Here is a 56,764-nt window from a genome sequence, read left to right as displayed (position 1 = left end):
GGGAAACGCGGGATCGGGGCGACGGTCTTCGTCCGGGGCGGGGGGGGGGCTTGCATTCGGGGGGCGAGTTCCGGGTGGGGAGGGAACGGAGGGGTGGCCGGTGGTCATTCGTCCCGGGGAGCGGCTGGGCGGGGCCTGCTGTCAGGGGGCGAGTCGCGGCCGGGGTGAACGGCGCTGGTCGGTGCGGTGGTTTCTTCGGCAGTGGGTGGTTCGGCAGGGCGGGTCTGCTTTCGGGGGAGTGGTGGCATGGCGAGTTCGGGTGGGGGTGAACGGCGCTGGTCGGCCCGGTGGTTTTCCTCGGCAGCGGATGGTTCGGCCTGGTTGGCGAACGGCCCGTGCAGCGGGTGGTTCGGGCAGGTCGGTGGTCCGCCTCGGGCCGCGCGTGGTGCGGGCTGGTCGGTGGTTCGGCCCGTCCTGCGGGTTCCGGCTCACCGCGGGAGACCCGGGCGATGGGCGTTCGGCGGGTGATCGGTCCAGGCCGGGCGGCTCGGCGGCGTGCGCCGGAACCGGTGCGCAGCGGCGATTCCGGCGGTGCAGCCAGGTTCACGAAGTGCACGCCGCCACCCGGCGCCCGGCTAGCCCAGTGGTCCGGCTGCTTTCACCTGTACCCGCACCACATTGCCGGGCAGGTAGGACATTCCGGTCTCCGTCACGGTCGTGATGCGGATCCGCGTCCGGTCGGCGCCTGCGGTGCCGGCCGCCTCGATCGCTTCGTCCTGGGCAGCCCGCAGGCATTCCGAGCGGCTGCCGCTGTCGTAGGTGAAGACCCGGTCGACCGAGCCGGACACCTCGGCGATGGCTGCGCCGATGGCGTTCGCCACGGCGGCGTGCCGGGGCCGGATCACCGTTGCCGTGCCGGGGACCCGGGTGGGCAGCAGGCCTGCTCCGCCGCCGACGGCGATCAGGGGCAGGTCGGCGCGGCCGGCGCGGATGCGGTCGGTCAGGAAACCGATCCGCTCGTCGATCCACGCCACTGCGGACCGTACGGTGTCCGGTGGCAGTTCCGGCGTGCGGGAGCCGAACGACAACCGCCCGGCCAGCACGCCGACGTCGCTGAGGGTCGCCACCGTACCGCCGGACACCAGGGCCTGCGACGCGAGCCGGTACCCCACACTGTCCGGGCCGATCCGGCCGCCGGGGTGCACGATCGTCCCGCCGCCCAGCCCGATCGAGACCAGGTCCGGCATGCGGTAGTTGGTGCGGACGCCGCCGATTTCCACCGCATGTGCCGATTCGCGGGGGAATCCGCCGAGCAGCACGCCGACATCCGTCGACGTTCCCCCGACGTCGGCGATGATCGCGTCGCCGACGCCGGACACCGCCGCCGCCCCGCGCATGGAGTTCGCCGGGCCGGACCCGATGGTGAGAATCGGGCGCCGGGCCGCTTCGGCGGCGGTGACCAGGGTGCCGTCGTTCTGCGTCAGGTAGACCTGGGCTCGTACCCGGTGCTGCTGCAAAGCGCCGTCCAGCCCCCGCACGATTTCCGCCCCGGCGAACGTCAGCGCGGCGTTGAGCACCGCGGAGTTCTCCCGTTCCAGCAGGCCCATGCCGCCGACCTCGTGCCCGAGCGTCACCGGCACGGCACCCAGCACCTCGGTGATGATCGCCGCCGCCCGGACCTCGTGGTCCCGCACCATCGGCGAGGACACCCCGGTGACCGCGACGGCGTCGGCCCGGTCCCGGCACCGCTCGGCGAAATGGCGGACGGCGTCTTCGTCCAGCGGCGCCAGCTCGACCCCGCCGACCTCGTGGCCGCCGCGCACGATCTCCACCGGTCCGGTCACCGCGGCCGCCAGATCCGCCGGCCATCCCGTCAACGGCGCGATCGACAGTGTCGCGGGTGCGCCCAGCCGGAGGATGCCCACCTTGGCGAGGCCGCGGCGGCGGATGATCGCGTTGAGCGGATGCGTGGTCCCGAGCATCACCCGGCCGACCGGACCCGTCTCCGCCAGCACCGCGGCCAGCGCCGCGGCGATGCCGCCGAACGGGTCGGGCGTCGTCGGAGTCTTGTGCCAGGCCAGCACGGAACCCTCGGGATCAACCACGACCGCGTCGGTGTTCGTGCCGCCGACGTCGATGCCGAGCCGTAGTTCGCCGGTCATCGGGCCGCCTCCAGCGGGGTGTAGCCGAAGTCGTACCCGAACGCGCGCGGTCCGGCCAGCGCGAGGCCGTCCGGAGTCCGCCATCGCTCGTGCGCGGGCATCGCGATCACGTGCAGCCGCTGGCCGTAGGCCAGTCCGTCGGTCGTCATCGGGGTGCCGGTTTCGATGTCCAGCAGGGAAATCAGGTCCGGTACGGTCACTCGCGGCACGCCGTTCTCGAAGGCCGCCAGGTTCTCGTTCTGCACGTGCACGGTGCACTGGCGGCCTGGCTCGGTGAGGTGGTCCAGCACGACCGTGCCGCGCGTCCAGCCACCGGTCGCGGTGCGCTCCAGGTCGACGACCTTGCCGCTGAACACGATGGTGGCCCGGCAGAATTCCAGGAACTCCCCATAAGCGCCCGGTTCGCTCTCGCCGATCGCCCGCACCCGCTTGCCGATCTCCCGGCAGTAGCTCAGCGAACCCGGGATCGCCGATTGGGCACACTGCTTCGCCGTGTGCGGATACGCCCCGGCGAGGGCGGTCATGCCCATCTGGGCCACGGTCGCGCGCACCAGCCGTTCCGCCGCACGGTTGTCCACCGCGTCGAGGAGTACCTGGTTGCCCCGCACATCGCACAACGCGAACGGGGACGCCGGGATCCCGTCGAGCGACAACGTGGTCATCTCGATCTGCGGAAACGCGCGCTGCATCAGGTCGGCGTCCACGACAGGCAGGCCGAGCTCGGCCGCCGCCGCGATCGGCAGCAGCGAGTTCATCCCGCCCACCTCGACCGGCATGATCGCCGCGGCCCGCCGCTGCAGCCGTCCTTCGAGGGCGCGCAGCACGATCGCCGCTTCACCCCCGTTCGGGATCTGTTCGGCGCCGGCCGTCGGCGCGCCGACCATCGCGACGGGCACCACCAGCCCGTCCGGGTCCAGCTCCCCGGCGGCCACCACCGGCACCGGCCCGTGCCGGTCGAGCGCCTGGCGCAGCATCAGCTTCGCGATGCCGGGATCGCCGCCGCCCCCGGTGCCGAGCACGACCGCACCGAGCGCGAGGTCGTCGACGTGCTGCGGTTCGATCGTCTTCACGAGCGGACCCCCGACCGGGCAAGGACCATCCGGCGCCCGGTGCTCGGCGGCACGGGCGAGTCCCGCCGCCCGGCGCGTTCGCGTTCGGTCGCCCCGGGGTCGACGGTCATCGTGCCCGGATCGATCACGACGCCGTAGTCGGCACGGGCGGCTTCGGCCGACACGTATCCGTCGAGGACGTCGGAGAGGACCGCTTCCGGGGCCCGGTCGAGCGGGCTGCCCCAGCCACCGCCCCCGCCGCTGAACGAGTAGATCACCGCGGACGGCTCGACCGGCGCGTACTTGCTTTCCGTCACCACCATCTCGCCGGTGTCCCCTTCGCCGATCACGATGACATTGCCCGCACCGTCGTGGCCGCCGGCGTAACCGGCGAGCGGATGGGCCAGCGATTGGACGCCCATGTTCGCGACCGTGCCTGCCGCGCCGCGCATTTCGCGCCGGGCGACCACCCCCGGGCAGCCGCGCCAGGTTCCGGGTGCGGCGGAATCGGGTGCGAACTCCGCCTGGTGGTAGTGGACCGGCGACTGGACCTCGGTCATCTCGATCGTCGGCAGCAGCGACGCGCTGTAGGGCGGGGACCAGGCTCCCCATCCGTCGGTGCCGTAGGCGCCGCCGTTGCATTCGGCGACCATCCACATGTCCGCGAAGATCGTCATCGGGTCGCCACCCGCGCGCGTGACGAGCCGGGATTCCCGTTCGTCGCGGCCGAAAACCCAGCATGCGGCGCCGTCGATGCCGATCGTCCCGACCTGTTCGGCCGCGAAGTGCTCGCACGCCTTCATCAGCGCCTGGCCGATCTGCGACCCGCAGAGCACGGTGCCCATCGCGGTCGGTGCGGGTGATCGCGGATTCGCCAGGGTGCCCTCCGGGATCCGGAACCGCAAAGCCCGCAGGAAACCCGAGTTGATCGGGATGTCCGGGCAGAGCGACGCGAAGACGACCGCGGCCCACGACCGGGTATTGGTCTCGACGCTGTTGATGTACCCCTCGCTCTGGCTTGCGGTGCCGGCGAAGTCGAGGAGCATCCCGTCCCCGTCGATGGTGACGGCCACCCGGATCGGCAGGTCGTGGCGGCCGGTGAAATCGGCGTCGACGAAGGCTTCGCCGCGGTAGGTCCCGTCCGGCCAGCTGCGGATCCGGTCCCGGAACTTCCGTTCCGAGTAGTCGTAGATCCACTCCAGCGAGTCCTCGATCGCGGCGAGGCCGTAGCGGTCCGCGAACTCCCGGATCCGGGTTTCGCCGAGTTTGCAGGCGCCGGTCATCGCGGCGAGGTCGGCTTCGAGCAGTGCCGGGAACCGGTTGTTCGCGAGCAGCCAGTTCCAGACCTCGCGGCGGCGTTCGCCCTTCTCGTACAGCTTGAGCGGCGCCGGGCGGAAGCCTTCGTGCCAGATCTCGCGGCCGGTCGGATCGGCGCCGCCGGGGAACGGGCCGCCCTGGTCCATGATGTGCCCGCGCACCGACGTGAAGAACGCGGGCCTGCCGTCGAAGAAGATCGGCGCGACGATCGTGTAGTCGCCGATGTGGCTGCCGCCGTGGTAGGAATCGGCGACCAGCAGGATGTCGCCCTTGTCGAGGTCGCCCTCGAAGAACTCCAGTGCGGTCTGCGCGGACATCAGTCCCGAGTAGGAGTGCAGCGAGATCCCGGCACGGGCGACGATGCTCGACCGTCCGCCGCGGTAGGCGTACACCCCGGCGCCCGCGTCCTTCGACTCGTTGAACGACGGGTTCGGCGACGACCGGCACATCGATTCGTACACCTCGGCCGCGACCGCGTCGAGGTAGTTGCGGACCACCTCGGCGGTGATGGAGTCGATCATGCTCCTGCTCCCTCCATTCCGTACCCGGCCAGCAGGTCGTCCAGTTCGGCCGCCCCCAGCCGGTAGACCTCGTGTGCCGTCTCGCGGCTGATCAGCCCGTCGGCGACGGCCAGCGCGACCCGGCCGCGGTCCCGCTCCGCCGGGTCGCCGGAACCGGCACCGCCGGCCAGGCGGACCCGTACCCGGTCTCCCGCCACCTCCTGTTCGGTGGCCACCGGGACGCTGGGCTGCCAGGTGCCGCTGTCCCGGAACCACACCCCCGCCGAGTGCCCGGTCCACAGCGTGCACAGCCGGTTCGGCGGCAGGTCGATCTCCACCTCGACGGCAGGCGCGCCGGTCCACTGCCCGGCGCCGGCGGTCCCCGGTTCGAACTCCAGCCTCCTGATCCGGGTTTCGTGGTCGCTTTCCCACTGTTCGACCGAAGGAAGCTCGGACCGGGCGGCGAACGGCGGCCGTCCCCATCCGTCCGCGTTCGCGGTGGCACCGGCGGCCGGGGGCGCCCACTGACCGAGGTCGGTGTGCCTGCTGCGGTCGCCTGCCGGGCGGGTGAGCACGAGCGGCCGCGACGCGGTCAGCGAGACCGGGAACCCCGGCGCCGCTTGACCGAGCGCGGCGAGGGTGGTGCCGGTGACCGTGCTTCCGTAGCCGTCGGGGCCCCAGCCGACCGGAGCGGGCCGGACCGCGTGGGTGATCGTGCCCGGCCGGGTCCGGATGGTCACCGCGCGCAGCACCCCGCCGTTCGCCGGTACTTCTTCGCCGAGGAGGGCGAGCACCGCCACCGCGGCGGACGAAGCGGTGGTGCCCGCCGAGCAGTTCACGAACGACGGTTGCTGCTCGTCGGATCCCGAGAAGTCCAGCGTCAGCGAATCACCTTCGACGGCGGCGACGAGCCGGATCCCGTTGTGCTCGGCCGGATATCGGCCGTCCGGCCACGACCGGATGGCCGCGCGGGCGAGTTTTTCGCTGTAGTACTGGGTGTGCTCGAGTGCGTTCTCGACGAGCTCGACCCCGTGCGTGTGCACCAGGCCGTCGAGCAGGGACAGCCCGCGGTTCAGCACCGCGGTGGCGACGTCGAGCAGCCGGCGGGTTTCCTGCGGATGCCGCCCGTTCAGCAGGAGGGTGCCGAGCACGTCCCGCGTGGCCCGCCCGAGCCGCCGGATCTTCACCGGCGGCACCACGACGCCCTCGGCCCAGATCTCGGTCGCGCCGGGGTGGAAGTTGCCGCTGACCCGGCCCGCGGTGTCCGGCAGCCGGACCTGCACGACGAGATGCGCCACGTGCGAGCCGTCGACGACGTACGGCGTCAGCAGCGTCAGATCCGGCACGCGGGTCCCGCCGCCGTATGGATCGTTGGTGACGACGACGTCGCCGTCCTTCAGATCGAACTCGAAGTCGTCCAGGATCCGCCTGGCGGTCTGCGTCAGCGACCCGAGTGCGAGCAGGTTGTCGATCGCCGCGACTCCGCCGCCCGGGTCGACGATGGCCACCGCCGATTCGCGGCACTGGCTCACTTCCCGGTTCGGTGCGGCGTGCGCCAGGGTCACCGCGAGCTCCTGCGCCATCGCGGTGAGCCGGACCCGGAGGATCTCCAGATCGACCGGGGACACTGCGGCCGCCATCAGCCCACCACCTCGATGACGTAGGTCTCGTACTGGTCGAGCATGGCTTCCTGGCCCTCGCCGACGACGATCGTCGTCCCCGGTTCGTGGATCACCGCGGGGCCGGGGATGACGTTGCCCGGTTCGACGGCGAGCCCGTCGAAGATCGGCACCTCGGCGAAGCCGAGCCGGTCGAAGTACACGCTGCGGGTGCCGACGCGGGCGGCGCCGGCGTTTTCGGCACCGAACTTCAGCGGCTTGATCAGGCCGCCGGTGGACCTGGGGGCGGTGAGCTCGACCCGGATGGACACGATCTGGACCGGCTGGCCGGGCCGCTTGTGCGCGTAGAGTTTTTCGTGCTGGTCGTGGAAATCACGCACGGCGCGGGCGAGGTTCACCGCGGAGATGCGCCGGGTCCGGGTGTGCAGCGGCACGATCACCTCCTGCACCTGGTCCTCGTAACGGAGGTCGAGGAACCGCTCGACGCGCACCTCGTCGATGGCAGGCAGGCAGCGTTCGGCCTCGGCGATCACCGCGTCGAGAGCCGTGCTGAGCTCCTCGGGGTCGACGGCACCGGCCGAGCGCACGAACGACCGCACGCGCGACACCTTGAAGTCGGCGACCATGCCGCCGAATGCACTGAGCACGGAAGCCTGGCGCGGCACCAGGATCGTCTTGATCCCGAGGTCGAACGCCTGTACCCCGGCGTGGATCGCGCCGGCTCCGCCGAAGGCCATCAGCGCGTAGTCGCGGGGGTCGCGGCCGCGCGACACCGACACGTGCCGCAGCGCGTTGGACATGTCGCTGTTGGCGATGCGGAAGATGCCGATCGCCGCCTCGACGGCGGAAATCCCGAGCGGACCGGCGATGTGCTCCTCGATGCTCCGCAGCGCCGCCTCGTGGTCGAGACCCATTGTGCCGCCGAGGAACCGCTCGGGATCGAGGTACCCGAGGACGAGGTTCGCGTCGGTGACGGTCGGGCGGGTACCGCCGCGGCCGTAACACACCGGACCCGGCCGGGCTCCCGCGCTTTCCGGCCCGACCCGCAGCGCCCCTGCCTCGTCGACCCAGGCCAGCGACCCGCCGCCGGAGCCGATCGTGTGGATGTCCACGAGTGGCACGGCCACGCGGTACCGGCTGATCCAGCTGTCCACTCCGACCTCGGGTTTGCCTTCGTGGATCAGGCAGACGTCGTAGCTGGTGCCGCCCATGTCGGCGGTGATCACGTTGCGGTACCCGGACCGCTCGCCCATCGCGACGGCCGCGACGACGCCACCGGCCGGTCCGGACAGCACGGCGTCGACCCCGTGCCCGGCCGAGTACCCGACGTCCATGATGCCGCCGGTCGATTGCATCACCAGCAGGGAACCGCCGAAGCCGGCCGCACGGAGCTTGTCCTCCAGCGCACGCAGGTAGTGCTTGAGCTGCGGGCTGGTGTACGCGTTCACCACGGTCGTGCTGACGCGTTCGAACTCGCGGATCTGCGGCAGGACGTCGCACGACAGCGTGACGAAGCAGTCCGGGTGTTCCTCGGCGATGATCTCCGCGATCCGCCGCTCGTGGGTGTCGTCGAGGAAGGAGAACAGCAGGCACACGGCAATCGATTCGATCCCGGCGGCCTTCAGTTCCCGTACCGCGTCCCGGACACCGGCCTCGTCGAGCGGCTCGACGATCGCGCCGGTGTGGTCGACGCGTTCGGCGACGCCCTTGCGGAACCGCCTCGGCACGATCGGATGCGGGGCGGGCAGCCGGAGGTCGACCATGCTTTCGCGGTAGCCGCGCCGGATTTCCAGCATGTCGCGGAAACCGCGGGTGGTGATCAGGCCGGTGGGTGCGCCGCGGTATTCGAGCATCGCGTTGGTGACGACGGTGGTGCCGAGGGTGAAGTGCCCGGTGTTTTCGAGCAGTCCCGCGGTGGCGAGCCCGTAGTGCTCCGCGATGGCCGAAACCGCTTCGAGCACCGCCGCCGACTCGTCACCGGGCCGGGACGAGACCTTGCCGGTGAAGAGCCGGTCGCCGTCGCTTGCGACGAAATCGGTGAACGTACCGCCGACGTCCACGGCGATGGTGTACGGCAGGGCCCCGGGAGTCCGGGGGGCCGACGCGGCAGGGAGTGTTTGTCCGGCATCCATTCCGCCGATGGTGTCCGGCGGAGCCACCCGGCACACCGGGAAGCTTCCCGGGGAGTACGGGGGTCACTGGCACGTTCCCGGTTCAGCTCGGTTGCGGGATGACTTTCCGCCGACGAGTTCGGCCATGGCGGGGAATTCCCGGGCGGGCGTGCCGCCCATGGTGAGGGTGGTGTCGGCGGCGAGGAGTTCGGCGCTGCGGTCGACTTTGTCGGCGACGCCGGTGATGGCGCCGGTACCTGATCAAGGCTGGTCATCGGACGATCATTTCCGGTGCCCCCGATGCCGTACCACCGGTAAGCTGACGCCCGATGCAGGAAACCCGCCAACATTCCCTCCCGCGCGCGGCGGATGGGACGCCGCATGGTGGGGGCTGGTTGCCGGACGGCTATCAGCTCGGCAAGCACTCCCATCCCGACGGGCAGCTGGTTTACGCGGCCGCCGGGGCTTTCGCCACCACCACCGGGTACGGAACCTGGATCGCGCCCGCGAACCGGGTCACCTGGACTCCGCCGGGTTTTCAGCATTCGCACCGGATTTACGGCCGGACCGATGCGCGGCTGCTGGCGATCCCGGCCGGTGAGTGCGGCGGGCTGGCCGAGCATCCCTGTGTGTTCGCGGTGTCTCCGCTGCTGCGGGAAAGCATTCTCGCGCTCACCGGCGAGCGGGCCAGGACCGGAGACGCCGCCGGGCGGTTGCGGGCGGTCGTGCTCGACGAGCTCGGGGACATTCCCGAACAATCGCTGCATCTGCCCGAGCCTCGTGACGACCGGCTGCGCGCCGTCACCGAGTTGCTGCACGCCGATCCCGGCCGGAACGTCACCCTGGCCGAGCTTGGCCGGGCGGCCGGGGCGAGCGAGCGCACTCTCAGCCGCCTGTTCCGCACCGACGTGGGGATGAGTTTCCATCGCTGGCGCACCATCCTGCGTATCCATCACGCGCTGATCCGGCTCACCGACGGCGATTCCGTCACCGACACCGCGATCACCTGCGGGTGGTCGAACCCGTCGACGTTCATCGAGGCGTTCACCGCCGTCGTCGGCGAGACCCCGGGGCGTTACCAGGCCGAACTGCGTGTTCGCGGCGCCTGAGGTTGGCGGGTTTTCGTTATCCAACGTCCAGATATCGGTGGACGGCAATCCCGCGGTACCCACAGAGTGGTGCTCGACAGTTCATCATCTCTTCTCGAGGGAACACATGACTCAGACAGACGAGAACACCACCGTCGTGATCGTGGGTGGCGGGGTTGCCGGGCTTGCGCTCGGCACCTTCCTCCTGCGCAGCGGAATCCCTTGTGTCATCTTGGAAAAGCACAGCCGGGAGTACGTCGAGAACCGCCAGCGGGCCGGTGCTCTCGACGCGCGTGGCGTGCTGATGCTCAACGATTGGGGAGTCGGCGAGGCCGTCGAAGGGCCGAGCCACGCTGATGACGACGCACCGATGCCGCTGATCGTCGATGGGGAGAAGCGGGCCTGGAACATGGAGGACTACGAGGATGCCGAGGGTGCGTTCGTCCCGCAGCAGGTGCTCGTCCGCAACCTGATCAGGATCTTCCTCCGTGACGGCGGCGACCTCCGTTTCGAAGCCGGTGACATCGCGCTGGACGGGCTCGACTCCGAGCGTCCTGTGGTGCGTTACCGTGCCGCCGCGGGCGCGTCCACAACGATCGGCTGCGAGATCGTGGCCGGCAGCGACGGGTACCACGGGGTCAGCCGGACGGCGATCCCCGAGGGCGTTTTGCGCTGCCACACCCACGAGTTCGGGTATGCGTGGCTGACCGTGATGACCGAGGTACCGGCCGATCCGCTGGCCGTGATGGCGGTGCATGCGCGGGGTTTTGCCGCTCAGATCACCCGCGGGCCGAACGCCAGCCGGGCTTATCTGCAGTGCCCGGTCACCGACACGGTCGGCGACTGGCCGGACGAGCGCATCTGGACCGAGCTGGGTACGCGGTTCGGTGCGCCCGTCCAGCCGGGACCGATTGTGAGCAAGCAGGTCGTGCCGTTACGGGGGGTGGTGTTCAGCCCGATGAGGTACGGCAGGTTGTACCTTCTCGGGGACGCGGCACACCTGATTTCCCCGATGAGCGCCGAAGGGATGAGCCTGGCGCTGCACGACGCCGAGGTGCTGGCCCGGGCCGTCGTCCAGCAGGTCGAGAAGGACGATCCGGGGCTGCTGGAAAGCTATTCGGACACCTGCCTGACCCACACCTGGGAAAGGCAGGCCGCCGCGATCCAGATGACCGACACCATGCACGATTCCGGCGATTCCAGCTACCGCGGCGAATTCCTCAAGCAGGTCGCCCGCGCCAACCTCGAAACCCTCCTGCGCGGAGAATCCGGTACGAGCTAAAGGAATCTCGTGGGGGCGATGATCGTCCGCCACATGTGCGCCGACGGGGAGTTGTCCATTCCCAGCCCCTGCGGAGGTTGACGGAAGTTCCGCCCGATCACGTCGGCGAACCGTTCCACGTCGATTTTCTTGTCCGGGTCGAATGCGTAGAGATCGTTCATCGTGACCAAGCGCGACGACATATACCATTTATGGGCCCGCGCGTAGTCGTGTGCTTCCTGCATTTCCCGGGAAGGCGTGAAATCGGACCCGAAGAAGCGGACGTACGCCTCGGGGTACTCGTATCCGACCGAGTCGTCCGGGAAGAAGCGCAATGCCTGGTGATACCGGACGGCCCAGCTCACTTCCTCGTCGACGTACGGCTCGATCAGCTGGGCGCCCCAATATCCGTGGTCCGCCCTGATGAATCCGACCACCGAAATGTCGTGCAGCAGGCAGGCCAGCACGACCTTCTCACTGCAGCCGTTTTCCTGCGCCAGCGCGGCACTTTGCAGCAGGTGCTGCTGACTCGGCCGGAACCGGTACTTGAAGAAATCCAGCAAGGTGGGGTTGGCGGGCATTTTCCGCAGCCGTGGATCCTCGTCCATCAGCATTACCCGGTCCGGCGGCTGCACGAAGGGCTTCGCGGTGGTCGGATCCTCCTCGCCGGAGGTGTAGATCACCGACTTCGACGCGAGTTTGCCCAGCTCTTCGGCCATTGCGTCCTCGGCCGCGTCGGCTTGGTCGTTGATGTCCAGATGGGCAGTCGTCGCGAGGGCGCGCTCGGCCGCTGCCTCGATCCTGGCCTGACTGTCGGACATCAATTTCCTCCCGCCGCGTTTCCCTGCGGCCACTATCATCGACCAGGGAGTATTCGGCAACGTGCCCGATGCACATTCCCCGGGGACGCGTTGTGCATTCCACCGGAAATCAGGCGCGGGGGGAAACCGTCCGGCAGGCCAGCTGCAGGGCCAGGCGCTCGTCGGGATCGTGGAGATCCAATCCCAGCAAGGATTCGATCCGGGCGATGCGGCCCGCGACCGTGTTGCGATGCACGCCGAGAATACCGGCGGTTTCGAGAATCGACGACCCGCTGTCGAGGTACGTCGTGAGCGTGCGGACCAGGTCCCCGTGAGCGCCTGTCAGCGGCGCGAGCAGGGCGCGGGCGGCCGGTTCGAAGGTGTCGGTCCGGGTCCATTCGAGAAGCAGCTGAGCCACGCCGAGTTTGTCCACATGAAGGAAATGCCCGGTTTCCGGCCGGGAGGCGGCGAGCCGGGCGGCCGCCCCGGCCTCGATGATCGTCTCGGCGACGCCGTCGAGGTTCGGGTGCGGGCGCCCCACGCCCGCGTGCGCGGTGATGGTTCGCTGCAGGCGCCGATGGGCGGCGCGCAGGGAAGCCGACGTCGCGGCGACCCGGGCGGCGGTGGGTTCGTGGGGAAAGGTCATCCAGGACGTCCATCCCTGCCCGTGTTCGACCACCACGGCCGAGATCCCCTCATTGAGCAGCGCGTGCGTCACCTCGGGACGGCGCGCGACGTGGTCGACGTCCGCCGACGTTTCGATCCGGATGCCGACGTGCCAGCCACCCAGCTGGAACCCGGCATCGGCCGCGCGGCGGCGCAGATCGGCGGTCGGTTCTGCTCGGTGCTGGAGAAGGTCGTCGAGGAGCGCCGCGCGGGACCGTGCGTCGCGCTCGAGGTCCAGGCGGTGGGCGAGCAACCACCGTTCGATCATGCGCGCCGCGGCCGCGATGACCGGGGTGACGGCGGCCGCGCGCGGGGCCGCCATCTCGTCCAGCTCGACCACCAGCCATTGGCTCGGCCGGGCCGAGGGCGGCAGACAGGCCGGGTGGGCGAGGAGAATACTGCCGTCCCCGGCCGGGATCTGCTGGGGCACCGGGCGGGTCAGCTTGATGTGCCCGGGGTACCTCGTCTCGCCGGCCAGCCGTTCCCCGCTGTCGTCGACCAGGAGGACATTCGCGCCGAGCAACGACCTCAGCTGCTCGGCCACCTCGTGCGGTGCGCCGGGCTCCCCGAGGAAACGGTCGTGCGCCGCCAGCACCAGCGTTGCCTGTTCGATGTCGGGTCGCGCCACGAGGAGCCGCGCGGAAACCAGCAGATCGAGAGGGCGGCCGCCGGTACGCAGGAGCGGGATCCCCAGCCGGTCCGCCAGGCGGATGCTCCCGGTCAGATCGGCACCGGCGGAAACCAGCAGGCCGGCGGCACCGGCGTCATGGGCATGCCGCAGCAGCACATCGATGCGCCAATCGTGGGATACGACCGGATCAGTCCGGACCAGGAGGTCACCAGCGTGGATGTCCGCGCTCGCGGGCGTAACCTCGCGCACCGCAAGCACTTGCCGGTCCGTACCCGATGCTCCGGCGACCACCCGGACCCACCGCTGCCAGTCGGGAAGGGTGACGATCTCGCGCAAGGTGGGGCTCACGGCAGCACGGCGGGATCGGCGGGGAGCCCGTAGGACGCCGGTTCGATCGCCCACGAGCGCGCACGGTCGGTCCAGAACCCGGGCGCGGGCAACTGAAGGACGGCCACCTCGATCCCGAGCCGCACCGACTCCGACGAGATTGCCTCGCCGGTACGCCGGTCCAGGACACAGATGACGTCCGGAGTGGACGCCGTGACGACGCCGTCGACGAGCGCAAGGAGGTACTCGTTCTCCATTTCGAGCCGGATGAGCCCCTCCGCGCAGTGCGTTTCGATGATCACGCTGCCGCGCGCAAACCCGGCTGCCGGGCGCTCCCGTCCGCGGAGCACCTCCACCACGTGCCCCGTCCCGAGGACGCGACCGGACGCGGCCGAGGCGAGCCGGGCGGCGTCCAGCGGCATCCCGGCCGCCAGTGCTTCCCGTCCCAGCCGGATGGCCTGGGTGACACTTCCGACGACGGCGCAGTCCGCCAGTTCCCGCACCCGGATCGGCGGCAGCGCGACGACCGCCCAGCCGCCCCCGCCCGCCACGACCGCGCGTGCCGAGCGTTCGACGTCGTCGACGCCTCCCTCGGCCAGCACGAGCAGCTGTCCGTTCGACGTGGCGATCGCCAGCGGCGCGATCTTCCGTCCTGCGGCCACCACGGTCAGCCGGTCGAGCCGGGCGAGGCCGCGGCCGGCGAGATCTGCGTCCACCCAGGGGAGATCCAGCTCGAGACCGTGGATGAACGGCATGATTCCGTTCAGGCCGCCGACTTGGTACGACATGAGCGCGTCCACCCGGCAGCCACACCATCGGCTGATCGCCTCGACCACGGCCGCCGCCTCGCCGCCTGCCGGGAGCCGTTCGCGCAGCATGGCCTCCGCACCGAGTCCGCCGATGGGGATGACGGTGGCGTCTTCGGGCAGATCGGTGACGGACCGCAACGACACTGTCCGGTCCGCGGCGAGCTGAGCCCGAAGCAATGCCGCCGCCCACGCGGTGCCGCCGCTTCCGCCGGAAGCGAGCAGCGAGACGCCCCGTTCGAGGGCGGCCACGTCCGCGCTGGTGATCAGCATCCGAGCAGTATGCCACCATTCCTGTTGTTTTCCGGGCCACGCGAGCTACGCTCGGTACCCGATCAGGCGCGTACCGGATCGATGTCGTAGCCGAAGCTGCGGGGGCCGACGAGGCTGATCGCGTCGGCGCTGTGCCACCGTGGGTCGGCGGGGGCGGAGATGACGCTGAGTCGCTGCCCGAAGCGAAGCCGCTCGACCGTGATCGCATTGCCGGTGGCGGTGTCGAGAGTGCAGATCAGGTCCGGAGTGGTCGCCGCGACCGCGTCGTCGAGTTCGGCGACCAGGTACTCGTTTTGGAAGCGAAGGACCATTTCGGACCCGAGGCCGGTATCCAGTGCCGCCAGCCGGACTTCGCCGAGGGTGAAACCGGACTCGGTTCGCCGCGAGACGTCGATGACCTTCCCGGTGAAGAGCCGGGTCCCGCCCAGCTTCTCGACCACCGCGGCAACCGGATCGCTTTTGCCCGCGCGGGCCTGTTCGAGGGCGCTGCCCAGTTCGCTGCACAGCGACAAGGTCGCCGGGACCATGAATTCCCGCGCCTGCTGTCCCGACATGGCGGAAGTGCTGACGATGATGGCACAACCCAGGTCGACGGCGGTGCTCCGGGTGATTCGCTCGGCCCACGCATTGCTGATCGGAAGAACGATGCTGTGGTTGCCCTTTTCGTCGGCGAGCGCCAGCGGGTTGGCGCGGATGCCGTTCATCGCCGGAATGCTCATCCCGATCTTCGGAAATGCCCGGCCCATTCCGTCGGCGTTCACCAAGGGAAGTCCGAGCACCGCGGCGGCGGCCATGGGGATCAGCGAATTGACGCCGCCGACCTCCGCGCAGATCAGATGCGTCAGCTCGCGCCCCAGATGGCTCGCCAGCAGGCGAGGTGCGCTGGCGATCTGCTGGAGGGTGGGCGGTTTCTCGAGGAAGACGGTCGGCGAGCCGACCATGGCGACCGCCACGGCAAGGGCGTCGTCGCCGATTTCGTCGAGGTCCATCAACCGCACCGGGCCGAATTGGCGCAACGCGGCCTCGGCGGTCAGCCGTCCGATGTAGGGATCGCCGCCACCGCCGGTGCCGAGGATCGCGGCGCCGCGGCTGATGTTGTCCAGGTCTTCCGGACGGATCTCACGCATGGTGCCTTCCCGTCGGGCGGTGGGATTTTCGGGGATGTCGAGAGCCGACGCTAGATCAGGCCGGATCGGACGTCACCGGGCGCAGTGCCCCCTCCGCCGCCCGGCCCTGTGCGTGCTGCATGGGCATTCAGCAGGACGGCGATCGCCTCGGTCAGCCGTTGCGCCAGGCCGAGGTGCAACGACTCGTCGGGGGCGTGCGCGCGCGAGTGCGGGTCCATTGCTCCGGTGACGACGAACTCCGCCTCCGGAAAGCGCTGCGCCAGCATTGCCATGAAGGGGATGGTCCCGCCGGCGCCGATTCCCTGACATGGCGCGGAAAAGACTTCCCGGGCAACGCTGTCCAATGCGGTGGTGAGCCAGGCTGCGTGCGGAGGCGCCGCCCATCCGCTGGCATGATCGCCCGGTTCGATTTCCACGGTCGCGCCGTACGGCACGTCGGTGCGCAAAGCTTGGGTCAGCGCGGCGACCGCGGTAGTGGAGTCGACCGTCGGCGGCAGCCGCAGGCTCAGCGCAAGGGTGGTCGAGGGGCGATGGACGTTACCGGCATTGGCGGTGTCGGGCAGGCCCGCTGCGCCGGTCACCGACAGGGCAGGCCGCCAGCTGTTGTTCAGCACCAGCTCGAGCTGGTCTTCGGCCATCAACCGCATTCCGGCGACCTGCGGGAGTTGTGGCGAACCGAGTGCTGCGACGGCCGCTCGGGCTTCGGCGCGGCGGTGCGGTGGGATCGTCGCGACCAGTTCGGGAAGCAGGATCTCGCCGGTCGCGGCGTTCTCGATCCGGCCGAGCAGTTCGCGCAGGATCCGGAACGAGCAGGGGACGACTCCGCCCGCTACACCGGAGTGCAGCGGACCATCCAGCACCCGGACCGTGACGCGCAGATTCGCGAGGCCGCGGAGGCTGGTCGTCAGCCAGAGGGAATCGTGGTCGCGAGCACCGGAGTCGAGACAGAGCACGAGCGTGACCGATCCGAGTTGCCGTTCGAGATGGTCGAGATACGTGGCCAGGTCAGGACTTCCGGATTCCTCGCCGGTTTCCAGGAGCAGGACTACCCTGGCGTGCCGGCCACCGGCCGCGCGCGCTGCCTGGACCGCGGTGACGGCCGCATATCCCGCGTACCCGTCGTCTGCCGAACCTCGCCCGAAGAGGCGGCCGTCTCGGATTACCGGGAGCCAGGGACCGAGGCCGGGCGACCAACCCTCCAGCGGTGGCTGTTTGTCGAGGTGGCCGTAACACAGGACGGTGCCTTGATCCTCGGCGCCTGGTGTCGCGGGGAGGTCGACGAGCAGCAGCGGGCTGGCCTCGCCGACCCGTACGACCTCGGTGGTTACCCCGGTCAAGGCGCGTTCCTCGATCCAGGCTTTCAGGTGGTGCACGGCTGCGTCGAGGTGACCGCTGTGCGTCCAGTCCGGATCGAATGCCGGAGACAGGGCCGGAATTGCCACCAATCCGGACAGGCTCGGCAGGATTTCTTTGCGCCATAGGTGATCGACGGTGGTGCGGACGGTTCGGATGTCCATCTTCACGGTCGATGGTGGGCGTAGTCGCGTGCGGCGCCGAGGAACGTGTCGTTCTGGGCAGGGGTGCCGATCGTTACGCGCACTCCGGTGCCGGGGTAGGGCCGCACGATCACCTTGTGTTTCTCGGTGTGCTGCGCGAAAGCGGTTGACTCGTCGCCGAGGGCGAGCCAGACGAAGTTCGCCTGGCTCGGTGGTACGTCGTACCCGTGTTCCAGCAGTTCCCGGCGGATGCGGTCGCGTTCCGCGGTGATCCGCCGGCATCTGGCTTGCAGGATTTCCTGCCCGTCGAGCGCGGCGATCGCGGCCGCCTGTGCGACGGCCCCGAGGCTGAACGGGATCCGGAGCGTGTTCAACGCAGCGGCAATGCCTTCCGCGGCGACGGCGTAGCCGATTCGGAGCCCGGCCAGGCCGTAAGCCTTGGAGAAAGTCCTGAGTACCACGACATTGTCGTGGCTGCGGGCGTATTCCAGGCCGTCCGGTACGCCGGGGTCGGTGACGAATTCGCGGTACGCCTCGTCTATCGCGACCACCACGTGCCCGGGTACCTGGGCGAGGAAGTGCTCGAGGTCTTCGCGCCGGATCGCCGTGCCGGTCGGATTGTTGGGTGTGGTCAGGAAGATCAGCCGGGTCCGCGGGGTGATTGCCGTGCGCATGGCGTCGAGGTCGAGCTCATGGCCGGCGGTGGCCGGTACGTGCACGGCCTGCGCGCCGCCGATCCTCACGAGGAGCGGGTAGCCCTCGAAGGAGGGGAGGCAGAACAGGACTTCGTCGTCTGGCTCGCACACGACGTTGACCAGGCTTCGCAGCAGCGCAACCGAACCGCTGCCGACTGCTACCCGTTCGGCGCCGACCTGGCACGCCGTTGCGAGCTTCGTGGTGAGCTCGGTGGCGTGAAGGTCGGGGTAGAGGTTCGCGGATCGGACGGCGTCCGCGATGGCGCGGAGGACCTCGGGCCCGGGGCCGTCCGGTACCTCGTTGCTGGAAAGCTTGATCATGCCGGGAACCGCGCGCCCCGGCCGGTAGGCGGGCACTTTGGCGAGATTCGTTCTGATCAGGGACATGCGTCTCCTGTGGCTTTTTCCGCCGGACTGGACTGCCGTTTCATGATGTGGCCCGGCAGGCGGGGGCGACAATGTGCCCGGCGCTCAATCGGCGCGAGGGGAATGTGCTTCGTGAACGTTTCCCGATTGCATCATCAGGCGGCAAGCGAGGTGAAGGGCGAGCCGCTCGTCGCGGTGGCTCAGGTCGACGCCCAGTAACGCTTGGGCTCGGGCGATCCGGTCGGCGACTGTGTTGCGGTGTACGCCCAAAGCAGCGGCGGCTTCGGACAGCGACGATTCGGCATCGAGGTACGCGCCGACAGTGCGGACCAAGTCTCCCTGTGCGCTCTGCAACGGCGCGACCAAGGCGCGGGCAGCCGGGGCAAACGTGTCCGTCCGGGTCCATTCGAGCAGCAGTTGCGCCATGCTCAGCTCGTCGATCTGCAGGTAGTGGCCGAGATCGGGACGGGCGGCGGCGAGCCGGGCGGCGTCCGTTGCCTCGGCGATGCTTGCGGCCAGCCCGCCGAGGTCTCTATGCGGCCTGCCGACCCCCATGTGGGCCGGAACCGTCCGCTGGATGGACCGGTGTGCGGCCCGCAGCCGTGCCACGGTTGACACGATCTGCGCTGAGGGAGGTTCCTCCGGGAACGTCGTCCAGCCGGTCCAGCCGGTCCAGCCGTCGCCGCGTTCGATGACGATCGCGGTGACTCCCTCGGCGCGCAGGGCTCGTTCGACCTCCGGGGTGTGTGCCAGGTTGTCGATGCTCGCTTGCGTGGCGATCCTCATCCCGAGGTGCCAGCCGGCCGGTTCCCACCCCGCTTCCTCGGCGCGGCGTTGCAGGTCCACACCCGGTTCGCTCTCCAGCCGCAGCAGTTCGCCGAGCAACGCGGATCGCCAGCGGGCATCGCGTTCCAGTTCGATTCGCTGGGCCAGGAGCCAGCGTTCCACTGCGGCCACGGCGAACGCCAGCGCGGGCTGTACCTCGTCGGCTGCCTGCTCGTCCACCTCCACGGCCAGCCAATGGCTCGGCCGGGTCGCCCGCGGCAGCAGGGCGGGGTGGGCAAGCAGGACAACACCGTTTTCGCCCCGGAGCCGCTGCGGTACGGGGTCCGCTTGCGGAGACAGGTCGGGTGTCCGTACCGGCGTGCCGATCACCTCGCTCAGCCTCGCCGCGACCTCGGCAGGCGGGTACGGCCGATCGCCCAGTTTCCGGTGTGTTGCCACGAGCAGGGCGGCCCGGTCGAGGGCGGGCTGGGCCAGCCGTACCCGGGCGGCGATCAGCAGGTCGATCGGGTACGCCGTGGTGATCAGCAGCGGGACCCCGAGCCGGTCGGCGAGCTGGACCGTGCTCTTCCGCGGGTCGCCGCTCGCCAGCAGTACCCCCGCGCCACCGGCGTCGCTCACCCGCAGGATCACCGCGTCGATCCGCCAGTCAGTCGCGGAGACCGGCTGGTGGACGACGACGAGCTCACCCGGCTGCACGTCGTGGTCGAGGTCCGGGCCCAGGGTCGGGCGGACCTCCGGTACCTCGCGGTCCAGGCCGCCCGCGCCCGCCGCGACCCGGACGGTGGACACCCATTCCGGCAACGTCAGGAGGCAGCGGACCGTGGCACGCATGTTCACCCCCGTCGCGGCGAGAAAAACAGAGGATAGCCGTACCGCAGGAGCGTTACGCCTCGGAAACGCTCACGAGCGCCCGGTCGTCATCGACGCGCAGGTCGCCCACCGCCTTGACCCTGATCCGGGTGGCATTGCCGGGCAGATAGGGGAGCGGGACCTCGTCGAAATCGATGATCGTGACGCTCGACGGCCGCGCCCCGGCGGCGATCGCTCGTTCCACCGCTTCCCGTTTCGCCTCTTCCAGCGCCGCGGAACGGCCGTCGTGCTCGATGGCGTACACCCGGTCGACCTCGCCGCCGATCTGCGCGATGGCGGCGCCGACCGCATTGGCCACCGCGTGGTTGCCCGGCCTCGTGACGGGGCCGATCCCCGGGAGACGGTCCGGCAGCAGGATCGAACCGCCCCCGACCGCGACGACCGGCAACGGCTCCGCCGAGACGCGCATCTGGTCGATCGCGGCGGACGTGCGCTCCGCGATGTGCTCCAGGCAAGTACTGACGAACTCCGGGGAGAGGTGCGAAACCCGTGCTGCGTCACCGATTTCGACCAGGCCCGCGGCGACCGCGACGTCGGTGGCGGTGAGCGTGTCCCCGCCGAACACGAGCGCCCGGGTCCCGAGGTGGTACCCCACCGACTCCGGGCCGATGCCGAAGTCTTCCTGGTGCACCACGCTGCCGCCGCCGATGCCGAGGGACAGGACGTCGGGCATCCGGAAGTTGGTCCGGATCCCGGCGACCTCGACGTCCGAGGTCGCCTCGCGGGGGAACCCGTTGCGCAGCACGCCGATGTCGCTGGTCGTCCCGCCCACGTCGACCACGGCGCAGGTGTCCAGCCCGGACAGCAAGGCCGCGCCGCGCATCGAGTTCGTCGGGCCGGAGCTGAAGGTGGCGACCGGATACCGGCGCACCTGCTCGACGTCCATCAGGGTGCCGTCGTTCTGGCTGAGGTACAGCGGTGCGGTGATCCCCGTTCCGGCGATCGCCGCGACCAGCCCGTCCACGATCCGGGCGGCGAGCTCGCGCAGGGCCGCGTTGATGATCGTCGCGTTCTCCCGCTCCAGCAGGCCGATCCGGCCGATCTCGTGCGAAAGGGAGATGGACACGTCCGGCAGCACCGCGGCGACGATCTCCTCGGCCCGGATCTCGAACTCGGCGTTCACCGGCGAGAACACCGAGCTGATGGCCAGGCTGCGCACCCCGGCCTGCCCCATGTCCTCGGCCGCCCGGCGCAGCTCGGCCTCGTCGAGCTCGGCGATGTGCCTGCCGTCGAACTCGTGCCCGCCGTGCGCCAGGTAGCTCCGGCCGGAGATCGCCTCCTTCATCCGCTCCGGCCAGGTCATCAGCGGCGGCATCGACGCGCCCGAGGGAAGCCCCAGCCGCAGCGCCGCGGTCGGCGTCAGGCCACGGGCCTGTACCAGTGCGTTGATGAAGTGGGTCGTCCCGATCATCACGGCGTCGACCTCGGCGGGGGCGAACGGGTGCTGGCTGCGCAGCCGCGAGATCGCCGTGACGATCCCGGAGGTGACGTCCTCGGTGGTCGGGGTCTTCACCGCACCGAGGACCTGCCTGCCCTGCTGCAGAACCGCATCGGTGTTGGTGCCACCGACGTCGATACCGATTCTCATGCACGTTCCTTTCGTCGAGACGTTGTGTCCGAACGGCTGGATCGTCGGTCGGGGCAGCCCACCCTCGGCAGTGGGCGCACGATAACTGATAGCCCGCCGGGCGGCCCGGTGTCACCATGCGCGCTGCACACGCCAGGCCCCGGTGCCTGGGCAGCCGGCACGATCCGGTCCACCGCCGCCCGGAGCTAGCATCCGGAAAAAGGCGAACGGTTTCCGCCGGGAAGCCGGGCAGGGAGCCGTGATGGAACCGGAAACATCCCACTCGATCACCTTCTGCCGGCTCTGTCCCAGCTGGTGCGGCGCCGTCGTCGACCTCGACGGGACGACCGTCACCCGGGTGCGCGGCGATGAGGCCAACCCGGTCAGCCGTGGTTATCTCTGCCCCAAAGGCCGGGCGATGGGCGCGTGGCACCACCACCCGGACCGGCTCGACGTGCCGATCGTCCGCGGCACGCCACTGGACTGGAATGCGGCCCTCGACGACGCAAGTGCCGGGCTGCGGCGCATCATCGACGAACACGGCCCCGACGCCGTCGGCTTCTTCATCGGTACCGCCGGCTGGTTCGACAGCCTGGGCAAGGTCGCCGCGCAGCGGTTCATCCAAGCCCTGGAAACCGCGAGCGTCTACAGCACCCGGACCATCGACAACCCGGCCTCGCTGCTGGCGGCCGAGGTCATCGCCGGGCATCCGGCGCTGCTGCCCGGACCGGACGACGACGCCCGGTTCGTCCTGTGGCTGGGCGGGAACCCGGTCGTCTCGCACGGGCACAGCTACTCCCTGAGCATGCCGAGTGCCCAGCTGCGGAAGTGGGCGAGCCAAGGGGAGCTGTGGGTCGTCGACCCCCGGCGCACGGAAACCGCCGAGCTGGCCACCCGGCATCTGGAGATTCGCGCCGGCACCGACCACGCGCTGCTCGCCTTCCTGGTCCGGGAGCTGCTGGAGCAAGGCGCCGACTACCAGTACCTCGCCGCGTATGCGGACGGCGTCGAGACGGTCCGTGCCGCTGTCGCCTCCTTCACCCTGGACCGGGCCGTCGCCGAAACGGGACTCCGCCGGGAAGATCTCGAGGCGTTGCTCGGCGCGATCCGGCGTGCCGGGCGCATCGCGGTCACGGAAAGCACCGGGGTGACGTTCCAGGCCGGCGCGAACGTGAGCGTGTGGCTCGTCTGGGTCCTGAACATCATCACCCAGTCCCACGACCGGCCGGGCGGCATGTTCTTCAACCCCGGTTTGCTCCGGCGGTTCCACGAGCGGCCATGGCCGCCGCGCGACGGCACCCCGGCGCCCGGCCCGCCGAGCCGCCCCGAACTTCCGGCGCGGTGGGGCGAATATCCCTGTGCGGCACTGGCCGACGAGATCGAGGCGGGGAACCTGCGGGCGCTCGTCGTGGTCGGCGGCAACCCGATCGTCGCGATCCCGCAGCCGCGCCGGCTCGCCGCGGCGTTGCGGAAACTGGACCTGCTGGTGGTCTCGGACGTGATCCCGACCGAGACGACCGCACTGGCCACGCACGTCCTTCCGTCGACCGGGCAGCTGGAACGGGCGGACATCTGGCCGATCGACTTCATCCACATCACCCAGGGAAACCAGTACACCCCCGCGCTCGTCCCGCCCGGCGGCGACCGCCGCCCCACCTGGTGGCACCTCGCCCAGCTCGCCAAGCGGCTCGGGCACGCGATCCTGCCGGACGGAGCCGACCCGGACGCCGTCACCGAGGAACACCTGGCCCGCCGGATCGTGGAGTCCACCGGGGCCGACTTCGATGAGCTGATGCAGGCACCGCACGGGCTGAGCGTGGAGCCGAGGCATTACGGGTGGGTGGAAAAGGCGCTGCCGGACGGTCGCTGGCGCCTGGCGCCCCAGCCGTTCGTCGATCAGCTGGCGAAGCTGAGCGCCGGGCCGCCGCAGCCGGGTTTCCGGGTGATCGCGGGCCGCCAGCGGCGCCACGTCAACTCGCAGCTGACCGACGGAACCGGCGCCCGGATCCCGGATCGTCCCCTCGCGTCCATCAACCCGGAAGACGCTGAGGAACTCCGGATCTCGGACGGCGATCCGGTCGTCGTCACCACCCGGCACGGCAGTCTCCGGCTGACCGCCCATCGTGACAAACGAGTGTCCCGCGGGACGATCTACATCCCGCATGGCTTCGCCGGTACCAACGTCTGCGATCTCACGTCCGAACACGACGACATCGACGAGCTCACCGGCCTCCCGGTCATGACGGCGCTTCCCGCGGACCTCGCTCTACAAGAACCCATGCATCGCGCACAAGAGCGGCCGAGGTGATGTGCACCGCATCCGGTGACACGGCCTGCGGCGCGACCTAACGTCGGCTCACGATCGGCGACAGGAGACGTCCGGATGGACTCCTTTGGGCACATCATCGACGGTGCGGAACGTGAATCCGCCGACGGGGCAAGCATGTCCTCGATCGACCCCTACCTGCGCGAGGCGTGGGCCGAGGTGGCCGAGGGCGGTACCGCGGAGGCCGCGCTCGCCGTGACCGCCGCCCGCCGCGCCTTCGACGAGGGGCCCTGGCCCCGGATGGGGTTCGCCGAGCGCGGGGCGGCGTTGCACCGGCTGGCCGGTCTCATCGACGAGAACGCCGCCGAGCTGGCGATGGCCGACACCCGCGACATGGGCAAGCCGATCACCGCGGCGATGACCTGGGATCTCCCGCGGACAGCACAGACATTCCGGTTCTTCGCCGACCACGCCCGGCTCGCGACCGCGGAAACGTACCCGATGGACAGCGGGCACCACGGCTACAGCCGGTACGAGCCGGCCGGGGTCGTCGCCGCGATCGCGCCGTGGAACTACCCGCTCATGCTGGAGAGCTCCAAAGTCGCCCCCGCGTTGGCGTGGGGCAACACCGTGGTGCTCAAACCCGCCGAAACCACGCCCGTTTCGGCGACGATGCTGGGAAGGCTGGCGCTCGAAGCCGGGATCCCGCCGGGCGTCGTCAACGTCGTGCACGGCTACGGGCCGATGTCGGCGGGCGCGGCACTCACCGAAGACCCCCGGGTGGACCGGATCAGCTTCACCGGAGAGTCGACCACCGGGCGGGTCATCACCGCGGCCGCGGCGCGCAACCTGACGCCGGTGAGCCTCGAACTCGGCGGGAAGGGCGCCAACATCGTCTTCGCCGACGCCGATCTCGACGCCGCGGTGAGCTGGTCGATCAAGGGCATCTACACCAATGCCGGACAGGTCTGCCTCGCCGGCAGCAGGCTGTACGTCGAGCGCCCGATCCTGGACGACTTCCTGAAGCGATTCGTCGGTGCCGCCGAAGAACTCGTGACCGGCGACCCGAAGGACCCGGCCACCGAGCTCGGCCCGGTGGCCTCGGCGGAGCACCACCGCAAGGTGAGCCGCTATCTCCGGGAATGCCCCGGAACAGTGCTCACCGGCGGAGGCGGCGAGGGCTGGCTGATCCGTCCCACCGTGATCGCCGACGTCGCCGCCGACGCCGCGATCCAGCGTGACGAGGTCTTCGGGCCGGTCGTCACGGTCACGCCGTTCGACTCCGAGGCCGAGGTCGTCCGCGCCGCCAACGACACCCGGTACGGGCTGAGCGCACTGCTCTTCACCGAGAACCTGTCCCGCGCGCATCGAGTTGCGCGCCGGCTCCGGGCGGGGACGATCTGGGTCAACTGCTTCCTGGTCCGGGATTTGCGGGCGCCCTTCGGCGGTTTCGCGGACTCGGGGTGGGGGCGCGAGGGCGGCGAGTTCAGCAGGGAGTTCTACACCGAACCGAAGTTCGTCGCCATGACCGTCCCCGAACTGCCGAGTTGAGACCTGACCGTCCGCCGGGCCACCGCCGAACGAATACGGAGGACAACGATGTCCAGCCCCCAGCCACCGCAGCCGGTGCCGATCGAGGCCACCGGTCCCGAGCTCATTTCCTGCCGGGACGTTTCGGTGGTGTTCCCGTCCCGGGACAAGTCCACCGCGGACAGTGTCCCGGCCGCCACCCAGGCACTCGACAACATCAACCTGGACATCCGCCGCGGTGAGTTCGTCACGCTCGTCGGGGCCACCGGATGCGGCAAGACGACCTTGCTCAACATGGTGGCCGGGCTGGTCCAGCCGACCACCGGACGCTGCACGGTCGACGGCGCGCCGGTGAAACCGCAGAACCTCGACATCGGCTACATGTTCGCCCGCGACGCCCTGCTGCCGTGGCGCACCGTCCTGCGCAATGTCGAGCTGGGCATGGAAGCCCGTGGCTGGGCACGGGATCGCCGCCGGACGCGCGCCCGGGAAATGCTGGAGCTCGTCGGGCTGGCCGACCGCGAGCGTGCCTTCCGGTCGCATCTTTCGCAAGGCATGCGGCAGCGGGTCGCACTGGCCAGGACGTGGGCGATCGATCCGTCGATCCTGTTGATGGACGAGCCGTTCGCCGCGCTCGATGCGCGTACCCGCCTCGGCATGCAGGCCGAGTTCCTCCGGATCTGGGAGGGACAGCCCGACGGCGAACGGAAAACGGTCCTCTTCGTGACCCACGACCTGCAGGAGGCCACGCTGCTGTCCGACCGGGTGGTCATCATGCTGCCGTCACCCGGCCGGATTGCCGCGGACGTGCAGATCGACCTGCCGCGGCCGCGTGCCGACCGGCTGGGCGAGGTCGTGTTCGACCCCAAGTTCCGCGAGATCGAGCACTACCTGTTCGAGCGGCTCGAAGGGGCGGCCTACGGGGCCCGTCCGGCGGCGGGCACCCCGGAGCGGAAGGACACCCTGGCATGAGCGCCACCGAACTCACGTCGCCCGATCCGGCTCCCGCCGGTGGCGAGGGCCGCCGGGAGATCGTGCTGCCCCGGGAATCCACCGGAGCGAAGGTCGCGAGGTCCTGGCCGGTCGTGAACCTGATTCGCATCGGCATGCTCGCGGTGCTGCTGGGCGTGTGGCAGCTCCTGGTGGACCAAGGGCTGCTCAACGAGAACCTCTACGGGTCACCCATCGGCGTCTGGCAGGTGCTGGGCGATTTCCTGACCACCGCGTCGACCTGGACCAACACGGCCGCGACGATGCAAGCGGTGGCCGTCGCCTTCGTGGTCGGGTCCCTGCTGGGGATCATCTGCGGGCTGCTGATCGGAGCCAGCAGCTACGGCGACCGCGTGATCGCCCCGCTGCTGGTCCCCATCAACTCCATTCCGCGGATCGCGCTGGCCCCGCTGTTCATCGCCTGGTTCGGCCTCACGATCACCGCGAAAGTCGTGCTCGCCGCGTCGATCATCTTCTTCGTCCTGGTCGAGAACATGCGCGGCGCGGTGCGGTCGATCGACCCGGACATCGTCACGATGGCCAAGGTCATCGGGCTCAAGCGCCTGGAGTACGTACGGAAAGTCGTGCTCCCGTCCGCCGTGCCCGCCCTGTTCGCCGGGCTGCGGCTGGCGGTGACCTACTCCCTGCTCGGCGTCATCGCCAGCGAGATGATCGCCGCGAGAGACGGTCTCGGCCTGCAGATCGTCTTCTACTCGACCCAGTTCCGGATCAACTACGTGTGGGCGCTCCTGCTGGAGCTGCTCGTCATCGCGACGATCATCGCCGTGGTCTTCGGCTTCGCCGAACGCCGCCTGCTGCGCTGGCAGTCCTGAAGCAACGAACCCAGAGAAAGCGGAAACCATGGTACGGACAACACGAATCGCGGTAGCGCTCGCTGCCACGGCCTTGCTGGCAAGTGCGGTGGCGTGTGGATCGGGCACTCAGCAAAGCAGCAGCGGCGGCGCTCCCAAGCTGACCGTCGCGCTCATCACCGGCTCCTCCTGGCGCGTACCCGTCGAGATCGGGATCGCGCAAGGGTACTTCCGTCAGGCGGGGGTCGAGGTGGAGCTCATCACCCAGCCGTCGGGTACCACCTCGGGTCAGTTGCTGCTCAGCAACACGGCCCAGTACTCGGCGTCGCCGGTGGCGAACATGGCACAGGCCATCCAGCACGGCCAGCATCTCTCTTACGGCTGCGGGGCACAGGTGGTCACCCCGTCCGCGCTGGTCGTGCCCAAGGGGTCGAGTCTCCCCACGACCGCGAAGGGCGCCGACTGGAAGGCGATCGCGAAATCCCTCGAGGGCAAGAAACTCGGCCTTCCGGTGCCGCTCGGGACGTCGTTGCAGTTCCAGCTCGATCAGGCAATTCGCGTGGGCGGCGCCGATCCCGGCAAGATCACGTACGTCACGACCGGTAGCGGGGCCACCTTGACCGGCGCGCTCAGCGGTAAAGCCATCGACGTCGCGATGGCGTTCAGCCCGGACGCCGAAGCGCTGACCAGGGGTCCGAAGTCGGTTGCGGAAGAGATGATCTACCTGCCCAAGGACGGCCCGGAAATGTACCGGGACTACGCGGGCGGGTACACCGCATCGCAGGACTGGCTGAAGCAGAACCCCGAAACCGCGGCGAAATTCTGCCAGGGGATCCGCGACTCGATAAAGTGGCTGCACGACGGCGCGAACCAGCAAGCCTACACTCAGGTGCTCACCAAGGTCGCCGGGAATCTCGACCCGGGCGCGCTGGAGACGGTCGAATCCCGGCTGACGGCAGCGTATTCCGCGGACATCCCGCGGGACCTGCTCGAAGCGGCGCTCAAGCGGGCGTACTCGTACCCGGGACTGCTCAAGCCCGAGCCGGTCGTGACCTACCAGGACCTGGTGACCATGCCGGCGCCGAAGAGCTGACGCCATGGTGACCGGACGTCTCGGCGGGAAGGTCGCGGTCGTGGTCGGCGCGGCAGGGGGGATCGGCCGGTCCGTTGCCGCGACCTTCGTCCGGGAGGGTGCGTCGGTGGCGCTCCTGGACCTGGCTTCGGCAGAACCCGCCGATTTCGCCGCCACCGGCCCTGGTGAGGTCATTTCGGTGGCACTGGACCTGTCCGACGAGGCATCCGTTGCGCAGGCGTTTCGTACCGTGGCGGAGACCTTTCCCGCGGTGGACATCCTGGTCAACTGCGCGGCCATCCGCGTGCCGGTCGGCGATGTGACGAGGACGGAGGCGAGCTCGTGGCAGCGCGCATTCGAGATCAACCTGTTCGGGTCGGTCCGGTCTTCGAAGTACTGTCTCCCGCTGATGACGAGTGGCCGGTGCAGCATCGTCCACGTCTCCTCGATCGGCGCCCGGCGCGGCAGGCCGGGGTGGGCCGTGTACGACTCCACCAAAGCGGCACTCATCGCGCTCACCCGGGACATGGCCTGTGACCATGTCGCGCAAGGAATCCGGGTCAACGCGATCTGCCCGGGGCCGACGATCACCCCGTTTCACGTGCGCGAGTACGCGAGGGCCAAGGACGTCACGGTCGAGGAGGCGGAGCGGCGGATCCTCCGGCAGGGCGCGTCCAATCTGATGAACCGCCCGGCAAGGGCGGAGGAGATCGCGAACGCGATCCTCTTCCTGGCCGGCGACGAATCGTCGTTCATCACCGGCTGCGTGGTCGACGCCGACGGCGGAGCGAAACCCAGCGCATCGGGGTTCGTCGCGCCGGGCGAAGAACCCGAATCTCACGAGCAAAAGGAGAATGGTGCTCAGCGACTCCGGCACCCTTGAGGTGCACAGCCTGGTGCAGCAAGGGCGCATTCACAGCGAGATCTTCCGGTCTCCGGCGATTTACGAGGCGGAACTCCGGGACATCTTCGACCGCACCTGGGTCTACTTGGGACACGAGTCCCAGGTGGCGAACCCCGGTGACTACCTGACCACCACCATCGGCCGTAAGCCCATTGTGCTGGTCCGGGACGAAGACGGGCAGGTGCGGGCGTTCTTCAACCGCTGCCGGCACCGTGGTTCCACCGTTTGCCGTCAAGGCCAGGGCAACGCCCATTACTTCCGCTGCCCTTACCACGGGTGGACGTACTCCAATCAGGGTGACCTGGTGGGAGTACCCGGTCCTACGCGGTACCAGCCTCCGGTCGACAAGCCCGCGCTGGGACTGGTGCCGATTCCCCGGCTGGAGACCTATCGCGGGTTGATTTTCGGCAGTATTTCCCCGGAGGTGCCGAGCCTCCCGGAACATCTGGGACGGGCCGCCGGATATCTCGACCGGTACTTCCTGTTCGACGGCATCCGCCTGACCGCGGGGTCCAACCGGCACCGTTTCGGCGGGAACTGGAAGTTCCAGCTCGACGGGGGTCCGGACGGCTACCACGCGATCAGCCTGCACGAGAGCTTCTTCGCGATTCAGGGGAAGACGCCGGAGAAGGCCCACCTGGCCGTGAGCAAGCGGGACGCGGCGGGCTACAGCGCGGACCTCGGAAACGGCCACGTGCTGTTGTGCCGCCGGGCAAGCGATGATCTCGTCGAGAGGTTCCGGAACCGGCATCCCGAGTACGCCGAACAGGTTGTGCAGGAACACGGCTTGGAACGCCTCCACGACCTGCTGAGCCAGGTCAACCTGATCATCTTTCCCAACCTGTATTTCGCGTTCGGCAATGTCCGCGTCATCCATCCGGTGGCCGCGAATGCGACCGACGTCGAGTTTTTCCCGCTGTGGCTGGAAAATGCCCCGGATGACGTGAATGCCGAGCGGCTCCGGCAGCATGAGGAAGGGTTTCCTCCGGGCGGATTCATCACGCCGGACGACTACGAGGTCTACGAGCTCATCCAGAAGGCCATCGAGGCGGATGCGAACCCGTGGATGCTGCTCGACCGGGGCATGGGTCAGGAGGAGCACACGCCCGACGGCGAGGTCCGCGGTGATACGACGGACGAGCTGCCGCAGCGAGCGATCTACGCCCATTGGGCCCGGCTGATGTCCGGAGGTGCCGACGGTGAACAGTGATCGGGCCCTCCTGGCTGCGGTGTCGGACTTCCTGTTCTACGAAGCGGAACTGATCGACGAGTGGCGCCTGGAGGAGTGGCGAAGTCTCTTCACGGCGGACGGCATTTACTGGATCCCCGCCCGGAACGGCGACGACGTGGACGCGACACGGGAAACATCGCACGTCTACGACGATCAGAGCCGCTTGGAGGAGCGGGTCTGGCGGCTGACGCACGGCCCGGCTTACCGGCAGCTCCCGCGTTCGGAGATGTCGCATCTCGTCTCGAACATCAGGATCGCCGACGCCACGGCGGACGACCTGGTGGTCACGTCGCGGTTCGTCCTGTCCGAGGTCCGCTACGACCGCGGGCAGACACTGGCGGGAAAGGCGACCCACGTACTGCGGCGGACGGAATCGTTCCGCATTGCCCGGAAGCGGGTCGACCTGGTCGGCAGCGCGAGCCCGTTGACGAACCTGACGATGATTCTGTGAGCTGATGCCACGTGGGCGAAGGGTTCGAAATCCGCACCGAGTTCGGCACCGTCCAGGTCCACCTGGACACGACGGCCAACGGCCCGCGCCTGCGGCTGGTGGGGCAGGAGTCGGGCACCGAAATCTGCCTCGATGTAGTGGAAATCGAAGCGCTGACCGCGATGCGCCATGCCGACTTCCGCGCGATCATCGCCGCGCAGCTGGGTCGTCTTGGGGAGGGGGTTTGATGGCCCGCGAGGGAGTTGGTCCGCGTGTCGAGAAGCTGCGGTCGGTGGTCGACAACCGGACGCCGACGGGTGAGCTTCTCGCCCATGCCCGGGTGGAAGCGGAGCGCTATGGCTTGGACGACTACTTCGTCGTCGATGCCGATTCCCATCGGGAGCCCACCGCGAACTGGTCCGAGGTCATCGAGTACATCGAGAACCCCGTGATCCGGCGGAATTCGCGGGCACATCACGAACTCGACAGCCGACGGCATGCGTACGTCGCCGCGGCGTCGCCGGTCGGGTTCAATTGGCAGGCCATGTTCGGCCGCATTGCGCACGAGGCGAACCAGCAGTTCGAGCCCGTGACCGACGCGACGACGTACCGGGAGGTGGTCCTGGCGCGGCGGGCCATGGACGCCATGGGCATCGACGTGCAGGTCATCTTTCCCACCGTCCTGCTCGGCATGGGGATGTCGCCGGTGGCGGAGGGTGAGGCCCAGATCGCCTACGCCTACGACAAGTGGTTCATCGAGAACGTCTGCACCGCCGAAGCCCGGATCAAGTTCATGCCCTACCTTCCGTTGCGGTCACCGGAGATGTGCGTGCGCATCATCGAAGAGACGGCCGGTGCCCGGGCATGGTCGGCTACCTGGTGACGAGCGTGCGCCACGACCCGGTCTGGGCCGCGAGCCTGATGCCGGTCTACCGGGCCATCGAGGAAACCGGGCTGCCCCTGGGGTTCCACGCCGGACCGACCTGGGACGACCAGTGGATGCGGACGATGAACAAGTTCGTCTCCATGCACGCGATCTCCTTTGTACACGCGAACATCGTGCACCTGACGAACTGGATCATGAACGGGCTTCCGGAGAAGTTCCCGCGGCTGAAGGTCATCTGGATCGAGAGCGGGCTTGCCTGGGTGCCCTTCCTGATGCAGCGGCTCGACAGCGAGTATCTCAAGCGGAGTTCCGAAGCACCGCTGCTCACCCGGCGTCCCAGCGAGTACATGCGCGACATGTTCTACACCTCGCAGCCGATGGAGCGGGACGACTTCATGCTGCTGGAGTCCACGTTCCGGGCCATCGACGCCGGGTCCCAGCTCATGTACGCCTCCGACTGGCCGCACTGGGACTTCGACCTCCCGAGCTCGATTCTGGAGCTGCCGTTCCTGACCGAGCAGGAGAAACGGAACATCCTGGGGGAGAACGCCCGGAAGCTGTTCTCCCTCGGAGCCTGAACACGGAAAGGCACGTCGATGGAGCACATTCTCGTGGCGCCTGCTGCGGAGATTCCGGAGGGCGGCCGGTTGGTCGTCTCCGTGGCAGAGGTCGAGGTCGCCATCTTCCGGCTGGACGGACGGCTTTACGGATGGCGTAACCATTGTCTCCATGCGGGCGGCCCGGTGGGCCAGGGCCTGCTCGTCCACCGGGTCGTCGAGGAGGTCGATCCGCGGGGAGTCAGCCGCGGCGAGCAGTTCTCGGGTGACCTGCACGTGGTCTGTCCCTGGCATGGCTACGAGTACAACGTCCGGACCGGCAAGCATCCGGGCGACCCTCGCCTCCAGCTGCGCAGCGTGGCCGTCCGGGAAGAGGCCGGTCAGGTGTTCGTCGACCTGCCGGAGGCCGAGACCGATGAATGAGCTCGAAGAAGCCCTGCGCACGGCGACCGCGGAGGTGGAGCGGGTGCTGGCGGCCGTCCAGGAAGGGGCCGCGATGCCTGACGCCCCCGCGCGGGCGACGTCGAGGTTGCTGTCGCTGGCTTGCCGGGCTTACGCGGTCGCGGCGAACGGGCGCCGGGCCGGCGAGTTCGCGCAGGAACTGGAGATGAGCACCAGCGAGGCGTGTGTTGCCGCCACGGCGCTTCTCCGTTCGCAGGAGCTCAGCCCGTTCGAGTTCGGTATCTGGTTCGTCGCCTCCGAATCCCGCGGCCAGGTCGCGAATCTACCCGGCGGGGGAACACCGCAAGACCCCTTTTGTACCTAGCCTTTCTTCAGCTGCCCGAGAGGACTGAGAGATGCCGAGCATTCCGGACACGGACGCGTTGTCCGTCATCGAGCTGTTCCCCCAGCATGAGGACTGGTCCCTGCAGACCATGCGGCTCCTCGCGCAGGTCGCCGTGGGCGGTGCCGATCTCTTCGAGTGCGCCAGAACGGCGGCGCGCATCGGCGACCGCACCACCGATGGCGAGATCTGGCAGGCCGAATGGGACCGCACTGCCCGCGAAACGGCTGCCTTCGCCGAGCGGGAGCTCGAAGCCGGGCACCGGCATACCGCGATGAAGGCGTTCTTCCGCTCGTGCAGTTATTTCCGGCATTCGGAGTTCTTCCTCGCGACGGCCGATCCGCGGCGCGAGGCGGCTTACCGCGCCGGAACCGGGAACTTCGGGCGGGCCGTCGAGCTGTCCGGCGGCGTGATCGAGCGGATTCACGTACCCTTCGAAGACATCACCATGGACGGTTACGTCATGCGCCCCGACGCGTCGGGCGAACGGCGTCCCACCGTCCTGTTCCTCGGCGGCGCGGACTCGTGGGCCGAGGAGCTCATCTTCCTCGGCGGGAACCAGTTCCCCGAGCGGGGAATGAACGTCGTGGTCGTGGACACGCCGGGGCGGGGCAGCTCCCTGCGCTTCAAAAAGCTGTACAGCAGGCCGGATTACGAGGTTCCGGTGGCGGCCGTCCTCGACCACCTGGAAACCCGGCCGGACGTCGACATGTCGAGGCTGGGCCTCGCCGGCGTGAGCTTCGGCGGCTACTACGCCCCGCGCGCGGCGGCCTTCGAACCCCGGGTCCGCGCTGTTGCCGCGTGGTGCGGAACCTGGAGCATCCTGCGCGACTTCTACGAGTTCTACCCGCCCCTGCAACAGCAACTCCAGTGGCTGACCGGGTCCGCGGACGACGCCGAAGCGCGAGCCAAGCTGGCGAAGTTCACGCTCGACGGCGTGGCCGAGACGCTGCAGATCCCGGTGTACGTCATGCACGGGACCAAGGACATCATCATGGACATCAAGGGGGCCAGGCAGTTCGTCGAGGCTCTGACCACTCCGGACGTCACCGTCGACGTCTACGACGGCGCCGGTGCCTTGCACTGCAGTTACGACCACCTGGCGGTCGCGGTCGCCCGGCTGGCGGACTGGTTCCGGGATCGGCTGACGGCGTGAACGGCAGCATTGCCGTCGTCGGTGCGGGCTGTGTCATCTCCGGGGACTTTCGGCAGCCGGTGCTGGACGGGGTCGACACAGTCATCAGCCGGGACGGCGTTATCACCGGCATTGGCGCGCGCGAACAGCTTGCCGAGGAGATCGCTGCTTCGGAGGTCGTCGTCGATGCTTGTGGCGCCACCGTTGCACCCGGCCTGATCGACTCCCATTGCCACGTCGTACTGGGTGACTACACGCCTCGGCAGAAGACTGTCGACTTCCTTGCCAGTTACGTGCATGGGGGCATCACCAGCGTGGTGTCACCCGGCGAAATCCACGCGCAGGGGCGGCCGCACAGCGCGACCGGAGTGAAAGCACTCGCGATCGCGGCCAAGACGTGCTTCGAGAACTTCCATCCGGGCGGGATGACCGTGCACGCCGGTGCCGTGGTCCTCGAACCGGAGCTGACCGACGGCGACTTCGCCGAGCTGCAGGCGGCGGGTGTCCGGCTGGCCAAGTTCGGCTTCGGGCGGTACGACGACCCGGCGGACGGTTTCGAGCAGGTCCGCGCGGCTCAGGCACACGGCATCACGGTGATGTGCCACTCCGGTGGCGCGAGCATCCCCGGCAGCAAGCCGATCACGCCGGAACACCTGCGGTACCTCGCCCCGGACGTCTGCGGCCACCTCAATGGCGGGCCGACCTCGCTGCCGGACTCCGGGGTGGACCGCATCATCGACGAGACCTCGATGGCCCTGCAGCTGGTCCAAGCCGGGAACCTCAAGTCAGCGCTCCGGATCCTGCGCAAGGCACTGCACGAGGAACACTTCGCGCGCGTCGTCATCGGTTCGGACACGCCGACCGGGACCGGGGTCATGCCGCTGGGGGTGCTCAAGACCGTCGCCGAGCTGAGTTCGTTGTCGGGCGCCGATCCGGCGATGATCTGGGCCGCCGCGAGCGGGAACAACGCCCGGGTGTGGGACCTGCCCGCCGGTCTGGTCGAGGTCGGCCGCGCCGCCGATCTCGTCGTCCTGGACGCCCCGTGGGGCTCGACCCGGGCCGACGCGCTGGGTGCGCTTGAGGTGGGTGACATTCCGGGCATCACTGCGGTGATTACCGCTGGAGTCTTGCGTGCCTTGATGAGCCGGAATACTCCGCGGGCTGCGCGACTTGCCCGGGTTTCCCCGGCGATGCCGTACCTGGAGAGTGCGGCGCATTGAGCGGTTCCGCTTAGGGACCGTGCTCGGGGCGGCCGGACGACCAGATCAGGTGGAAATCACCGCGGTGATCACTGCCGGAGTCGTGCATTCCTTGGCGAGCCGGAATACTCCACGGGCCGTGCGGCTTTCCCGGCAATGCCGCATCTGGAAACCGCGGCGCATTGAGTGGCTAAGCGCCGTCCGGATCCTGCTCCGGGCGGCCCGACGACCAGATCAGCTGGATGAGCTCGGCGCGGTTGCGGGCGCTGGTCTTGGCGAACACCCGCTTGAGATGCTGCTTCACCGTGTTCTCCGTGATAAAAGCGCGCTCGGCGATCTGCTTCGTGCTGAGCCCTTCACTGATCAGCTGCGCAATCTCCTGCTCGCGCCGCGACAGCACCTCCCAGGCGGGCAGGGCCGGTGCGGACGCGGGACCTCCCCGGTCGAACACCAGCGTCACCGCGGTGGATCGGTGGTCGCCTAGGTGGAGGGTTTTCACGATGCGCTGGTTTCCGGCCTCGCCGACGACCGTCACGTGCACGCGCTTGCGCTGGGTCCGGAATGCCGCCAGCGCCTCGTCGATTCCGGCGGCGATCGATGCTTGCACCGCGCCGCCGGGTGCCGTGAGCGCTGGGTCGCTGCGTGCCGCGTGGTTGCGGAAGATGGTCTCGGCATCGAGGTTCGTCACGATCACCGCTTGGGGCAGCCGGTCGAGGGCGCCTTCGATGGCGGACGTGCGGTACCCGGCGAGCTCGAACCGGAGGGCTCGTTCGGTGGCGAGCCCGACCTGCTCGCTCACCAGCCGGGCCGAGGTGAGGTCGTCCCGGCTGAACGGCTCGCGGGCTTCGGTGCGGGCGAAGTTGAGGGTGCCGAGGAAAACGTCGGTGGCGCAGAGTGCGGTTTCCATGCTGTGCGCGTAACCGGCGCCGCCCAGTGCTTCGCGGGCGCCGCTCGCCTGCCAGCCCGCCGCGGAAATGACCCGGGACGAGTCGATCGGGCGCCGTTCGCGCAGTACGAACTTCAGGACCGGATCGTCGTCGCGCCCGAATTCCTCGTACTGGTCCAGGAACTCGGCGGACGCGTCGGTGCGGATTTCGAGGATTTCCTTCGCATCCGCGCCCAGCCGGTACATTCCCACGCTGTCCGCGCCGATGACGTCGACCACCGACTCGGTGAAGACCTTGCTCACCTCGTCCAAGGTCAACGCCGACTGAAGCGCGCAGGCGAACTCATGCCTCGCCTGTAACAGCTTGCGATCCGGCATGAGTCCTCCTCTCGGACAGGTCCATTGTAGGAGTATCAAGCACAATCCGCCTCTGCTCAAGGGCTGCGGGCACCGCCGAATGTACCCGTCCGGGTACGCCGGGACCGCGAATTGACCCCGGCGGGGACGGTCGCCGTTCCGCCCGCCCGGCTAGCGTGATTCCACCGGTGTCCGCAGCCTTCGACTAGTGCAAGGATCTCGTATGATCATCCGCAAGCTCTTCTCCCAGGTCGAAGAAATCCGCACAGTGCTGGGCCGGGACGACGACGGGCCCGCCCTGCGCAAGGTCGCGGTGTGCGCCGTGGTCGGGAACCCGTTCGCGGGCAAGGGCTATGTCGCCGACCTCGCGGAGATCATCAACGCCTCCGGGGAAATCGGGAAACTCGTCGGCACCGAGGCTGCCCGCCTCCTCGGGGAACCCGTGCACAGTTACGGAAAAGCCGGAGTCGTCGGCCTGGCGGGCGAGCAGGAGCACGTGAACGCGGCCCTGACGTCGGTGTTCGGCAACGCGTTCCGCGACGCGATCGGGGGTGGCCGGGCGTGGATCGCGTCGGCCACGAAACCGGGCGTGGCCGGCAGCACGATCGACGTCCCGCTGGCCTTCAAGGACGAGATCTGGGTCCGCAGCCACTACGACGCGCTGGAGGTCCGGATTCCCGACGCTCCGCATCCGGACGAGATGGTGATCATCGCCGCCGTCGCGAACCGGGGGCGGATCAATGCCAGGGTCGGCGGCATGTCGGTCGACGAGGTCTCGGCCGAGGCGTGAACAGCAGAAGGAGGACCAGATGAAAGTGCTGGTGGACATCGATGCGTGCCAGGGCTTTGCCTGCTGCATGATGGAGGCGCCGACGGTCTTCGATCTCGAAGAGAGCATCGGCAAGGTGGTCCTCCTGAAGGAGCATCCGGGTGAGGAGCTGCGCGACGCAGTGGCCGCAGCGGTACGGGCCTGTCCCGCCAACGCGCTCGCGCTCGAGGGGTAGCCGTGGATGAGGTCGTCGTGGTCGGCGGGGGACTCGCGGCGGTGCACGCCATCCAGGGGCTGCGCGACTTCGGCTACGAACGCGGCATCACGCTCGTCGGGGCCGAACCGATGCTCCCGTACGACCGGCCGCCACTGTCCAAAGAGGCCTTGCGGGACGGACCGGACCCGGAGCGATCGCTCCTGCGCGACCCGTCCTGGTACGAGAACTCCGGGGTGACCCTGCAGCTGGGCGCACCCGCGCTCGGAGTGGACGGAAAGCGCCGGCTGGTATCCCTCGGCGAAGGGCGTGAGGTCCGGTACGACGGTCTGGTGATCGCGACCGGTTCGACGGCAAGGACTCTCGAATCACTGGGACACCAGGAGTCCGGCGCTCGTTCGTTGCGGACGATGCGGGACGCGGTCACGTTGCACGATCAACTCAAGGCGGCCCGAAGCCTCGCGGTGGTCGGTGGTGGGTTCATCGGCCTTGAAGTCGCGGCCACCGCCCGCGAAATGGGCCTGCACGTCGACGTCATCGAAATTGCTCCGGTGCTGTTGAGCCGGGTGCTCGGCGACGAGGTGGGACAATGGTTCCGCGAGTACCACGAGCGGCGAGGCGTTCGCATTCATTGCGGTACCTCCGTGGAGGAGATCGAATCCGGTCCGGACACGAGCAAGTTGCGGCTCGGCAACGGAACGGTGCTGTCGGCGGACCTGGTGGTCACCGGCATCGGGGCCGTCCCCGCGGTCGGCTGGCTGCGCGACGGTCCGGTGCGCCTTGCCGGTGGCGTGGTCTGCGACGAATATCTGCAGACCGGCGTCGAAGGCGTGGTCGCCGCGGGAGATGTCGCCCAGTGGTACAACCCGCTTTTCGACGAGACCATGCGCGTGGAGCAATGGAGCAACGCCGTCAGCCAGGGCAGGCATGCGGCCGGGGCACTGCTCGGCGCGCGGGAACCGTGCACGGTGGTGCCGTACTTCTGGTCGGACCAGTTCGACGCCCGGATGCGGTTCGTCGGCCGCTCCACCGCGGCCAGCCAGGTCGAGATCGTGGAGAGCAGCCAGGACAAGCTCGTCGCCCTTTTCGGCCGGGACGGTGCGATCCGGGGTGCGCTGTGCGTGAACGCGCCCAAGCAGCTGGTCCGCTACCGCTCGGCCATCGAAGCGCGGATCCCGTGGCCGGACGTCGTCTGAATACGCCCGGCCGGGTACTTAGCGCGCACGACCACTGCGGATAACGTCGGCTCCGGGAGGTGTCGATCCATGATGTTCAGCCTGCAGAAGCTGTTGTGGGACATCCGGAAGGACCCCACCTTGGCGGCCGATTTCACGGCCGACCCGGAAAGTGTCCTGGACGCCTACGACGTTCACGGGGACGAAAGAGAAGCCATGCGAACACTCGACTTCAAGACGCTCTACGACCGCGGAGCCAATCCGTACCTGCTGTATTTCTGCGCCCTGCAGATCGGGGTCGAGCGCGCCGACTACTACGCGGGGCTGCGGGGCGAGGTCCGATGAGTTCCGGCGAGGTCGTGGGTGCTTTCGCGATGTCCCATGCACCGGGTATCACGGGCTTTCCCGAAAAGGCCGAACCGGCGCAACGCTTGGCGGTGACAGCCGCCCTCGGCGAAGTCCGGCGGCGCATCGAGAAACTGCAGCCGGACGCGATCATCGCGGTATCCGTCGAGCATTTCACCAATTTCTTCCTGGCCAACCTGCCCGCGTTCGCGATCTGTACCGGCGACAGCTACCCCGGGCCGGTCACCCCGGAAATGGCCGAGTTCCTGAACGTCAAGCAGCGGACCTACCCGGGGGCGGCGGAGCTCGGGCGGCACCTGTACCACTACGCGCTCGAAGCCGATTTCGACCCGAGCTTGGTCGAGGGCGGCCTGGCCTTCGACGAGAACTTCTGCGTCCCGTTCGAGCACGTCGACCCCCATGGCCGGTACCCGCTGGCGCCCATCATCGTCAACGGCGTGAACCCGCCGTGGCCGACCGCACGGCGATGCCTCCGGTTCGGGCAGATGCTGCGCGCGGCGGTCGAAGCGCAGAGCACGTACCGGCGGGTGGTCGTCGTCGGCACCGGCGGGTTGTCCCACTGGGTCGGGATGCCGGAGTCCGGGACCATCAACACCGGTTTCGACAGGGACTTCCTCGCCCGCCTCGATTCCGGGAACCCCGAGCGGCTGGTTTCCTACCGGCCGGAGGAAATCGACCTGGCCGGAAACGGCGCCCACGAGATCCGCACGTGGCTCGTCACCGCCGGGGCCGCGGCCGCCTCTTTCGAAACCCTCGCTTACGAACCCGTGTCGGCCTGGCTCACGGGTACCGCGGTCGCAGCGGCACGAATCTAGCGACCTGCACGCAAAGGAGAGCCGAATGACGAAGCTGCCCGAGGTGACCGGCACCGACCTGCGCGGGGTCATGGCCTACCCGCCCACCCCGGCCCTGCCCGGCGCGGAACGGGTGGACGCGGAAGACACCGTGGACCTTGCCGAGACCGAACGCATGATCCGGAGCCTCATCCGCGATGGGGTGGACGCCATTGCCCTGAACGGCACTCTCGGCGAAGGTGCGACGCTGACCCTGAAGGAATGGCAGGACTTCGCGGGCACGGTCGCCGAGACGGTGCGGGCGGTGCGTCCTGGCTTCCCGGTCTTCATCGGGACGACCACGCTCAACACCCGGGACACCGTGTCGCGCATGCGGTTCCTTGCCGGACTGGGTATCACCGGAACTCTGCTGGGACGGCCGATGTGGGGAAACATGGTCGGCCCGGTCATGGAGCGCTTCTACCGTGACGTGGCTGAAGCCGTTCCCGAGCTGGCGATCGTCGTCTACGACAACACTGCCGCGTTCGGCGGGATCATCCCGCGAAGCGTGTACCAGACTCTGGTGGACCTTCCGCAGTGCGTTGCGGTGAAGTACGCGGGAGGTGCGTCGGTCGGCTTCCGCTATCACAACGACATGGCGCACACCGGGAAGAGCTTCCCGCTGATGCCGATCGAGACGGATTGGTTCCCCGCCTGGGAAATGTACGGGGAAGAGCTCGTCGGGATGGCCTGGTCGTCGACGACGGCCTGCGGCCCGGGGCCGGTGCTCGCACTCCGGGATGCGTTGCAGGCCGGGCGCACCGAGGACGCGAGGTGGCTCACCGAGCGGCTGCGCTGGGCGCACGAGCCGTTCCTCGTCGGACAGGACTTCATGGAGTTCGCGAAGTACAACGTCCCGCTCGAGAAGATCCGGGTGAACGAGGCCGGATACCTCAAGGTGGGCAAGTGCCGCCCGCCGTACACGGAGGATCTGGTTCCGGAGAAGCACGTCCGGGACACGAAGGCGCACATCGCGCGGTACCAGCAGGTCATCCGGGAGGTTGCGGAGCGGTTCGCGTGAACGGGCACGAGGCCGTTGCGCATCAGCTCAAGGAGCTGGGCGTCGAGATCGCCTTCGGGATCATCGGCGACGACGTCGCGCGGATTGCGCAGCACCTCAGCGATCTCGGTGTGCGGTACGTCAATGCGCGGCACGAGAACCAGGCCGTGGCGATGGCCGACACGTATGCTCGCACCACGGGCGGGCCCGGGGTGGTGATCCTGGCCGGTGGACCGGGCGTGTCCAATGGGCTGACCGCGATCAACACCGCCCACCACGCGGGCTCACCGGTGCTGGTGATCACCGGGTTCGGTTCGCCGGTCCCGAAACCCTTTGCCGCCGAAGCGGTCTTCGACGGCCTGGGGATCGGCTTCACCGCGATCGCCGACCCCGGCTGTCTCGTCCGCGACACCGTTGTCGCTTGGCATTGTTGCACCGAGGGTCGGACCGTCGTCGTCTCCTACAGTGTTGCGGCACTGGACAAACCACAGCACCTCGATGTCGTCGATGAGCCGGTCGACTCGCGGCCGGTCCCGATTGCGCCTCGTGCCGAAGACATTCACACGGTATGCGATCTGCTGGAGGACTGCCGCCGTCCGGCGATCGTTGCCGGACGAGGTGCCGTGGCTTCCGGGGCGGCGCTTACTGCGCTCGGCGACCTGATCGGCGCCGCGATGTTCACGACGCTGCGTGCCCCGGGTCTCTTTCATGGTGATCGCTTCGACTTCGGCATTCTGGGGACGTACTCCTCAGGCCTGGCCACGGAAATCGCGACGGCCACCGATGTGTACCTGGTGTTCGGCGCTTCCCTCAGCCGGTTCACCACCTACGACGGAGCCTTGCTCGACCGTTCTCTGGTGGTCCAGTTCGATTCCGACGAGTCGGCCTTCGTTTCGGCAGACGAGGAGCTGCGCATCCTGGGAGACGCCCGGCTCGCGGCGGTGGCGCTGGTCGAGGAACTGACGCGGCGGGGAGTCCGCTCGCCAGGGCACCGAACCCCGGCGCTCGAAGCGCGCCTCGGCGAGTCCCGGCCGCCCGAGCTCGGGTCCGGCCTGGCCCCCGACGGACGGCTCGACCCGCGAGCCATGGGACAGCGGCTCCATCAACTGCTGCCGACGGAGAAGACCCTGGTGTACGACGGAGGACGGCACCAGAGCCACCTGATCCCGCACCTGCCGGTCACCGACCCGGGTTCCTTCCTCCAGATGTCCGGCGCCGGTTCGATCGGGCTCGCCGTGGGCGGCGCGATCGGGGCCGCGCTGGGCCGTCCGGACCGGTTGACCGTTGCCCTGATGGGAGACGCGTCGTTCATGATGGCGCTCAACGACGTGGAAACTGCGGTTCGGGAGCGCGTGCCGATTCTGATGGTCGTCAGCAATGACGAGGCGCTCGGTGCCGAGGTGCGCTACCTGGAGATGCACGCCGCGGGTACCGAGGTGGCCGCCGTTCCGACGCCGGATCTGGCTGCGGTGGCCGAAGCGCTGGGGTGTCGGGCGCGGACTGTGCGGACGTTGGTGGATCTCGACGTTCTGCCTGCGTTACTGGAGCGTCGTGGCCCGGTGTTGTTGGACTGCCGGATCAGTGGGGATGTTCCGGCGCCATCGATTGATTTCCTGTTCTCGCGGGCCCGGTAGTAGGTCGGGGAAATGCCTCCTCGCGGTGAACCCTCCGCCGCCGACACAGTCGCTGCGGCAAGGTGCGCGTCGAGCGAGGAGGTCTGCGATGTCGGTGTCCTGAGACGTGATAGTCGTCGGTGGCGCGTACTTCCACTGGTTCCAGTCCGCGCTCTGGACCGAGGTGCAGCGGTACGAGCTGGACGGCCAGCGTCAAGGTCCTGCTGCCCGGCGCGGATTTCGCCCGGGTGGAGGGTCGGCTGGCGGTTGCGACGTCGGATATTGCCACCGGTTGGTGCGGTTCTGCCGACGGTGCGATCGAGTCCGGGCGGCAGGTCCGGGAGTTGCTCGGAACGGCCGTCCACTGACCGGCGGACGCCTGCGGCCTTGGTCTGTCCGGACTCGGGCAGACCAAGGCCGGAATACCCGCAGCGCCGGCGCGGTTCGCCACAAAGGACGACCGAAAGGAATCGCTGCGTGTCCAAGGTTCTTGTGCTCAATGCCAGTCCTCGCCGTGACGGTAACTCCTCGACGATGGCGCACGCCGCTGCGGAGGGGGTCCGGGCTGCGGGGCACGAGGTCGGCTTCGTGCATCTCGCCGATCATGTCCAGGGGTTGCTCCGGGATTGCCGCACCTGCCGGAGCCGCGACGACGGAACCTGCACCATCGGCGACGGCTACGAGAGCCTGCTGCGCAAACGCCTGATCCCCGCCGACGGGCTGATCATCGCGACGCCGTTGTACTGGTACGGCATGTCCGGCGCCCTGAAAACGTTCTTCGACCGGCTGTTCTGCTACACCTCCGGCAGCGCACCCGACAGCGACACCATCGTCGGCGGCCTCACCGGCAAGCGCGTCGCGCTGCTCATCGCCTGCGAGGAGAGTTACCGCGGGGCCACGATCGGGCTGGTCACGCAGTTCCAGGAACTGACCCGCTACCTGCACCAGGAGCTCGTCGGCGTGGCCGTCGGCATCGGCAACAGCCGGGGCGAGGTGCGGTCCGATCCCGGCAATCCCCTCGGACACGCCACCGACCTGGGCAGGCGGCTGTTCGAAGCACGGGTCACCGACTACCGGATCGACACTCAGCGCTCGAATCGGGTGTGGGATTCACCGGCCATGCCCTGAATTCAAGAAACCGCAGATGCGGTGACACGGCGCCGATATTGACGCTTTTGCGGACGCGATGACCGAGGTAGCGTGCAGTCATGGTGATGCACCGGTTCGTCGTGGCGATCGGATTCGCGGTGGTTGTCCTGTTCGGCGCGGCTCCGGCCACGGCGGCTCCCGCGAGGGCAGTCGGGGTCTCCGGCGCGGTCGCCAGCCCGGCCGAGTACTCCCCGGCCGACCTGGCCGGTGCCAGCTTGTACGACGTCGTGGTCAAGGCGGCGCCGATCACTCCGGCGGGGAAGAACACCGCTCTTCGCGTGGTCGTCCAGGTCTCCGGTCGCCACGGGCAGTCTTCGACCTTCGCGCTGGGCGAGCTCGACCCGGCATTCGGGAACCACGCCGCAACGTTCACCCGCGCGCGCTCCGGGATCCGGCTCAGCGTTCCGGGCGATCGCAACCGGAGCCGTGACGTCGCCGACGTGCGGTCCATCCGCGTGTCCGTGTCCGACGCCGGACCCCAGCCGGTTCCGCCGGGTGCGGTCCGGGTGGTCACGGTGCACCGGACAACAGTCGTCGTGCCCGCGTACCTGCCTGCCCGCACGGTGCGGGTCACGTTCCAGTCCGGCGCCGGGCCGCAAACGCACACCGAGACCGGACCCCCGCTGGCTGCGGTGCTGCTGGCGGCCGGGGTGCTGCCGAGGGCGGACCTGCCGGTGGTGGCGGTCGGCGAGGACGGGTACGGCGCGGCGGTCACCCTCGCCGAGGAATCCGTCGGCGGTCGTCCGCTCGTACTGTCCACTGTGGAGGACGGCAGCCCGCTGGCCCGGCCGCGGCTGGTGCCGGAAGGGGACGTCAAGGGCGGCCGGTACGTCTCCGGTGTCGTGACGCTGGTGGTCGGTTTATAGTCCGGTCATAGGTCTGAGTATCCGCAACCAGCTCGGCGGGACGGTCACCGCGATCACCCCGGGCGAGGCGATGGCGACGGTCAAGACACGTCTTTCCGGCGGCCAGGAGGTCACCGCCGCGATCACCCGGGAGGCAGTGGAGGAGCTCGGGCTGGCCGAGGGCGCGGCGGTCCGCGTGCTGATCAAGTCGACCGAGGTGTCGCTGGCGACCGGCCCGGTGGCCGGGATCAGCATCCGCAACCAGCTGGCCGGTCAGGTCACCCGCGGTCACCAGCGGGGAGGCCATGGCGACGGTGAAGGTCGCGGTCGAGGGCGGTGAGCTGACCGCGTCGATCACGCGGGAAGCCGTCACCGAACTCGGTCTCGCGGACGGCACCCCGGTGGTCGCGCTGGTCAAATCCACCGAGATCTCGCTCGCGACCGGCTGACCGGGGTCAGGCCGAAACCAGCGCCACGACCGCCCACGTGACACAGGCGACCCCGGCAATTTCCAGGAGAATCGCCACCAGCAGAATCCGCGCCGTTTTGATGTTGATCGTGCGCGCATTCTGGACGACGGTCAGCCTGGTCGTGGCTACTTCCCGTTCGGCGTGGACTGCCGGGGCATTCCAGTATTTGTCTTCGGTGATCAGCGGGGTGAGTCTTTTCAGGGAAATAGCGTCGCTCCGGCGGGGAGCGTTCGTGAAGATCCCGGCGGTCGCGGCCAGTGCCAGCAGTGCGGCGGCGAGGTAAAGCGGGAGCTTCACATTGCTGCCGAGCGTGAAGTTCTGCGCTTTCGTCGACAGCGCGGAAAGCCCGAAGAGCAGCGTGACCAGCGTGCCGGACGAACTGATCACCGCCAATCCGCGGGCTTGCAGCGAACTCGCATTGGCGCGGACGTTGTCGATTTCCTTCTCGATGAGACTCGCGATGACGAGACCGGAGACCTTTTCCACGGGTGCGGTGGTCATTCTTCGTGCGCTTCTTCGGCGTCCGGCCGTACGCCCCGGTCGAGGACTTTCTCGGTGCCGATCGTCGGGTAGGAGAAGTCCTCGTCCGGCGGGGCGATCGGCGGCGCGGCGGGGATCGGCGGGCGTGGTCCGTCTTGGTCAGGCACGGCTCCTCCTCGGCTGGGAAGTGTCCGATGGCGAGTCGCGCAACGGAGCCGGTTCGTTACGGCCCGGCCGGTGGACAGGCCCGGGGCAGCCGGTCCACCGGGTCCCGTCAGCGAAGGGTGCCGACGAGTTCGGCGTAGAGCTCCGGATCGGTGTCGCCCTCGGTGTTGACGGCCAGGACGCGGCTGTGTTCTCCGAGGCCCAGCGCGGTCCGGCCGGCCGGGTCGGCGGCGAGTGCCGTCAGCGCGGCGACCCCGGCCGCACCCGTTTCGCCGGACACGACGGCCGGGCGGTCCGCGGCCGGGGTGGCCAGCAACCGCATTGCCGGTGCGACGGGCGAGTCGTCGATTGCGGTGAAGTGCCGGGCCGCATCACGCAGGATTTCCCACGCCAGCAAGGAAATCTCGCCGACCGCGAGGCCGCCCATGATCGTCTCGTGCGTACCGCCGACGATCTGCGGCTCGCCGGCCGCGGCGGATTCGAGGAGGCACGCGGCCTTCTCCGGTTCGACGATCACGACCGCGGGGAACCGGTCCGCGGGCCAGCGGGTCAGCAGGTGCGCGGTGAGCGCCCCGGCCATCCCGCCGCATCCGGCCTGCAGGAAGACGTGCGTCGGGAGCTCGTCCCCGCACTGGGTCACGAGTTCCTCGGCCAGCACCCGGTATCCCTGCATCACATCGCGCACGGTGCTGCCGGCGACGTCGGTCGACGACGTGTCGGTGATGACGACCCAGCCCTCGCGGGCGGCCTCGGCGGAGTTGGCGGCGGTGACCTCGTCGTAGTTCCCGTGGACCCGCCGGACCTCGGCGCCGAGGTCGGCGATCTCCTTGGCCCGCCGGTCGGTCACCGCGGCCGGGACCGCGATCACGCACCGGCAGCCCAGTTCCCGCGCGCCCCACGCCACCGAGAGGCCGTGGTTTCCGTCGGTGACGCAGGTGACGACGAAGTCGGTGATCGGCCGGTCGGCGCCGTGCTCCTCCCGCCACCGCCGGTACGCGAGCCGCACCGCGTACGCGCCGCCGAGGGATTTGAAGCTCTTGAGCCCGAGCCGCGCCGACTCGTCCTTGACCAGGAGCTGGCCCACCCCGGCCGCCGAAGCGAGGTCGGGGCACGAGACCAGCGGCGTGGGCGCGTATCCCGGCCAGCTGGTCAGCGTCTCGGCCGCTTCCCGGTACCCGGCTTCCGGAAGCAGCTGCTCGACGCGGGCGAGCAGGCGGTCGTCGATCGTGCCGTCCCGGCTGACGACCCGGATCTGCGTCATGGTGATTCCTTCCCTGTCGTATCGGTCAGCTGCAGGCGCAGTCGCCCAGCGGGGCCGCTTTGCTGCCCAGGCGGGAGATCTCGACCGGGGACCGCACCGCGGGGCCCTTGTCCAGATCGAGCAGCGCGGCCGGGGTTTCGCGGATCATCAGCGAGATGTCGTCCTGCGAAATCCCCTTCTCCAGCATCATCTGGGCGAAAAGCCGCAGCGCTTCGGGTGCGACCGGGTTGTGCCGCTGCCCGGAGTCCGACACCAGGATGCACCGGTCCGCGCCGAGGTGGCGGATCGCGTTCGCGACGTTGTCCACGGTTTCCGCGGCCCAGAACGGGGAAACGCCGGTGTAGATGAACTCGGCGATGGCGCCGAGCTTGCAGAGGTGCTCCAGCGTCGCCATGTCGAGGTTCGGCACCTTGTAGAACGGGTGCGTGATGAGGATTTTCTCCACGCCCTCCTTCCGCGCCCGCTCGACCAGCGCGACGATCTCGGCGGGGGACAGGTGACACGTCGCCAGCACGGCGTTGTGCTCGGCGATCAGCTTGAGCACCTCGACGACCTCGTCCTTGAGCTTCCCGTCTTCGAGAACCCAGTAGCCGTCCGCGTTTTCGATGCCCCCGGCCTGCGTGCCGTAGTTGCCGGTCGAGCCGTGGATCTGCGCGTGGTACCCGGCGTCGGAGGTCGGCATCCAGACGACCTTCCCGCCGAAGCGCAGTGCCGCGTCGACCGCCGCCGGATTCACGTACCCGACATAGGAGTTGAGCACGATCCCGCCGTACACCTCGATGTCCGGCACGATCGTGCGGGTGTAGTAGGCCCGGCTCACCGTGCTTTCGTGGTGGCACTTCAGCACGATCGCGCGCAGCCCGGCGTCACGCGCGGCGACGGCCACCTCGAAGTCGTCGGTGAGGCGGGGGAACATGCAGGGGTGGCTGTGGATGTGCATGTCGACCGCGCCGCGCAGGTCGACGAGGTCCGCGCCGAACCCGGTGGTGCCGTGCTTCATTTCTGGACTCCTCGTTCTCTCGGTCAGTGCTGGACGGGCGCGTCGGCGTCGAGTGCCGACAGCCCGAGGATGGTGAGCGCGCCTTCGAGTGCGGCGTGGTTGCTGGTGACGACCGGCAGCCCGGACCACTTCGCGAGCCGGGCCCTGGTCTCGTACCCGCGTAGGTTGGTGCAGGACAGGAAGATTCCGTCGATCCCGTCCGGGGAAACGTTGTCCCGGATGAACTTTTCGATCTGCTCGGGGGTGACGTCCGCGATCCCGAACGGGTCGACGATCCCGAGCCCGAAGGACTGCGGCACCCGGATTCCCCCGGCCTCGATGCCCGCCACGATCCGGTGGGTCAGGTCCGGGATGTACGCGGTGACGACGGCGACGTTCTTCAGCCCCCGCCGCACGAGTGCCTGGCGCACGGCCGCATTCGTGCTGACGACCGGAACTCCGCAGGTCTTGCCCAGGTCGGCGATCATGGCGCGTTCCCCGTCCGCGCCGAGCACCGCACCGGCGCTCGTGCACGAGAAGACGACGACGTCGGGCCGGGCGGTGGCGATGTCCCGCGCGGCGTCCGGCAGGTAGGTGGTCACCATCCGGCGCTCGTCCTCGGCGGTGGTTTCCTCGATGTACATCCGGCTCGCGTGCACGGACACGGATTCCGGGGAATAGGTCCAGAAATCACGCTCGGCGACCGTGTTGGTCGACGGCACGATGAGCCCGATGCGGCGGGCGGCCGGTGCGGGAGGTGCTTGGTCCGGTGTTTGGTTCGGTGTTTGATTCGATGCGGTCATGCTGCGCCCCTTCGGGAAGCGAGAGTGGCGGGGTCCGCGACGGTGAGCGGTCGCTGTACCAAGTAATATGTCACAGAAATTTCAGTTACTCAAGGGGTGGCCGGGGTCAGCGGATCGCGCTGGTGGCCCGCCGCATGTTCGCCATCCACGTGTCGGAGCCGCACTGGCGGCCGCCGCCGGTGTCCTTTCCCCCGCCGAATGCGGCGCCGACCTCGGCACCGGAGGTGTGCAGGTTGACGTTCGCGATCCCGCAGTCCGACCCGTGCGCGGCGAGGAACTGCCCGATCTCCGCGTGGTCGTTGCCGAAGATGCTGGACGAAAACCCTTGCCGGACCGCGTTGTTCAGGGTGATGGCCTCGTCGAACTCGCCGTAGTCGAGCACCCAGAGCAGCGGACCCAGCGTTTCCTCGCGGACGATGGCGCTCTGGCCCGGCATCCGGACGATGGCCGGTTCGACGTAGTACGCGTCTGGGGCGGCGGGGAGCCGGATTCCGCCCGCGACGACGTGCCCACCTTGCCGCCGGGCAGCGGCGATGGCGGCCGTCAGGCGTTCGTGGACGACGGAATCGCGAAGCGGGCCGACGTTCGTGGCGGGGTCGAGCGGGTTGCCGACGGTGAGCTTTTCGTACGCGCTGATCAGCCGGTCGAGCAGCTCGCCGACGACGGGCCGGTGCACGATCAGCCGCCGCATGGTGGTGCACCGCTGACCGGCGGCGGCGGTCGCAGCGGCCACGACGCCGTCGACGACGAGATCGAGGTCGGCTGTGCCGGTGACGATCGTGGCGTTGTTACCGCCGAGGTGAAGCTCGGCGCGGCGGAACGTCGGCGCGAGGGCGGTGGCGACGTCACGGCCGGTTTCGGTCCGGCCGGACAGCCGGACCAGGGCGACGCGCTCGTCGCGAACCAGTTCCTGACCTGCTTCGGGTCCGCCGAGGATCACTTGACCCAGATCAGGGGGCGCGCCGCAGTCGCGTCCGGCGACATTGAGCAGGTGACTCACCGCCAGCGCGGTGAGCGGTGCGTGTTCCGACGGCTTCCACAGCACCGGGTTTCCGCAGACGAGCGCCACCGGGGCACTCCACGACCACACGGCGCCGGGGAAGGAGAACGGCGAGATCACCGCGGTCGGCCCGAGTGGATGCCACGTCTCGACCAGGCGGAAGCCGTCGCGCTGGGACGGCAAGGTCGACCCGGCGAGCTTGCGGGCGAGGCCCACGGCGAGCTCGCACATCTCGATCATCTCGCCGACCTCGGCGCGCGCCTCCGCGACCGGCTTGCCTGCTTCGAGCGTGATCAGCGTGGCGAGGTCGTTTCGGTGCAGTTCGAGGAGCCGCCCGAGGTGCCGGACGACCCCGGCCCGGCGTGGTGCGGGAACCCGGCGCCACTGCTCGAAAGCTGCCTGTGCGGCGCCGACGGCCGCCCGGATGCCGGGCTCGGGGGCGTAGCTGCAGAGCGTGCTGCCCAGGATCGGGCTGGTGGCGGTCAGCTCACCGGCGGGCGGGAGGTCGGCACCGCAGTGGGTGAGCGCGCGATGGGCCAGCCCGCTCAGGTCGTCCGGAGCAAGATCCGCCAGGGGTGGGAGGAGGGATTTCGACATATTGATATTTTAGCAACATATTACTCACGAGACGACCTTGCTCCCGAGGTGTGCGGGAGGCGGGTTACCGGCCGGAGACCCAGTCCTCGAGCGCGCGCGTGCGCATGAGGTCGATGTGTTTTTCCATCAGCCGCTGTGCCTCGATCGAGTCACGGGCTTCGAGGGCTTCGAGGATCGCCTGGTGTTCCTGGTGGATCAGGTCCGTCTTGCGGGACTGGCCGATTCCCGCGTACTGGAGCCGGCGCACGTCGTTGTAGATGTTCTCGAACGCCTTGATCAGCCGCGGGCTGCCGGTGGCGGCGACGATCGTGCGGTGGAAGTCGTGGAAGGACTCGTCGTGGTCGAGGGTCATCTCGTCGCCCGGCGGCGGCATCCGGCGCAGGTGGTCGAGTGCGGTGTCGTCGATCCGCTGCGCGGCCAGCTGCACCGCGGCGCCTTCGAGCAGGCGGCGCATGAAGAAAACGTCGCGGACGTCGCCGGATTCGACCGGGCGGATCAGGTAACCCTTGTACGCGATCGCGGTGATCAGGCCCTCGCGTTCGAGGAGCTTGATCGCCTCGCGGACCGGCGTGCGCGACATCCCGTACTTGTCCGCCAGGGTGCCGAGCTGCACCACCGAACCCGGTTCCAGCCTGCCCCGGATGATGTCTTCGAGGACATGCTTGCGGGCCTCGTCGACGAGTGACTCGCCCCTGCTCGACCGGGTCTTGCGGCCGTCGGTCTTGATCGCCGAGGGGGGGTCCGCCTGCTGGGCGGTGCCGGCGCGCTGGTTCATGTCACTCCGTGGCGAAGAGGGGTCGGCGGTGCGCAGGGGGGCTGCAGCCGGGCGGGTTCCATAACATTTTAACCGTACCGCATGGCCGGTACCGGCTGCTACGACATGCTTACCCGGTCGGGGAACCCCGCGGCGGACGGCGCCGGGGGAGCGGATCCGGCTAACTAATATATTGCAGAAATCTCATTTAGGTGCGATGCTGGGGCGAGCCACCCGCGTGAAGGAGTACAGCGACTGATGAGCCACGAAACGACAAGCCGCACGGGCCGTCCCCGCGAAGGGGGAGACCTGCTCGTCGAGGCACTGGCGGCACGCGGAGTCCGGCAGGCCTTCACCGTCTCCGGCGGGCCGATCAACTCCGTGTACCACGCGAGTGTCGGGTCTGCAGTGGACCTGCGGCACGTCCGGCACGAAGGGGCCGCCGGGTTCATGGCGGACGCGACGTACCGGACGACTGGGGTACCCGGGGTCGCGGTCGTCACGCTCGGACCGGGCGTGACGAACATGGCGACGCCGCTCGGCACCGCACTGCGGGCGGGTTCGGCCGTGCTGGTGATCGGTGCGCAGGCGCCGACGTCCCAAGTGGACAAAGGCGCCGGCATGGAGCTGAGCACCCTCGCAGCCATGCGGCCCTTGGTGAAATGGGCGGCGAGTGTGCCGCGCGCCGACCGGATCGCCGAGTACGTCGACCGTGCATGGCGCACGATGCTCGCGCCGACCCCGGGTCCGGTGTACCTGGAGATCCCCGCCGACGTCCTTTCCGCGCAGGTACCGGACGACGTCACCGCCACGACGGACTGGCGCCAACCGCATCGCGCCGCGCCGCACCCCGACGCGGTCCGCGAGGTCACCGAGACACTTCAAGGAGCGCGGCGTCCCGTCGTGCTGGTCGGCGACGGCGTGCACTATGAGGGTTGCGGCGACGACGTCCGGGATTTCTTGACCAGTAACGGATTGCCGTTCGCCACCCTGCGCCTGGCCCGCGGCGCTGTGGACGAACGCAGCGATCTGTTCGTCGGACCTGGCTACGTACCGGCGAACCCGGCTTTCCGGCGCGCCCTCGATGAAGCAGACGTCGTACTCATGCTCGGGCACGACTGGGAGTTCGATCTCGGCTTCGGCGAGGAGTTCCCGCGCTCGGCAACCGTGGTCCACGTGCACGAGGACGCGAGCAAACTGGGTCGCGTCACCGGAACCCCTGATATCACAGTGGTTTCCGCCGTCGCGCCCTTCCTCGCCGCGCTTCCCGACGGCCTTTTCCCGGACCTGGACCGCAGCTGGGTGTCGGTGACGACGCAGGCGTGGCGCACCGAGCACGCGACCACGAGCAGCGCCGCCCGCCGGGCCGAAGGCCTGCACCCGGTCGAGCTCATCGACGAGGTCCGCCGCGCCGCGCCGGATCCGACGTGTTTCGTGACCTCCCACGGCAACATCGACTTCTGGGCCGACGGCCACCTGGTGATCCCGGCCGAGGGCCGGTACCTGCGGGCCGGGCAGAGCGGCAGCCTCGGTGCCGAGGTGCCGTTTGCCATCGCGGCGAAACTCGCCGACCCGGAGCGCCCGGTCGTGGTGTTCCTCGGCGACGGCGCGATCGGGTACCACGGGGCAGAGCTGGACACCGCGGTCCGCTACGGCGCCAACGTGGTCGTGGTGGTGGCCGACGACCAGAAGTGGGGCGCGATCGCGATGCCACAGCGGACCGCGTACGGCGTCGAAGTGGAGATGGATCTCGAACGCCGCGACTGGGTGGGTTTCGCGCGCTCGCTCGGCGCGCAGGGTGAATACGTCTCCGACCTCGCGGAGCTCGGCGGTGCCGTCGAACGCGCGCTGAAGGCCGACCGGCCGAGCGTGCTGCAGGTGCCGATGCTCTCCGTGCTGAGCCCCTACATGGCTTACACCACCAGCTGACCTCGACGAACGAAGACAGGAGCACCACCCCATGCAGCACGTTCCGCTCATCATCAACGGCGACGAGATCGCCGAGGGGGCAGACGGGCAGGCGGAGACCTTCGACCCGGCCACGGGCGAGGTCATCGCGACCTTCGCGCTCGCCGGCGCCGGGCAGGCGGACCTCGCGGTCGAGGCGGCGCGGGAAACCTTCGACACCGGCGTCTGGCGGAAGCTGCGGCCGGTCGAACGCGGCCGCGTACTGGCGCACGCTGGGCGGTTGCTGTCGGCGCGGCGCGAAGAGCTGGCCCGCCTGCTGACTCTCGACAGCGGGAAACCGTTGCGGGACTCGTATTACGAGGTCGACTGCTCGGCGCGGTTCTTCGAGTTCTACGGCGGCTACGCGGACAAGGTGCAGGGCAAGAGCATTCCGCTGGGTCCGGAGTGGATGGACTGGACGATCCAGGAACCGATCGGCGTCAGCCTGCAGGTCGTGCCGTGGAACTACCAGCTGCTCGTCGCCGTGCGCGGGATCGCGCCCGCGCTGGCCGCCGGATGCAGTGTGGTCGTGAAACCGTCGTCGGAGACGCCGCAGGCAATGCGGGAGTTCGCGGGCATCCTGCGCGAAGCCGGGTTGCCCGACGGCGTGCTGAACGTGGTCACCGGCCGCGGCCGGACGGTCGGCGACCATCTGGTGCGTCACCGCGGCATCGACCAGGTCACGTTCACCGGTTCGGTGAACGCGGGCATCAAGGTGCTGCAGGCCGCCGCCACCCACACCATCCCGACCGTGATGGAACTCGGCGGCAAGAGCCCGCAGATCGTGTTCGCCGACGCCGACCTGTCCGCCACGGCCGACGTCCTGATCGGTGGCATGTACACGCACGCCGGACAGGTCTGCAACGCCGGAACCCGGCTGCTGGTCGAGGAAAGCGTGCACGACGACCTGGTCGCCCGGCTTCACGCGAAGATCTCGGCGATGCGGCTCGGGCACGGGCTCGAAGACCCGGACATGGGGCCGGTCGTGAGTGCCGCGCAGAAGACGGATGTCACGCAGTACTACGACGTGGCCGCCGAGGAGGGCAAGCTGCTGCTGGGCGCGGAGCTGCCGGACGACGGAAGGCTGTGCGGCGGGAACTTCGTCCGGCCCGGCATCGTCACCGGTCTCGGCAACTCCAGCAGGCTGGCGCAGGAGGAGATCTTCGGCCCGCTGCTCACCGTGATCCCGTTCCGTACTGCGGACGAGGCGTTCACGCTGGCCAACGACAGTGATTTCGGTTTGGTGGCAGGCGTTTTCACCCAGGACGTATCGCTCACCATGCAGGCGGCGCGGGAACTGCAGGTGGGTCAGGTGTACGTCAACTCGTTCGGCGTCGGCCTCGACGTCGAGTTCCCGTTCGGCGGCTACAAGCGGTCCGGTTTCGGCCGGGAGAAGGGACTTGAGGCGATCGAGGCTTACCTGCAGGTGAAAAATGTCTGCGTGCGGTACTGAACCCAGCCGGGCAGTCCGGAGTGGACAGTGAAGCCCGCGGCCGTCGGGTACCGGCGGGCGGAGTCGATCGAGCACACGATCGACCTGCTCGCCGAACTCGGTGACGACGCCAAGATCCTGGCCGGCGGGCAGAGCCTGGTCCCGATGCTCAACCTGCGGCTGGCGCGTCCGTCGGTGCTGGTCGACGTGAGCCGCGTCGAGACCGGGTCGGTCCGCCGGGCCGGTGCGCAGGCCCGGCTCGGCGCGACGCTGCGGCACCGGGTGCTCGAAGACGACCCGCTGGTACGCGAGCTGGTTCCGCTGTTCGCCGCCTGCGCGCCGTTCATCGGGTACCCGGCGATCCGCAACCGGGGGACCGTCGGTGGCAGCCTGTCGCACGCGGACTCGCACGCCGAACTCGGCGTGGTCGCGGTCACCGTGGACGCGGAGATGGTCCTTCGCTCCCGGGCGCGCGGCGAGCGGCGGGTGCCTGCGGGCGAGTTCTTCGTGGGTCCGTTCATGACCGTGGTGGAGCCGGACGAGATGCTCACGGAGGTGGTCGTCCCGGTGGCCGAGGGCGAGCAGGCGTACTTCCGGGAGATCGTCGAACGCACCGGCGATTTCGCGAGTGCCGCCATTGCCGCCACATTCCGGGTCGAGGACGGCAAGCGGTCCGAGGTCCGGCTGGGCGTCGCCGGTCTGGCCTCGACGCCGGTTCGCTTGCGGCAGACGGAATCCGTGCTCGACGATCCGGCCGCGCTCGGCGATGCCGTCGACCTCGACGCCGCGTCGCTCGGGGTCGACATTGCCGAAAAGCGTTACGAGCTGTCCCTGATCCGCGCCCTCGTGCGCGAGTTCGCCGAATCCACTGGCCCGGAAGGAGGGCAGCAGCCGTGATCATCACCCTTCGGGTCAACGGGCAGGACCACGACGTGTTCGTGGAGCCGCGCCGGTTGCTGGCGGACGTCCTGCGCAAAGACCTCAAGCTGCCGGGTACCCACCTCGGCTGCGAGCACGGCGTCTGCGGCGCCTGCACGGTGCTGATCGACGGCCTGCCCGCGCGTGCCTGCATCACGCTCGCCGCACAGGCGGAGGGCTCGGAGATCACCACGATCGAGGGCATCGGGACACCCGGCGACCTGCATCCGGTGCAGGAAGCGTTCGCCGAGGCACACGGGTTGCAGTGCGGATTCTGCACGCCCGGCTTCGTGCTCACCGCCTGTGAGCTGGTGAAACGCTCGGCCGGGATGTCCGATGACGAGGTCCGGGATGCGCTGGCGGGCAACATCTGCCGCTGCACCGGGTACGTCAACATCGTCAAGGCCGTCCGGCTCGCCGAGCGGGAGGCCGCTGATGACTGACCGGATCGCGGCACCCGGCCTGGTCGGGGCACGGGTGCGGCGGGTCGAGGACCCGCGGTACCTGACCGGGAGCGGACGGTACGTCGACGACCTCGACCTGCCGGGCGCGCTCACCGTCTCGCTCGTCCGCAGCCCGGTCGCCCGGGCCCGGATCACCGGAGTCCGGCTGACGCATTCCCCGGACCTCCCGTCCGGCGTCACCCTGGTCACCGGTGCCGACCTCGGCGACCTCGCGATGCGGGCGCCCGGCGCGCACGAATCGTGGCAGCACGGCGACCAGCCGCTGCTCGCGAAGGACGTCGTGCGGTTCGTCGGCGAGCCGGTCGCCGCGGTGCTGCACGAAGACCCGTACCTGGTGGAGGACGCCGCCGAGTTCGTGGAGGTCGACTACGACGCCCAGGAGGCGATCGTCAGCCTCGAAGCGGCGTTGGCCCCGGATGCGGAGACGGTGCACGAACACTGGCGGGACAACATGTTCTACCGGCGGCGGCGCGTTTTCGGCGACCCGGAAACGGGCCGCGGACAGGCCACGCAGGTCGTCCGGCGCTCGTTCCGGTCGTTGCGCCAGGCCGGGGTGCCGCTCGAAGGTCGCGGCTGCGCGGCCGTGCCCGCACCGCAGGGTGGCCGGGTGACGCTGTACTCGTCCACACAGGTGCCGCATCTCGTGCGGACTTACGTGGCACGGGAGCTCGGGATTGCCGAGAACTCCCTGGAGGTCATCGCGCCGGACGTCGGCGGCGGCTTCGGCGTGAAAGCGCACGTGTTCGCCGAGGAGGTGCTGATCACGGCCCTCGCGCTGCGGCTGGGCCGGGCGGTCCGCTGGACCGAGGACCGGCTCGAACACCTCGTCGCAAGCGCGCATGCCCGTGATCACGTACACCAGCTGGAAGCGCATGTCGACGACACGGGGAAGATCCACTTCCTGAAGGCGCAGATCGTCGTGGACGCGGGTGCGTACTCGCTGTTCCCGTGGACGGCGAGCAGCGATCCCGGAATGGCGTCGAAAGTCCTGCTCGGCCCGTACGCGATCCGGAATTACGAGGTCGAGGACCGAG

Annotated in this window: 54 protein-coding genes (1 of these 54 running past the window's edge); 33 read left to right on the top strand and 21 right to left on the bottom strand. The window is 69.1% G+C overall.

Annotated features, from left to right (window positions below):
• Positions 1–575 precede the first annotated feature (575 nt).
• The 5 genes from OO71_RS26880 to OO71_RS26860 are packed head-to-tail and all read right to left on the bottom strand — an operon-like array spanning position 576 to position 8,719.
• Positions 576–2,102: a hydantoinase/oxoprolinase N-terminal domain-containing protein gene (locus tag OO71_RS26880; RefSeq protein WP_033292661.1), complete on the bottom strand. Its 1,527-nt coding sequence runs from the start codon at positions 2,100–2,102 to the stop codon at positions 576–578.
• On the bottom strand, positions 2,099–3,172 hold the full coding sequence (locus tag OO71_RS50970; protein WP_033292660.1) for an S-methyl thiohydantoin desulfurase family protein: 1,074 nt from the start codon (positions 3,170–3,172) through the stop codon (positions 2,099–2,101). Before OO71_RS50970 ends, OO71_RS26880 begins: the two co-directional genes overlap by 4 nt.
• On the bottom strand, positions 3,169–4,989 hold the full coding sequence (locus OO71_RS26870; RefSeq protein WP_033292659.1) for a hydantoinase B/oxoprolinase family protein: 1,821 nt from the start codon (positions 4,987–4,989) through the stop codon (positions 3,169–3,171). Before OO71_RS26870 ends, OO71_RS50970 begins: the two co-directional genes overlap by 4 nt.
• A complete protein-coding gene (locus OO71_RS26865; protein ID WP_033292658.1) occupies positions 4,986–6,608 on the bottom strand; it encodes a hydantoinase B/oxoprolinase family protein in 1,623 nt (540 codons plus the stop codon). Before OO71_RS26865 ends, OO71_RS26870 begins: the two co-directional genes overlap by 4 nt.
• Positions 6,608–8,719 carry a hydantoinase/oxoprolinase family protein gene (locus OO71_RS26860; protein WP_084145336.1) on the bottom strand — a complete coding sequence of 704 codons (2,112 nt, stop codon included), beginning with the start codon at positions 8,717–8,719 and terminating at the stop codon, positions 6,608–6,610. Before OO71_RS26860 ends, OO71_RS26865 begins: the two co-directional genes overlap by 1 nt.
• Before the next feature lie 308 nt (positions 8,720–9,027).
• Between OO71_RS26860 and OO71_RS26855 the strand changes: the two genes are divergently transcribed.
• Positions 9,028–9,807, top strand: a complete 780-nt coding sequence (locus OO71_RS26855) for a helix-turn-helix domain-containing protein (protein WP_033292657.1) — start codon at positions 9,028–9,030, stop codon at positions 9,805–9,807.
• 106 nt (positions 9,808–9,913) lie between these two features.
• The gene (locus tag OO71_RS26850; RefSeq protein WP_033292656.1) at positions 9,914–11,068 is read left to right on the top strand and encodes a 4-hydroxybenzoate 3-monooxygenase; all 1,155 of its coding nucleotides are present in this window, start codon (positions 9,914–9,916) and stop codon (positions 11,066–11,068) included.
• On the opposite strand, the gene OO71_RS26845 is transcribed toward OO71_RS26850, so the two are convergent.
• From OO71_RS26845 to OO71_RS26810, 8 genes are all read right to left on the bottom strand, one after another.
• Positions 11,065–11,868, bottom strand: a complete 804-nt coding sequence (locus OO71_RS26845) for an HD domain-containing protein (protein ID WP_211260607.1) — start codon at positions 11,866–11,868, stop codon at positions 11,065–11,067. The two genes, OO71_RS26850 and OO71_RS26845, sit on opposite strands and share 4 nt — an antisense overlap.
• 109 nt (positions 11,869–11,977) lie before the next feature.
• Entirely contained in the window at positions 11,978–13,492 is a 1,515-nt protein-coding gene (locus OO71_RS26840; RefSeq protein WP_033292655.1) for a helix-turn-helix domain-containing protein, read from the bottom strand.
• Positions 13,489–14,550, bottom strand: a complete 1,062-nt coding sequence (locus OO71_RS51720) for a DUF917 domain-containing protein (protein WP_033292654.1) — start codon at positions 14,548–14,550, stop codon at positions 13,489–13,491. The genes OO71_RS26840 and OO71_RS51720 overlap by 4 nt, the downstream gene beginning before the upstream one ends.
• Positions 14,551–14,612: 62 nt before the next feature.
• On the bottom strand, positions 14,613–15,677 hold the full coding sequence (locus OO71_RS26830) for an S-methyl thiohydantoin desulfurase family protein (RefSeq protein WP_033292653.1): 1,065 nt from the start codon (positions 15,675–15,677) through the stop codon (positions 14,613–14,615).
• Between the two features lie 50 nt (positions 15,678–15,727).
• Positions 15,728–17,194, bottom strand: a complete 1,467-nt coding sequence (locus OO71_RS26825) for a M20/M25/M40 family metallo-hydrolase (RefSeq protein ID WP_051792280.1) — start codon at positions 17,192–17,194, stop codon at positions 15,728–15,730.
• A gap of 2 nt (positions 17,195–17,196) precedes the next feature.
• Positions 17,197–18,255: a histidinol-phosphate transaminase gene (hisC, locus tag OO71_RS26820; RefSeq protein ID WP_033292652.1), complete on the bottom strand. Its 1,059-nt coding sequence runs from the start codon at positions 18,253–18,255 to the stop codon at positions 17,197–17,199.
• 84 nt (positions 18,256–18,339) lie between these two features.
• Positions 18,340–19,851 carry a helix-turn-helix domain-containing protein gene (locus OO71_RS26815; protein WP_033292809.1) on the bottom strand — a complete coding sequence of 504 codons (1,512 nt, stop codon included), beginning with the start codon at positions 19,849–19,851 and terminating at the stop codon, positions 18,340–18,342.
• A gap of 52 nt (positions 19,852–19,903) precedes the next feature.
• The gene (locus tag OO71_RS26810; RefSeq protein WP_033292651.1) at positions 19,904–21,478 is read right to left on the bottom strand and encodes a hydantoinase/oxoprolinase N-terminal domain-containing protein; all 1,575 of its coding nucleotides are present in this window, start codon (positions 21,476–21,478) and stop codon (positions 19,904–19,906) included.
• A 241-nt stretch (positions 21,479–21,719) separates the two neighbouring features.
• Here OO71_RS26810 and OO71_RS26805 point away from each other — a divergent pair, with 241 nt between their 5' ends.
• From OO71_RS26805 to OO71_RS26740, 15 genes are all read left to right on the top strand, one after another.
• Entirely contained in the window at positions 21,720–23,765 is a 2,046-nt protein-coding gene (locus OO71_RS26805) for a molybdopterin-containing oxidoreductase family protein (protein WP_051792279.1), read from the top strand.
• 75 nt (positions 23,766–23,840) lie between these two features.
• Positions 23,841–25,274: an aldehyde dehydrogenase gene (locus OO71_RS26800; protein WP_033292650.1), complete on the top strand. Its 1,434-nt coding sequence runs from the start codon at positions 23,841–23,843 to the stop codon at positions 25,272–25,274.
• Between the two features lie 48 nt (positions 25,275–25,322).
• Positions 25,323–26,225 carry an ABC transporter ATP-binding protein gene (locus OO71_RS26795; protein ID WP_051792276.1) on the top strand — a complete coding sequence of 301 codons (903 nt, stop codon included), beginning with the start codon at positions 25,323–25,325 and terminating at the stop codon, positions 26,223–26,225.
• Positions 26,222–27,076, top strand: coding sequence for an ABC transporter permease (locus tag OO71_RS26790; RefSeq protein WP_051792273.1), 855 nt, complete (start codon positions 26,222–26,224; stop codon positions 27,074–27,076). The genes OO71_RS26795 and OO71_RS26790 overlap by 4 nt, the downstream gene beginning before the upstream one ends.
• Positions 27,077–27,104: 28 nt before the next feature.
• Positions 27,105–28,148 (top strand): ABC transporter substrate-binding protein, encoded by a 1,044-nt coding sequence (locus tag OO71_RS26785; RefSeq protein ID WP_033292649.1) that lies wholly within the window; start codon positions 27,105–27,107, stop codon positions 28,146–28,148.
• A gap of 4 nt (positions 28,149–28,152) precedes the next feature.
• Positions 28,153–29,010 (top strand): SDR family NAD(P)-dependent oxidoreductase, encoded by an 858-nt coding sequence (locus OO71_RS26780; protein WP_051792271.1) that lies wholly within the window; start codon positions 28,153–28,155, stop codon positions 29,008–29,010.
• Positions 28,985–30,241, top strand: a complete 1,257-nt coding sequence (locus OO71_RS26775; RefSeq protein WP_162186109.1) for an aromatic ring-hydroxylating oxygenase subunit alpha — start codon at positions 28,985–28,987, stop codon at positions 30,239–30,241. The genes OO71_RS26780 and OO71_RS26775 overlap by 26 nt, the downstream gene beginning before the upstream one ends.
• Positions 30,231–30,713, top strand: a complete 483-nt coding sequence (locus tag OO71_RS26770; protein WP_162186108.1) for an aromatic-ring-hydroxylating dioxygenase subunit beta — start codon at positions 30,231–30,233, stop codon at positions 30,711–30,713. The genes OO71_RS26775 and OO71_RS26770 overlap by 11 nt, the downstream gene beginning before the upstream one ends.
• 11 nt (positions 30,714–30,724) lie before the next feature.
• Positions 30,725–30,940 carry a hypothetical protein gene (locus tag OO71_RS26765; RefSeq protein WP_033292646.1) on the top strand — a complete coding sequence of 72 codons (216 nt, stop codon included), beginning with the start codon at positions 30,725–30,727 and terminating at the stop codon, positions 30,938–30,940.
• Entirely contained in the window at positions 30,940–31,575 is a 636-nt protein-coding gene (locus OO71_RS47695) for an amidohydrolase family protein (protein WP_051792269.1), read from the top strand. The genes OO71_RS26765 and OO71_RS47695 overlap by 1 nt, the downstream gene beginning before the upstream one ends.
• Positions 31,557–32,156, top strand: a complete 600-nt coding sequence (locus OO71_RS47690; RefSeq protein WP_051792265.1) for an amidohydrolase family protein — start codon at positions 31,557–31,559, stop codon at positions 32,154–32,156. The genes OO71_RS47695 and OO71_RS47690 overlap by 19 nt, the downstream gene beginning before the upstream one ends.
• Positions 32,157–32,174: 18 nt before the next feature.
• On the top strand, positions 32,175–32,558 hold the full coding sequence (locus OO71_RS26755; protein WP_033292645.1) for a Rieske (2Fe-2S) protein: 384 nt from the start codon (positions 32,175–32,177) through the stop codon (positions 32,556–32,558).
• Entirely contained in the window at positions 32,551–32,901 is a 351-nt protein-coding gene (locus OO71_RS26750; RefSeq protein ID WP_033292644.1) for a hypothetical protein, read from the top strand. The genes OO71_RS26755 and OO71_RS26750 overlap by 8 nt, the downstream gene beginning before the upstream one ends.
• A 31-nt stretch (positions 32,902–32,932) precedes the next feature.
• A complete protein-coding gene (locus OO71_RS26745) occupies positions 32,933–34,075 on the top strand; it encodes an alpha/beta hydrolase family protein (protein ID WP_051792262.1) in 1,143 nt (380 codons plus the stop codon).
• Positions 34,072–35,274: an amidohydrolase family protein gene (locus OO71_RS26740; RefSeq protein WP_033292643.1), complete on the top strand. Its 1,203-nt coding sequence runs from the start codon at positions 34,072–34,074 to the stop codon at positions 35,272–35,274. Before OO71_RS26745 ends, OO71_RS26740 begins: the two co-directional genes overlap by 4 nt.
• Positions 35,275–35,443: 169 nt before the next feature.
• Here OO71_RS26740 and OO71_RS47685 read toward each other — a convergent pair whose 3' ends face one another.
• The gene (locus OO71_RS47685) at positions 35,444–36,517 is read right to left on the bottom strand and encodes a LuxR C-terminal-related transcriptional regulator (RefSeq protein ID WP_051792242.1); all 1,074 of its coding nucleotides are present in this window, start codon (positions 36,515–36,517) and stop codon (positions 35,444–35,446) included.
• Positions 36,518–36,719: 202 nt separating this feature from the next.
• On the opposite strand from OO71_RS47685, the gene OO71_RS26730 reads away from it, so the two are divergent.
• From OO71_RS26730 to OO71_RS51325, 11 genes are all read left to right on the top strand, one after another.
• Positions 36,720–37,286: an amino acid synthesis family protein gene (locus OO71_RS26730; RefSeq protein WP_033292642.1), complete on the top strand. Its 567-nt coding sequence runs from the start codon at positions 36,720–36,722 to the stop codon at positions 37,284–37,286.
• A gap of 19 nt (positions 37,287–37,305) precedes the next feature.
• On the top strand, positions 37,306–37,500 hold the full coding sequence (locus OO71_RS26725; protein ID WP_033292641.1) for a ferredoxin: 195 nt from the start codon (positions 37,306–37,308) through the stop codon (positions 37,498–37,500).
• 2 nt (positions 37,501–37,502) lie between these two features.
• On the top strand, positions 37,503–38,675 hold the full coding sequence (locus OO71_RS26720; RefSeq protein WP_033292640.1) for an NAD(P)/FAD-dependent oxidoreductase: 1,173 nt from the start codon (positions 37,503–37,505) through the stop codon (positions 38,673–38,675).
• Between the two features lie 69 nt (positions 38,676–38,744).
• On the top strand, positions 38,745–38,999 hold the full coding sequence (locus OO71_RS26715; RefSeq protein ID WP_033292639.1) for a hypothetical protein: 255 nt from the start codon (positions 38,745–38,747) through the stop codon (positions 38,997–38,999).
• Positions 38,996–39,835 carry a DODA-type extradiol aromatic ring-opening family dioxygenase gene (locus tag OO71_RS26710; RefSeq protein WP_033292638.1) on the top strand — a complete coding sequence of 280 codons (840 nt, stop codon included), beginning with the start codon at positions 38,996–38,998 and terminating at the stop codon, positions 39,833–39,835. The genes OO71_RS26715 and OO71_RS26710 overlap by 4 nt, the downstream gene beginning before the upstream one ends.
• A 25-nt stretch (positions 39,836–39,860) precedes the next feature.
• Entirely contained in the window at positions 39,861–40,874 is a 1,014-nt protein-coding gene (locus OO71_RS26705; RefSeq protein WP_033292637.1) for a dihydrodipicolinate synthase family protein, read from the top strand.
• Positions 40,871–42,487 carry a thiamine pyrophosphate-binding protein gene (locus OO71_RS26700; RefSeq protein WP_033292636.1) on the top strand — a complete coding sequence of 539 codons (1,617 nt, stop codon included), beginning with the start codon at positions 40,871–40,873 and terminating at the stop codon, positions 42,485–42,487. Before OO71_RS26705 ends, OO71_RS26700 begins: the two co-directional genes overlap by 4 nt.
• Before the next feature lie 456 nt (positions 42,488–42,943).
• Positions 42,944–43,594 (top strand): flavodoxin family protein, encoded by a 651-nt coding sequence (locus OO71_RS52410; RefSeq protein ID WP_033292635.1) that lies wholly within the window; start codon positions 42,944–42,946, stop codon positions 43,592–43,594.
• Positions 43,595–43,674: 80 nt separating this feature from the next.
• Complete coding sequence (locus OO71_RS51710) at positions 43,675–44,481, top strand: hypothetical protein (RefSeq protein ID WP_051792237.1); 807 nt, start codon at positions 43,675–43,677, stop codon at positions 44,479–44,481.
• Positions 44,482–44,488: 7 nt separating this feature from the next.
• Positions 44,489–44,800 carry a TOBE domain-containing protein gene (locus tag OO71_RS46610; RefSeq protein ID WP_169776574.1) on the top strand — a complete coding sequence of 104 codons (312 nt, stop codon included), beginning with the start codon at positions 44,489–44,491 and terminating at the stop codon, positions 44,798–44,800.
• Entirely contained in the window at positions 44,766–44,909 is a 144-nt protein-coding gene (locus tag OO71_RS51325) for a TOBE domain-containing protein (RefSeq protein WP_169776572.1), read from the top strand. The genes OO71_RS46610 and OO71_RS51325 overlap by 35 nt, the downstream gene beginning before the upstream one ends.
• Positions 44,910–44,915: 6 nt before the next feature.
• On the opposite strand, the gene OO71_RS26680 is transcribed toward OO71_RS51325, so the two are convergent.
• The 7 genes from OO71_RS26680 to OO71_RS26655 form a co-directional block, all read right to left on the bottom strand.
• Positions 44,916–45,431: a hypothetical protein gene (locus tag OO71_RS26680; protein WP_033292634.1), complete on the bottom strand. Its 516-nt coding sequence runs from the start codon at positions 45,429–45,431 to the stop codon at positions 44,916–44,918.
• A complete protein-coding gene (locus tag OO71_RS50320; protein WP_156096547.1) occupies positions 45,428–45,577 on the bottom strand; it encodes a hypothetical protein in 150 nt (49 codons plus the stop codon). Before OO71_RS50320 ends, OO71_RS26680 begins: the two co-directional genes overlap by 4 nt.
• A gap of 107 nt (positions 45,578–45,684) precedes the next feature.
• Positions 45,685–46,836: a diaminopropionate ammonia-lyase gene (locus tag OO71_RS26675; protein ID WP_051792236.1), complete on the bottom strand. Its 1,152-nt coding sequence runs from the start codon at positions 46,834–46,836 to the stop codon at positions 45,685–45,687.
• 25 nt (positions 46,837–46,861) lie between these two features.
• Positions 46,862–47,836 carry a DUF6282 family protein gene (locus OO71_RS26670; protein WP_051792234.1) on the bottom strand — a complete coding sequence of 325 codons (975 nt, stop codon included), beginning with the start codon at positions 47,834–47,836 and terminating at the stop codon, positions 46,862–46,864.
• A 23-nt stretch (positions 47,837–47,859) separates the two neighbouring features.
• A complete protein-coding gene (locus tag OO71_RS26665) occupies positions 47,860–48,618 on the bottom strand; it encodes a maleate cis-trans isomerase family protein (protein WP_051792231.1) in 759 nt (252 codons plus the stop codon).
• 106 nt (positions 48,619–48,724) lie between these two features.
• Positions 48,725–50,215 carry an aldehyde dehydrogenase family protein gene (locus OO71_RS26660; RefSeq protein ID WP_051792229.1) on the bottom strand — a complete coding sequence of 497 codons (1,491 nt, stop codon included), beginning with the start codon at positions 50,213–50,215 and terminating at the stop codon, positions 48,725–48,727.
• 64 nt (positions 50,216–50,279) lie between these two features.
• Entirely contained in the window at positions 50,280–50,990 is a 711-nt protein-coding gene (locus OO71_RS26655) for a GntR family transcriptional regulator (protein WP_033292633.1), read from the bottom strand.
• A 237-nt stretch (positions 50,991–51,227) separates the two neighbouring features.
• Here OO71_RS26655 and OO71_RS26650 point away from each other — a divergent pair, with 237 nt between their 5' ends.
• The 5 genes in view from OO71_RS26650 to OO71_RS26630 are tightly spaced (at most 31 nt apart) and all read left to right on the top strand, a layout consistent with a single transcriptional unit that may run on beyond the window.
• Entirely contained in the window at positions 51,228–52,898 is a 1,671-nt protein-coding gene (locus OO71_RS26650) for a thiamine pyrophosphate-binding protein (protein WP_033292632.1), read from the top strand.
• Between the two features lie 31 nt (positions 52,899–52,929).
• Entirely contained in the window at positions 52,930–54,369 is a 1,440-nt protein-coding gene (locus OO71_RS26645; protein ID WP_033292631.1) for an aldehyde dehydrogenase family protein, read from the top strand.
• Between the two features lie 27 nt (positions 54,370–54,396).
• Positions 54,397–55,245, top strand: a complete 849-nt coding sequence (locus tag OO71_RS26640) for an FAD binding domain-containing protein (RefSeq protein ID WP_033292630.1) — start codon at positions 54,397–54,399, stop codon at positions 55,243–55,245.
• Positions 55,242–55,709: a (2Fe-2S)-binding protein gene (locus OO71_RS26635; protein ID WP_033292629.1), complete on the top strand. Its 468-nt coding sequence runs from the start codon at positions 55,242–55,244 to the stop codon at positions 55,707–55,709. The genes OO71_RS26640 and OO71_RS26635 overlap by 4 nt, the downstream gene beginning before the upstream one ends.
• A protein-coding gene (locus OO71_RS26630) for a xanthine dehydrogenase family protein molybdopterin-binding subunit (RefSeq protein WP_051792227.1) crosses the window boundary here: on the top strand, positions 55,702–56,764 show its 5' end (the start). Its footprint extends 1,352 nt past the window's final position; 1,063 of the gene's 2,415 nt are visible here — the first part of the coding sequence; it begins with the start codon at positions 55,702–55,704; the stop codon falls past the right edge of the window. Before OO71_RS26635 ends, OO71_RS26630 begins: the two co-directional genes overlap by 8 nt.

Source organism: Amycolatopsis jejuensis, from assembly GCF_000717335.1.
GTDB lineage: Bacteria > Actinomycetota > Actinomycetes > Mycobacteriales > Pseudonocardiaceae > Amycolatopsis > Amycolatopsis jejuensis.
Note: the sequence above shows the minus strand (reverse complement) of the source record. Positions and strands in the feature narration are given on the sequence as shown.

Coding starts and splice junctions, on each gene's coding strand:
- OO71_RS26880 (WP_033292661.1), bottom strand. CDS start 2,102: ATGACCGGCGAACTACGGCTCGGCATCGACGTCGGCGGCACGAACACC.
- OO71_RS26870 (WP_033292659.1), bottom strand. CDS start 4,989: ATGATCGACTCCATCACCGCCGAGGTGGTCCGCAACTACCTCGACGCG.
- OO71_RS26865 (WP_033292658.1), bottom strand. CDS start 6,608: ATGGCGGCCGCAGTGTCCCCGGTCGATCTGGAGATCCTCCGGGTCCGG.
- OO71_RS26860 (WP_084145336.1), bottom strand. CDS start 8,719: ATGGATGCCGGACAAACACTCCCTGCCGCGTCGGCCCCCCGGACTCCC.
- OO71_RS26855 (WP_033292657.1), top strand. CDS start 9,028: ATGCAGGAAACCCGCCAACATTCCCTCCCGCGCGCGGCGGATGGGACG.
- OO71_RS26850 (WP_033292656.1), top strand. CDS start 9,914: ATGACTCAGACAGACGAGAACACCACCGTCGTGATCGTGGGTGGCGGG.
- OO71_RS26845 (WP_211260607.1), bottom strand. CDS start 11,868: ATGTCCGACAGTCAGGCCAGGATCGAGGCAGCGGCCGAGCGCGCCCTC.
- OO71_RS51720 (WP_033292654.1), bottom strand. CDS start 14,550: ATGCTGATCACCAGCGCGGACGTGGCCGCCCTCGAACGGGGCGTCTCG.
- OO71_RS26830 (WP_033292653.1), bottom strand. CDS start 15,677: ATGCGTGAGATCCGTCCGGAAGACCTGGACAACATCAGCCGCGGCGCC.
- OO71_RS26825 (WP_051792280.1), bottom strand. CDS start 17,194: ATGGACATCCGAACCGTCCGCACCACCGTCGATCACCTATGGCGCAAA.
- hisC (WP_033292652.1), bottom strand. CDS start 18,255: ATGTCCCTGATCAGAACGAATCTCGCCAAAGTGCCCGCCTACCGGCCG.
- OO71_RS26815 (WP_033292809.1), bottom strand. CDS start 19,851: ATGCGTGCCACGGTCCGCTGCCTCCTGACGTTGCCGGAATGGGTGTCC.
- OO71_RS26810 (WP_033292651.1), bottom strand. CDS start 21,478: ATGAGAATCGGTATCGACGTCGGTGGCACCAACACCGATGCGGTTCTG.
- OO71_RS26805 (WP_051792279.1), top strand. CDS start 21,720: ATGGAACCGGAAACATCCCACTCGATCACCTTCTGCCGGCTCTGTCCC.
- OO71_RS26800 (WP_033292650.1), top strand. CDS start 23,841: ATGGACTCCTTTGGGCACATCATCGACGGTGCGGAACGTGAATCCGCC.
- OO71_RS26795 (WP_051792276.1), top strand. CDS start 25,323: ATGTCCAGCCCCCAGCCACCGCAGCCGGTGCCGATCGAGGCCACCGGT.
- OO71_RS26790 (WP_051792273.1), top strand. CDS start 26,222: ATGAGCGCCACCGAACTCACGTCGCCCGATCCGGCTCCCGCCGGTGGC.
- OO71_RS26785 (WP_033292649.1), top strand. CDS start 27,105: ATGGTACGGACAACACGAATCGCGGTAGCGCTCGCTGCCACGGCCTTG.
- OO71_RS26780 (WP_051792271.1), top strand. CDS start 28,153: ATGGTGACCGGACGTCTCGGCGGGAAGGTCGCGGTCGTGGTCGGCGCG.
- OO71_RS47695 (WP_051792269.1), top strand. CDS start 30,940: ATGGCCCGCGAGGGAGTTGGTCCGCGTGTCGAGAAGCTGCGGTCGGTG.
- OO71_RS47690 (WP_051792265.1), top strand. CDS start 31,557: ATGGTCGGCTACCTGGTGACGAGCGTGCGCCACGACCCGGTCTGGGCC.
- OO71_RS26755 (WP_033292645.1), top strand. CDS start 32,175: ATGGAGCACATTCTCGTGGCGCCTGCTGCGGAGATTCCGGAGGGCGGC.
- OO71_RS26750 (WP_033292644.1), top strand. CDS start 32,551: ATGAATGAGCTCGAAGAAGCCCTGCGCACGGCGACCGCGGAGGTGGAG.
- OO71_RS26745 (WP_051792262.1), top strand. CDS start 32,933: ATGCCGAGCATTCCGGACACGGACGCGTTGTCCGTCATCGAGCTGTTC.
- OO71_RS47685 (WP_051792242.1), bottom strand. CDS start 36,517: ATGCCGGATCGCAAGCTGTTACAGGCGAGGCATGAGTTCGCCTGCGCG.
- OO71_RS26730 (WP_033292642.1), top strand. CDS start 36,720: ATGATCATCCGCAAGCTCTTCTCCCAGGTCGAAGAAATCCGCACAGTG.
- OO71_RS26725 (WP_033292641.1), top strand. CDS start 37,306: ATGAAAGTGCTGGTGGACATCGATGCGTGCCAGGGCTTTGCCTGCTGC.
- OO71_RS26715 (WP_033292639.1), top strand. CDS start 38,745: ATGATGTTCAGCCTGCAGAAGCTGTTGTGGGACATCCGGAAGGACCCC.
- OO71_RS26710 (WP_033292638.1), top strand. CDS start 38,996: ATGAGTTCCGGCGAGGTCGTGGGTGCTTTCGCGATGTCCCATGCACCG.
- OO71_RS26705 (WP_033292637.1), top strand. CDS start 39,861: ATGACGAAGCTGCCCGAGGTGACCGGCACCGACCTGCGCGGGGTCATG.
- OO71_RS51710 (WP_051792237.1), top strand. CDS start 43,675: ATGGTGATGCACCGGTTCGTCGTGGCGATCGGATTCGCGGTGGTTGTC.
- OO71_RS51325 (WP_169776572.1), top strand. CDS start 44,766: ATGGCGACGGTGAAGGTCGCGGTCGAGGGCGGTGAGCTGACCGCGTCG.
- OO71_RS26680 (WP_033292634.1), bottom strand. CDS start 45,431: ATGACCACCGCACCCGTGGAAAAGGTCTCCGGTCTCGTCATCGCGAGT.
- OO71_RS26675 (WP_051792236.1), bottom strand. CDS start 46,836: ATGACGCAGATCCGGGTCGTCAGCCGGGACGGCACGATCGACGACCGC.
- OO71_RS26670 (WP_051792234.1), bottom strand. CDS start 47,836: ATGAAGCACGGCACCACCGGGTTCGGCGCGGACCTCGTCGACCTGCGC.
- OO71_RS26665 (WP_051792231.1), bottom strand. CDS start 48,618: ATGACCGCATCGAATCAAACACCGAACCAAACACCGGACCAAGCACCT.
- OO71_RS26660 (WP_051792229.1), bottom strand. CDS start 50,215: ATGTCGAAATCCCTCCTCCCACCCCTGGCGGATCTTGCTCCGGACGAC.
- OO71_RS26655 (WP_033292633.1), bottom strand. CDS start 50,990: ATGAACCAGCGCGCCGGCACCGCCCAGCAGGCGGACCCCCCCTCGGCG.
- OO71_RS26650 (WP_033292632.1), top strand. CDS start 51,228: ATGAGCCACGAAACGACAAGCCGCACGGGCCGTCCCCGCGAAGGGGGA.
- OO71_RS26645 (WP_033292631.1), top strand. CDS start 52,930: ATGCAGCACGTTCCGCTCATCATCAACGGCGACGAGATCGCCGAGGGG.